At 41.6% G+C, this 57,055-nt stretch carries 62 protein-coding genes (2 of these 62 cut by a window edge); 52 read left to right on the top strand and 10 right to left on the bottom strand.

Annotated elements, in window-relative coordinates; genetic code table 11:
- From rpoB to BC751_RS00745, 3 genes are all read left to right on the top strand, one after another.
- A protein-coding gene (gene rpoB / locus BC751_RS00755) for a DNA-directed RNA polymerase subunit beta (RefSeq protein ID WP_130273875.1) crosses the window boundary here: on the top strand, positions 1-1,319 show its 3' portion. Its footprint begins 2,557 nt before the window's first position; 1,319 of the gene's 3,876 nt are visible here — the last part of the coding sequence; its start codon lies beyond the left edge, outside the window; it ends in the stop codon at positions 1,317-1,319.
- A 47-nt stretch (positions 1,320-1,366) separates the two neighbouring features.
- Positions 1,367-5,677, top strand: coding sequence for a DNA-directed RNA polymerase subunit beta' (gene rpoC / locus BC751_RS00750; protein WP_130273874.1), 4,311 nt, complete (start codon positions 1,367-1,369; stop codon positions 5,675-5,677).
- A gap of 65 nt (positions 5,678-5,742) precedes the next feature.
- On the top strand, positions 5,743-6,066 hold the full coding sequence (locus BC751_RS00745; RefSeq protein ID WP_130273873.1) for a DUF3467 domain-containing protein: 324 nt from the start codon (positions 5,743-5,745) through the stop codon (positions 6,064-6,066).
- Positions 6,067-6,079: 13 nt separating this feature from the next.
- Here BC751_RS00745 and BC751_RS00740 read toward each other — a convergent pair whose 3' ends face one another.
- Positions 6,080-7,069, bottom strand: a complete 990-nt coding sequence (locus BC751_RS00740; RefSeq protein WP_130273872.1) for a hypothetical protein — start codon at positions 7,067-7,069, stop codon at positions 6,080-6,082.
- A gap of 529 nt (positions 7,070-7,598) precedes the next feature.
- Between BC751_RS00740 and rpsL the strand changes: the two genes are divergently transcribed.
- From rpsL to BC751_RS00555, 37 genes are all read left to right on the top strand, one after another.
- On the top strand, positions 7,599-8,003 hold the full coding sequence (gene rpsL / locus BC751_RS00735) for a 30S ribosomal protein S12 (protein WP_106566647.1): 405 nt from the start codon (positions 7,599-7,601) through the stop codon (positions 8,001-8,003).
- 19 nt (positions 8,004-8,022) lie between these two features.
- Positions 8,023-8,490 (top strand): 30S ribosomal protein S7, encoded by a 468-nt coding sequence (gene rpsG / locus BC751_RS00730; protein WP_106566646.1) that lies wholly within the window; start codon positions 8,023-8,025, stop codon positions 8,488-8,490.
- Between the two features lie 6 nt (positions 8,491-8,496).
- A complete protein-coding gene (fusA, locus tag BC751_RS00725; protein ID WP_130273871.1) occupies positions 8,497-10,614 on the top strand; it encodes an elongation factor G in 2,118 nt (705 codons plus the stop codon).
- 13 nt (positions 10,615-10,627) lie between these two features.
- Positions 10,628-10,933 (top strand): 30S ribosomal protein S10, encoded by a 306-nt coding sequence (gene rpsJ, locus BC751_RS00720; RefSeq protein WP_106566644.1) that lies wholly within the window; start codon positions 10,628-10,630, stop codon positions 10,931-10,933.
- A 254-nt stretch (positions 10,934-11,187) separates the two neighbouring features.
- Positions 11,188-11,820, top strand: a complete 633-nt coding sequence (gene rplC, locus BC751_RS00715; protein ID WP_130273870.1) for a 50S ribosomal protein L3 — start codon at positions 11,188-11,190, stop codon at positions 11,818-11,820.
- Positions 11,821-11,824: 4 nt separating this feature from the next.
- The gene (rplD, locus tag BC751_RS00710; RefSeq protein WP_130273869.1) at positions 11,825-12,454 is read left to right on the top strand and encodes a 50S ribosomal protein L4; all 630 of its coding nucleotides are present in this window, start codon (positions 11,825-11,827) and stop codon (positions 12,452-12,454) included.
- Between the two features lie 4 nt (positions 12,455-12,458).
- Positions 12,459-12,746, top strand: coding sequence for a 50S ribosomal protein L23 (rplW, locus tag BC751_RS00705; RefSeq protein WP_130273868.1), 288 nt, complete (start codon positions 12,459-12,461; stop codon positions 12,744-12,746).
- Positions 12,747-12,759: 13 nt separating this feature from the next.
- Complete coding sequence (gene rplB, locus BC751_RS00700; RefSeq protein ID WP_130273867.1) at positions 12,760-13,584, top strand: 50S ribosomal protein L2; 825 nt, start codon at positions 12,760-12,762, stop codon at positions 13,582-13,584.
- A 2-nt stretch (positions 13,585-13,586) separates the two neighbouring features.
- Entirely contained in the window at positions 13,587-13,865 is a 279-nt protein-coding gene (gene rpsS / locus BC751_RS00695) for a 30S ribosomal protein S19 (protein ID WP_106566639.1), read from the top strand.
- A 2-nt stretch (positions 13,866-13,867) separates the two neighbouring features.
- Positions 13,868-14,257 carry a 50S ribosomal protein L22 gene (gene rplV / locus BC751_RS00690; protein WP_130273866.1) on the top strand — a complete coding sequence of 130 codons (390 nt, stop codon included), beginning with the start codon at positions 13,868-13,870 and terminating at the stop codon, positions 14,255-14,257.
- A gap of 9 nt (positions 14,258-14,266) precedes the next feature.
- A complete protein-coding gene (gene rpsC / locus BC751_RS00685; RefSeq protein WP_130273865.1) occupies positions 14,267-15,001 on the top strand; it encodes a 30S ribosomal protein S3 in 735 nt (244 codons plus the stop codon).
- Between the two features lie 23 nt (positions 15,002-15,024).
- Entirely contained in the window at positions 15,025-15,444 is a 420-nt protein-coding gene (gene rplP, locus BC751_RS00680) for a 50S ribosomal protein L16 (protein WP_106566636.1), read from the top strand.
- An 8-nt stretch (positions 15,445-15,452) separates the two neighbouring features.
- A complete protein-coding gene (gene rpmC, locus BC751_RS00675) occupies positions 15,453-15,647 on the top strand; it encodes a 50S ribosomal protein L29 (protein ID WP_130273864.1) in 195 nt (64 codons plus the stop codon).
- An 8-nt stretch (positions 15,648-15,655) separates the two neighbouring features.
- Positions 15,656-15,919 carry a 30S ribosomal protein S17 gene (gene rpsQ / locus BC751_RS00670; protein ID WP_130273863.1) on the top strand — a complete coding sequence of 88 codons (264 nt, stop codon included), beginning with the start codon at positions 15,656-15,658 and terminating at the stop codon, positions 15,917-15,919.
- 2 nt (positions 15,920-15,921) lie between these two features.
- Positions 15,922-16,290, top strand: a complete 369-nt coding sequence (gene rplN, locus BC751_RS00665; RefSeq protein WP_009183371.1) for a 50S ribosomal protein L14 — start codon at positions 15,922-15,924, stop codon at positions 16,288-16,290.
- A gap of 2 nt (positions 16,291-16,292) precedes the next feature.
- Positions 16,293-16,637: a 50S ribosomal protein L24 gene (gene rplX, locus BC751_RS00660; protein ID WP_130273862.1), complete on the top strand. Its 345-nt coding sequence runs from the start codon at positions 16,293-16,295 to the stop codon at positions 16,635-16,637.
- Positions 16,630-17,184: a 50S ribosomal protein L5 gene (rplE, locus tag BC751_RS00655; protein WP_130273861.1), complete on the top strand. Its 555-nt coding sequence runs from the start codon at positions 16,630-16,632 to the stop codon at positions 17,182-17,184. Before rplX ends, rplE begins: the two co-directional genes overlap by 8 nt.
- A gap of 8 nt (positions 17,185-17,192) precedes the next feature.
- The gene (gene rpsN, locus BC751_RS00650; protein WP_106566631.1) at positions 17,193-17,462 is read left to right on the top strand and encodes a 30S ribosomal protein S14; all 270 of its coding nucleotides are present in this window, start codon (positions 17,193-17,195) and stop codon (positions 17,460-17,462) included.
- Between the two features lie 85 nt (positions 17,463-17,547).
- On the top strand, positions 17,548-17,943 hold the full coding sequence (rpsH, locus tag BC751_RS00645) for a 30S ribosomal protein S8 (RefSeq protein ID WP_130273860.1): 396 nt from the start codon (positions 17,548-17,550) through the stop codon (positions 17,941-17,943).
- Between the two features lie 9 nt (positions 17,944-17,952).
- Entirely contained in the window at positions 17,953-18,510 is a 558-nt protein-coding gene (rplF, locus tag BC751_RS00640) for a 50S ribosomal protein L6 (protein WP_130273859.1), read from the top strand.
- A 5-nt stretch (positions 18,511-18,515) separates the two neighbouring features.
- Positions 18,516-18,866, top strand: a complete 351-nt coding sequence (gene rplR, locus BC751_RS00635; protein ID WP_130273858.1) for a 50S ribosomal protein L18 — start codon at positions 18,516-18,518, stop codon at positions 18,864-18,866.
- Positions 18,867-18,874: 8 nt separating this feature from the next.
- Positions 18,875-19,393 carry a 30S ribosomal protein S5 gene (gene rpsE, locus BC751_RS00630; protein WP_130273857.1) on the top strand — a complete coding sequence of 173 codons (519 nt, stop codon included), beginning with the start codon at positions 18,875-18,877 and terminating at the stop codon, positions 19,391-19,393.
- Positions 19,394-19,397: 4 nt separating this feature from the next.
- The gene (gene rpmD / locus BC751_RS00625) at positions 19,398-19,577 is read left to right on the top strand and encodes a 50S ribosomal protein L30 (protein WP_106566626.1); all 180 of its coding nucleotides are present in this window, start codon (positions 19,398-19,400) and stop codon (positions 19,575-19,577) included.
- 2 nt (positions 19,578-19,579) lie between these two features.
- Positions 19,580-20,026: a 50S ribosomal protein L15 gene (rplO, locus tag BC751_RS00620; RefSeq protein ID WP_130273856.1), complete on the top strand. Its 447-nt coding sequence runs from the start codon at positions 19,580-19,582 to the stop codon at positions 20,024-20,026.
- A 4-nt stretch (positions 20,027-20,030) separates the two neighbouring features.
- On the top strand, positions 20,031-21,353 hold the full coding sequence (gene secY, locus BC751_RS00615; RefSeq protein ID WP_130273855.1) for a preprotein translocase subunit SecY: 1,323 nt from the start codon (positions 20,031-20,033) through the stop codon (positions 21,351-21,353).
- Complete coding sequence (gene map / locus BC751_RS00610; protein WP_130273854.1) at positions 21,350-22,123, top strand: type I methionyl aminopeptidase; 774 nt, start codon at positions 21,350-21,352, stop codon at positions 22,121-22,123. Before secY ends, map begins: the two co-directional genes overlap by 4 nt.
- A gap of 2 nt (positions 22,124-22,125) precedes the next feature.
- A complete protein-coding gene (gene infA / locus BC751_RS00605; protein WP_009183359.1) occupies positions 22,126-22,344 on the top strand; it encodes a translation initiation factor IF-1 in 219 nt (72 codons plus the stop codon).
- Between the two features lie 6 nt (positions 22,345-22,350).
- The gene (gene ykgO / locus BC751_RS00600; RefSeq protein WP_009053196.1) at positions 22,351-22,467 is read left to right on the top strand and encodes a type B 50S ribosomal protein L36; all 117 of its coding nucleotides are present in this window, start codon (positions 22,351-22,353) and stop codon (positions 22,465-22,467) included.
- A 5-nt stretch (positions 22,468-22,472) separates the two neighbouring features.
- Positions 22,473-22,850 carry a 30S ribosomal protein S13 gene (gene rpsM / locus BC751_RS00595; RefSeq protein WP_130273853.1) on the top strand — a complete coding sequence of 126 codons (378 nt, stop codon included), beginning with the start codon at positions 22,473-22,475 and terminating at the stop codon, positions 22,848-22,850.
- A gap of 15 nt (positions 22,851-22,865) precedes the next feature.
- The gene (gene rpsK / locus BC751_RS00590) at positions 22,866-23,264 is read left to right on the top strand and encodes a 30S ribosomal protein S11 (protein WP_009034192.1); all 399 of its coding nucleotides are present in this window, start codon (positions 22,866-22,868) and stop codon (positions 23,262-23,264) included.
- A gap of 19 nt (positions 23,265-23,283) precedes the next feature.
- Positions 23,284-23,886 carry a 30S ribosomal protein S4 gene (gene rpsD, locus BC751_RS00585; RefSeq protein WP_130273852.1) on the top strand — a complete coding sequence of 201 codons (603 nt, stop codon included), beginning with the start codon at positions 23,284-23,286 and terminating at the stop codon, positions 23,884-23,886.
- Between the two features lie 31 nt (positions 23,887-23,917).
- The gene (locus tag BC751_RS00580) at positions 23,918-24,907 is read left to right on the top strand and encodes a DNA-directed RNA polymerase subunit alpha (protein WP_130273851.1); all 990 of its coding nucleotides are present in this window, start codon (positions 23,918-23,920) and stop codon (positions 24,905-24,907) included.
- A 5-nt stretch (positions 24,908-24,912) separates the two neighbouring features.
- The gene (rplQ, locus tag BC751_RS00575) at positions 24,913-25,407 is read left to right on the top strand and encodes a 50S ribosomal protein L17 (protein WP_130273850.1); all 495 of its coding nucleotides are present in this window, start codon (positions 24,913-24,915) and stop codon (positions 25,405-25,407) included.
- 127 nt (positions 25,408-25,534) lie between these two features.
- Positions 25,535-26,632, top strand: coding sequence for a glutamine-hydrolyzing carbamoyl-phosphate synthase small subunit (carA, locus tag BC751_RS00570; RefSeq protein ID WP_130273849.1), 1,098 nt, complete (start codon positions 25,535-25,537; stop codon positions 26,630-26,632).
- Positions 26,633-26,653: 21 nt separating this feature from the next.
- Positions 26,654-27,934, top strand: coding sequence for a phosphopyruvate hydratase (gene eno, locus BC751_RS00565; protein ID WP_130273848.1), 1,281 nt, complete (start codon positions 26,654-26,656; stop codon positions 27,932-27,934).
- A gap of 219 nt (positions 27,935-28,153) precedes the next feature.
- Positions 28,154-31,354 carry a S41 family peptidase gene (locus BC751_RS00560; RefSeq protein WP_130273847.1) on the top strand — a complete coding sequence of 1,067 codons (3,201 nt, stop codon included), beginning with the start codon at positions 28,154-28,156 and terminating at the stop codon, positions 31,352-31,354.
- A gap of 295 nt (positions 31,355-31,649) precedes the next feature.
- On the top strand, positions 31,650-32,888 hold the full coding sequence (locus tag BC751_RS00555) for a geranylgeranyl reductase family protein (protein WP_130273846.1): 1,239 nt from the start codon (positions 31,650-31,652) through the stop codon (positions 32,886-32,888).
- Between the two features lie 89 nt (positions 32,889-32,977).
- Here BC751_RS00555 and BC751_RS00550 read toward each other — a convergent pair whose 3' ends face one another.
- From BC751_RS00550 to BC751_RS00525, 6 genes are all read right to left on the bottom strand, one after another.
- Entirely contained in the window at positions 32,978-34,174 is a 1,197-nt protein-coding gene (locus BC751_RS00550; protein ID WP_207226818.1) for a hypothetical protein, read from the bottom strand.
- Between the two features lie 98 nt (positions 34,175-34,272).
- The gene (locus BC751_RS00545) at positions 34,273-34,605 is read right to left on the bottom strand and encodes a hypothetical protein (RefSeq protein ID WP_130273845.1); all 333 of its coding nucleotides are present in this window, start codon (positions 34,603-34,605) and stop codon (positions 34,273-34,275) included.
- A 122-nt stretch (positions 34,606-34,727) separates the two neighbouring features.
- Complete coding sequence (locus tag BC751_RS00540) at positions 34,728-35,651, bottom strand: DUF6340 family protein (protein WP_242617321.1); 924 nt, start codon at positions 35,649-35,651, stop codon at positions 34,728-34,730.
- 312 nt (positions 35,652-35,963) lie between these two features.
- Entirely contained in the window at positions 35,964-36,671 is a 708-nt protein-coding gene (locus BC751_RS00535; RefSeq protein ID WP_130273844.1) for a gluconate 2-dehydrogenase subunit 3 family protein, read from the bottom strand.
- Positions 36,672-36,681: 10 nt separating this feature from the next.
- Entirely contained in the window at positions 36,682-38,424 is a 1,743-nt protein-coding gene (locus BC751_RS00530) for a GMC family oxidoreductase (RefSeq protein WP_130273843.1), read from the bottom strand.
- A 165-nt stretch (positions 38,425-38,589) separates the two neighbouring features.
- The gene (locus BC751_RS00525; RefSeq protein WP_130273842.1) at positions 38,590-39,258 is read right to left on the bottom strand and encodes an arylesterase; all 669 of its coding nucleotides are present in this window, start codon (positions 39,256-39,258) and stop codon (positions 38,590-38,592) included.
- 193 nt (positions 39,259-39,451) lie between these two features.
- On the opposite strand from BC751_RS00525, the gene BC751_RS00520 reads away from it, so the two are divergent.
- The 9 genes from BC751_RS00520 (at position 39,452) to BC751_RS00480 (ending at position 48,684) form a co-directional block, all read left to right on the top strand.
- Positions 39,452-40,129, top strand: coding sequence for an ABC transporter ATP-binding protein (locus tag BC751_RS00520; RefSeq protein WP_130273841.1), 678 nt, complete (start codon positions 39,452-39,454; stop codon positions 40,127-40,129).
- Positions 40,122-42,641, top strand: coding sequence for an ABC transporter permease (locus BC751_RS00515; RefSeq protein ID WP_130273840.1), 2,520 nt, complete (start codon positions 40,122-40,124; stop codon positions 42,639-42,641). The genes BC751_RS00520 and BC751_RS00515 overlap by 8 nt, the downstream gene beginning before the upstream one ends.
- 199 nt (positions 42,642-42,840) lie before the next feature.
- Positions 42,841-43,296 carry a hypothetical protein gene (locus tag BC751_RS00510; RefSeq protein WP_130273839.1) on the top strand — a complete coding sequence of 152 codons (456 nt, stop codon included), beginning with the start codon at positions 42,841-42,843 and terminating at the stop codon, positions 43,294-43,296.
- Positions 43,297-43,407: 111 nt separating this feature from the next.
- A complete protein-coding gene (locus tag BC751_RS00505) occupies positions 43,408-45,003 on the top strand; it encodes an amidohydrolase family protein (RefSeq protein ID WP_130273838.1) in 1,596 nt (531 codons plus the stop codon).
- 61 nt (positions 45,004-45,064) lie between these two features.
- The gene (locus tag BC751_RS00500; RefSeq protein ID WP_130273837.1) at positions 45,065-45,868 is read left to right on the top strand and encodes an alpha/beta fold hydrolase; all 804 of its coding nucleotides are present in this window, start codon (positions 45,065-45,067) and stop codon (positions 45,866-45,868) included.
- A gap of 93 nt (positions 45,869-45,961) precedes the next feature.
- Positions 45,962-46,411 (top strand): MarR family winged helix-turn-helix transcriptional regulator, encoded by a 450-nt coding sequence (locus tag BC751_RS00495; RefSeq protein WP_130273836.1) that lies wholly within the window; start codon positions 45,962-45,964, stop codon positions 46,409-46,411.
- 82 nt (positions 46,412-46,493) lie between these two features.
- A complete protein-coding gene (locus BC751_RS00490) occupies positions 46,494-47,009 on the top strand; it encodes a YceI family protein (protein WP_130273835.1) in 516 nt (171 codons plus the stop codon).
- 120 nt (positions 47,010-47,129) lie between these two features.
- Positions 47,130-48,080, top strand: coding sequence for a ring-cleaving dioxygenase (locus tag BC751_RS00485; protein ID WP_130273834.1), 951 nt, complete (start codon positions 47,130-47,132; stop codon positions 48,078-48,080).
- On the top strand, positions 48,073-48,684 hold the full coding sequence (locus tag BC751_RS00480; protein ID WP_130273833.1) for an alpha/beta hydrolase: 612 nt from the start codon (positions 48,073-48,075) through the stop codon (positions 48,682-48,684). Before BC751_RS00485 ends, BC751_RS00480 begins: the two co-directional genes overlap by 8 nt.
- 59 nt (positions 48,685-48,743) lie before the next feature.
- On the opposite strand, the gene BC751_RS00475 is transcribed toward BC751_RS00480, so the two are convergent.
- On the bottom strand, positions 48,744-50,318 hold the full coding sequence (locus BC751_RS00475) for a calcineurin-like phosphoesterase C-terminal domain-containing protein (RefSeq protein WP_130273832.1): 1,575 nt from the start codon (positions 50,316-50,318) through the stop codon (positions 48,744-48,746).
- 303 nt (positions 50,319-50,621) lie between these two features.
- On the opposite strand from BC751_RS00475, the gene BC751_RS00470 reads away from it, so the two are divergent.
- Positions 50,622-51,815, top strand: a complete 1,194-nt coding sequence (locus BC751_RS00470; RefSeq protein WP_130273831.1) for an ATP-binding protein — start codon at positions 50,622-50,624, stop codon at positions 51,813-51,815.
- Positions 51,816-52,307: 492 nt separating this feature from the next.
- Here the strand turns inward: BC751_RS00470 and BC751_RS21815 are convergent, their stop codons facing one another.
- Positions 52,308-52,460, bottom strand: coding sequence for a hypothetical protein (locus BC751_RS21815; RefSeq protein ID WP_165389774.1), 153 nt, complete (start codon positions 52,458-52,460; stop codon positions 52,308-52,310).
- Positions 52,461-52,967: 507 nt separating this feature from the next.
- Here BC751_RS21815 and BC751_RS00465 point away from each other — a divergent pair.
- Positions 52,968-53,363 carry a transposase gene (locus BC751_RS00465; protein WP_130273830.1) on the top strand — a complete coding sequence of 132 codons (396 nt, stop codon included), beginning with the start codon at positions 52,968-52,970 and terminating at the stop codon, positions 53,361-53,363.
- On the top strand, positions 53,360-54,310 hold the full coding sequence (locus tag BC751_RS00460; RefSeq protein WP_242617320.1) for an IS3 family transposase: 951 nt from the start codon (positions 53,360-53,362) through the stop codon (positions 54,308-54,310). Before BC751_RS00465 ends, BC751_RS00460 begins: the two co-directional genes overlap by 4 nt.
- 100 nt (positions 54,311-54,410) lie before the next feature.
- On the opposite strand, the gene BC751_RS00455 is transcribed toward BC751_RS00460, so the two are convergent.
- Positions 54,411-57,055: the 3' portion of an SbcC/MukB-like Walker B domain-containing protein gene (locus BC751_RS00455; protein WP_130273829.1), read on the bottom strand. 388 nt of this gene lie beyond the right edge of the window; 2,645 of the gene's 3,033 nt are visible here — the last part of the coding sequence; the start codon falls outside the window, past its right edge; the stop codon is at positions 54,411-54,413.

Genomic DNA, 57,055 nt, shown 5'->3' with positions numbered 1-57,055 from the left:
AAATCACTCCTAAAGGAGAAACTGACCCTACTCCTGAAGAGAAGCTGTTGAGGGCAATCTTCGGTGACAAGGCGGGAGATGTAAAAGATGCTTCCCTTAAGGCTTCCCCTTCTTTGAACGGTGTGGTAATCGAAACCAAATTGTTCTCCAGGCCTAAAAAAGATAAAGACCTAAGGGCGAAGTCTAAAGCAGAGGTTGAGAAGTTGAAGTCTCAGTACTCTAAAGATCTACTGGGCATCCGTGCCAAAATGATCAACAAATTGGTGACTTTACTGGACGGTAAGACTTCTCAGGGAGTAAAACACAAATTTGGTGATGAAATCATCAGCAAAGGGGTGAAGTTCAACGCTAAAAATATTGAGCAGAACCTATTCCCATCCAAAAACCCATACAGGGATGAGTCCAACTACAATGTACCTGAAGAGGCTAACTTGATTTCGGACATCATTTTGGATGATTGGACAGAAGATGCACATACCAACAAGCTTATCCAGCAATTGGTTAAGAATTATGTGAATGCAAGAAATGAAATCTCCGGAAGATTCAAGAGAGACAAGTTCACACTTGAAGTTGGAGATGAATTACCTGCAGGTATTGTTCAGCTGGCCAAGGTTTATATCGCTAAAAAGCGTAAACTGAAAGTAGGGGATAAGATGGCAGGTCGTCACGGTAACAAAGGTATTGTGGCGAGAATCGTAAGGGATGAAGACATGCCATTCTTGGAAGACGGTACTCCAATGGATATCGTTTTGAACCCGCTGGGTGTACCTTCCAGGATGAACATCGGTCAGATCTATGAAACAGTGTTGGCTTGGGCCGGATTTAAACTGGGTAGGAAATACGCTACTCCGATTTTCGATGGTGCTACTATGGAAGAGGTATCAGCAGAATTGGAAGAAGCAGGTTTGCCAGCTTACGGAAGAACGTATCTTTATGATGGTTTGACCGGTAAGAAGTTTGACCAGCCGGTGACAGTAGGTATTGCTTACATGTTGAAACTGGGCCACTTGGTTGATGACAAGATGCACGCAAGGTCCATCGGTCCATACTCATTGATTACACAGCAGCCATTGGGAGGTAAAGCCCAATTCGGTGGTCAGCGTTTTGGAGAGATGGAGGTATGGGCACTGGAAGCATTTGGTGCATCCCATGTACTTCAGGAAATCCTGACTGTGAAATCTGACGATGTGGTAGGTAGGGCTAAAGCCTATGAGGCCATCGTGAAAGGAGAAAACCTTCCGAAACCAAATATTCCGGAATCCTTCAATGTATTGGTGCATGAGCTTAGAGGTCTTGCTCTAGAAATTACCCTTGACTAATTTTAAATGAATGGGCCGTAAGGCCCTTAACATACCCTTCAACAATTATGGCGTTCAGAAAAAATAAAAAACTAAACAACGACTTTTCCAGAGTCACTATTAGTTTGGCTTCTCCAGAATCAATTCTGGATAGCTCTCATGGTGAAGTAACGCAGCCGGAAACCATTAACTACAGAACCTATAAGCCTGAAATGGGCGGATTGTTCTGTGAGAGGATTTTCGGACCTGTCAAAGACTGGGAGTGTCATTGTGGTAAATACAAGCGCATAAGATATAAAGGCATCATTTGTGACCGATGTGGTGTTGAGGTGACTGAGAAGAAAGTAAGAAGAGAACGTATGGGACACATCGAGCTGGTTGTTCCTGTTGCGCATATCTGGTACTTTAAGTCCCTCCCAAACAAAATCGGTTACCTGCTTGGTCTTCCTACCAAGAAACTGGATCAAATCGTATACTATGAAAGATATGTGGTGGTTCAGGCTGGTATCAAAGCAGAAGATGGGGTTCAGTATCTAGACTTTTTGACTGAAGATGAGTATTTGGATATCATGGACAAGCTTCCAAAGGATAACCAGATGCTGGATGATGATGATCCAAACAAGTTCATTGCCAAAATGGGTGCGGAAGCAGTAGAAATGCTTTTGGCAAGATTGGATTTGGATGACCTTTCCTACAGCTTGAGACATCAGGCTGCTACCGATACTTCTCAGCAAAGAAAAGCTGAAGCTTTGAAGCGTCTGAAAGTGGTAGAAGCATTCAGGGATGCCAGAACCAGAATTGAAAACCGTCCTGAGTGGATGGTGGTCAGAATGGTTCCTGTGATTCCACCGGAATTGAGACCATTGGTTCCTTTGGATGGTGGTAGATTTGCTACTTCCGATCTAAATGACTTATACAGAAGAGTAATCATCAGAAACAACCGTCTGAAGAGATTGATCGATATCAAAGCGCCTGAGGTGATTTTGAGAAACGAAAAAAGGATGCTCCAAGAGGCAGTTGACTCTTTGTTTGATAACTCCAGAAAAGTAAATGCGGTAAGATCGGATGGTAACCGTGCCCTTAAATCCCTTTCTGATATGTTGAAAGGTAAGCAGGGTCGTTTCCGTCAAAACCTTTTGGGTAAAAGGGTGGACTACTCCGGTCGTTCGGTAATCGTAGTCGGTCCTGAACTGAAACTGCATGAGTGCGGTCTCCCTAAAAATATGGCTGCTGAGCTTTTCAAACCATTCATCATCAGGAAGCTGATCGAAAGAGGTATTGTAAAGACAGTTAAATCCGCCAAAAAAATCGTCGATAGAAAAGATCCTGTGGTGTGGGATATCCTGGAAAACGTATTGAAAGGACATCCTGTATTGCTTAACCGTGCCCCAACATTGCACAGATTGGGTATTCAGGCATTCCAACCTAAACTGATCGAAGGTAAAGCGATCCAATTGCATCCATTGGTGTGTACAGCGTTCAACGCTGACTTTGATGGTGACCAGATGGCGGTACACGTACCACTTGGACACGAGGCTATTTTGGAGGCGTCCACTTTGATGCTTTCCTCACACAATATCCTTAACCCTGCCAATGGCGCTCCTATTACTGTACCTTCCCAAGACATGGTTTTGGGTCTGTACTATGTGACAAAAGGTAAAAAATCCACTCCTGAGGAGCCGGTTGCCGGTGAAGGGATGACTTTCTACGGAGAAGAAGAAGTGATTATCGCACTGAACGAAGGACAAATCTCCAAGCATGCCCTGATCAAATGTAAAGTGAAGGTCAGAAATGAAGATGGTTCTTTGGAAGAAAAGATAATCGATACTGTAGCAGGTAGGTTGATTTTCAATCAGTTCGTCCCTGAAGAAGTAGGATTTGTAAACGAATTGTTAACCAAGAAAAAACTACAGCAGATCATTTCTGAAGTAGTAAAAATATGTGGTGTGGCCCGAACTGCCCAGTTCCTGGATGATATCAAGCATCTGGGTTTCCAGATGGCTTATCAAGGTGGACTTTCCATGGGTCTGAATGACGTTATCATTCCGGAGGAAAAAGATCAATTGATCACTAAAGCCAAGGAAGAAGTAGATCAGGTATGGAACAACTACTTGATGGGTCTGATCACGGACAATGAAAGATATAACCAGGTAATTGATATTTGGACCAGGACGAATTCCAACCTGACCAATATCCTAATGAAGAAGATGGAGGAAGACAAGCAAGGCTTCAATGCCATCTTCATGATGATGCACTCCGGAGCGAGAGGTTCCAGAGAGCAGATCCGTCAGTTGGGCGGTATGAGGGGGCTGATGGCCAAGCCTCAGAAAAACCTTCAAGGTTCGGTGGGTGAGATCATCGAAAACCCAATCCTTTCCAACTTCAAAGAAGGTCTTGACGTATTGGAGTACTTCATCTCTACACACGGTGCTCGTAAAGGTCTTGCGGATACAGCGTTGAAAACGGCAGATGCCGGTTATTTGACCCGTCGTTTGGTAGATGTAGCCCAAGATATGATCATTTCTGAGGAAGATTGCGGTACTTTGAGAGGTTTGGTGGTGTCTGCTTTGAAAGATAATGATGAAGTAGTGGAACCTTTATCCGAAAGAATTTTAGGTAGAGTTTCGGTACACGACGTTTATGATCCTGTAACAGAAGAGTTGCTCATCCCAGCAGGTATAGAAATCACAGAAGATATTGCAAAGCGTGTGGACGAGTCTTCTGTAGAAGAGGTGGAAATCCGTTCAGTTCTTACCTGTGAAACTAGAAGAGGAGTCTGTGCGAAATGTTATGGACGTAACCTTGCAACAGGTAGAATGGTTCAATCCGGCGAAGCCGTTGGTGTAATCGCAGCCCAGTCAATCGGGGAACCAGGTACTCAGCTTACATTGAGAACATTCCACGTGGGGGGTACAGCTTCTAATATTTCCGTTGAAGCGAGCATCAACGCCAAGTTTGAAGGTGTGGTTGAATTTGAAGAGGAATTGAGATGGATAGAGACTACCAACAAAGAAGGTCAGGCTGTTTCTATCGTTATGGGCAGGTCCGGTGAAATCAGAATCAACGATCCAAAATCAGGCAAGACCTTGGTGGCAAACCACGTACCTTATGGTGCAGTCCTGAATGTAAAAGATGGACAAAAAGTATCCAAAGGAGATTCCTTGTGTACTTGGGATCCATACAATGCGGTGATTCTTTCTGAGTATGATGGAACTGTGGAGTTTGAAGCAATCATTGAAGGCATTACTTATAAAGAAGTGGCCGATGATCAGACAGGCTTCAGAGAGAAAGTGATCATCGATACCAAGGATAAAACCAAAAACCCTGCTGTAGTAGTAAATTATGGAGATGAGTCCAAAGCTTATAATATTCCTGTAGGTGCTCACTTGGCTGTAGAGGCAGGTGAAAAAGTGAAAGCTGGTCAAATCCTTGTGAAAATTCCTAGATCAGTAGGTAAGACTAGAGATATCACCGGTGGTCTTCCAAGGGTTACCGAATTGTTTGAGGCCAGAAACCCATCCAACCCGGCTGTAGTTTCCGAAATCGACGGTGTGGTGACTTATGGAGGTATCAAGCGTGGTAACAGGGAGATCTTCATCGAATCCAGAGATGGTGTAAAGAAAAGATACATGGTTTCTCTTTCCAAACATATCCTTGTTCAGGAGAATGACTTCATCAGAGCGGGTGAGCCGCTTTCAGATGGTGCCATTACTCCAAGCGATATCTTGGCTATCAAAGGACCTACTGCTGTTCAGGAATATTTGGTGAATGAAATACAGGAAGTTTACCGACTTCAGGGTGTAAAAATCAACGATAAGCATATCGAGGTGATCGTAAGCCAGATGATGCAGAAGGTTGAAATCCTTGAGCCAGGAGATACCAACTTCCTTCAGGGACAAATTGTAGATAAGTGGGCGTTCAGAGAAGAAAACGACAATATCCTTGATAAGAAAGTTGTCATGGACGCAGGCGATTCTACTACTTTGAAGCCAGGTATGATCATTACCGCAAGAAGGCTTAGAGACGAGAACTCCAGTCTGAAGCGTAAAGATTTGAAACTTGTTCAGGTAAGAGATGCCGAGACAGCCGTTTCCCAGCCAACACTACAAGGTATTACTGCCGCTTCTTTGGGAACTGAAAGCTTTATTTCTGCAGCTTCCTTCCAGGAGACTACCAAGGTCTTGAGTGAAGCTGCCATCAGAGGTAAGCGTGACGAGTTGTTGGGTCTGAAGGAAAACGTGATCGTAGGTCACTTGATCCCTGCAGGTACCGGACAAAGGAAGTTCCAAAAAATAATTGTAGGCTCTAAGGAGGAATATGATAAAATGTCTTTAGAAAAAGACAGGTCGATCAGAAAGTCCAAAGAGGCTGTTAAATAATCAAAGATCATTTGTAAACCTAAAAGGCCTGTAATCAAATACAGGCCTTTTTTAATCAAAATTTTATGGAAGACGGAAACAATAATCTTCAAAATCAGCAGATTAATGTGGAATTATCCGAGGAGGTATCTGAAGGTATATATTCCAATTTGGCTATGATTGCCCATTCCAATTCGGAATTTGTCATTGATTTTATCCGCTTGATGCCGGGAGTGCCTAAGGCGAAAGTAAAGTCCAGAATTATCATGACCCCTGATCATGCCAAGAGGCTTTTGGCGGCCTTAAAAGACAATATTGCAAAATATGAGCAGTCTTTTGGTAAGATTCAGGGTGGTATGGAAGGTCCAAATTTCCCAATGAATTTTGGTGGGGGCTTTGGTGAGGCATAATCTATGCCTCACTTTATTTCAGTTCAAAAATATGAATGTCGCTAGTCTGCAATTCAAATGCTGCAATTTTGTCGGGTGGAATTATGCATATTTTTGAATAGTAGCTGTTTATCTCACCGATAGTATAAATTGTTTCTAATCTTATCTTTTCATTTTGATGAATATTGAAAACAATAATTTGCCTTGGATTAGGTCTCTCCTCTGGTTTTCTGTTGTAAATTAATATGAATAATTTGTCATCATAGAATTTACAATCTGAAACAATATCGATGGTGCTGTTTGTTGTCGTTTTGTAAAAATTGTAAATATTTTCCTTGACAGATTTCAAATTTATTTCCTCTAAAATGTTTGTACTATAGGATAAGTTTAAATCTGAATCATAAATTGTTATTTCACCTGTTGTAGGTAAAACCGTAATGAACCCCTTTTTTAAAGGGAAAATATAACCTTTGCTGTTATAAATTTCTTGAAATTTGTTGAATGAAACGTTGGTTAATTCTCCAAACCTTTTTATTTCATGTGAGTATTGATCATGGATAATAAATTGACCTTGAAGATCATCTAGTAAAATTGAGTAGACTAATTTATTGTCTAGCTGAGTAAAATTCAAAAGCTCAGAATTCACCTTTAAAGATAAATTTTCAATAAATTTCCCTTCATTGGTGTAAAAATCTATTCTTTGTTTGCCTGAATTGTAGACAGCTATTTTGTTGTCAATAGGGATTGAAAATGTAGGATAGCTTACCCCAGAATCCTCGTTCGAATCATCAATTATTAGGTATTTCGAAAAGTCTCTATTTAAAATTAATAATCTGCTATAGTCATATTCAGTTATATAGAAGGTATCATTGACAAACTCAATCGAACTGAGTGAGGAGAGGAAGTAATCAAGATCATAGTCTGAAAATTTTTCTGTGGGTAATAATTGAATTTTTTCAGTTTGAACTTTTGAACATCCTAAAATAAATAATAATATAGTCAGATGACTAATAAATTTGATCATAAACAATTGATTTTTTGTAATCTGCCTTGAAAATTTCAAGGCAGATTATTTAATGATAATTATGGAGTTGGTTGACCATAACAATAACTTGTAACCCCATCACATTTTACCCAAGGATTTGATACCTCAGGCCTAGATCCAGTACAAGATGTACCATTGCATGAAAGTGAACCGGCACTGCCGCAATACCTAGTTGCAGTACAACCTGCTTGTGAAATTAATGGGATTGAGACCCATAGAGAAAATGTTAGCAGGCCAAATAAGATTAAATTTTTCATAAAATGTTGTTTTTTTAGTAACAATCTTTTTCCGGTAGATTTTTCACCGTTACCTTTCAACTCATCGATGCTTAGAATGATAGTTAAAACTATTTTTTTCTTTGATTTTCAAAATATTTCTAACTTTTTTTTTCGACAACAATATATTCAATAAAATACAACAGCTTAATTTTGTTTGTTTTATCGATTTCCCTACCTTTGCAGTCCAAAATTCACAAGTTTAAAGGAAGTATTTATAAATCTATCAGTTAATGCCTACTATACAACAGTTAGTAAGAAAAGGTAGAACCACATTGGAGACCAAATCCAAGTCAAGAGCTTTGGATGCATGTCCTCAAAGACGTGGTGTATGTACCAGGGTGTACACTACCACCCCTAAGAAGCCTAACTCAGCGATGAGAAAAGTGGCCAGGGTAAGATTGACGAATGGTAAAGAGGTGAACGCTTACATTCCAGGTGAGGGTCACAATCTACAGGAGCACTCTATCGTATTGATCAGAGGTGGTCGTGTGAAGGACCTTCCAGGTGTACGTTACCACATTATCAGAGGTGCACTTGATACTGCAGGAGTAAAAGACCGTAAGCAAGGTCGCTCTAAGTACGGTGCTAAGAGACCAAAACCAGGAGCAGCTGCTGCACCAGGTAAAAAGAAATAATTAAAAACATTACAAAGAAATGAGAAAAGCGAAACCAAAGAAGAGATATATTCTTCCTGACCCTAAGTTCAACGATACTTTGGTAACCAAGTTCGTTAACTGTCTGATGGTAGATGGTAAGAAGAGTATTGCTTACAAAATCTTCTACGATGCAATCGAGAAGGTAGAACAAAAAGTAGGTGAGAACGGTCTTGAGGTTTGGAAAAAAGCGCTTAACAATATTACTCCATCCGTAGAGGTGAAGAGTCGTAGGGTTGGTGGTGCAACGTTCCAGGTCCCAATGGAAGTTAGACCTGAAAGAAAAATGTCCCTAGGTATCAAGTGGATGATTACTTATGCCAGAAAAAGGGGTGAGAAGACCATGATGGATAGACTTGCAGGTGAAATCATCTCCGCATCCAAAGGAGAAGGCGCAGCTGTTAAAAAGAAAGATGATACCCACAGAATGGCTGAAGCAAACAAAGCATTCTCACACTTTAGATTTTAATCAGTAATGGCAAGAGATTTAAGATTCACTAGGAACATTGGTATTGCTGCACACATTGATGCAGGTAAAACAACTACCACAGAACGTATTCTTTATTATGCCGGTAAATCTCACAAAATCGGTGAGGTTCACGAAGGTGGCGCTACCATGGACTGGATGGAGCAGGAGCAGGAAAGAGGTATTACAATTACTTCCGCTGCTACTACAGTTTTTTGGAATTACAGAAACAACAAATACCAGATCAATATCATCGATACTCCTGGACACGTGGACTTTACCGTAGAGGTTAACCGTTCTTTGAGGGTATTGGACGGATTGGTATTCCTTTTCAGTGCTGTGGACGGTGTAGAGCCACAGTCTGAAACTAACTGGAGATTGGCTGATAACTATAGAGTAGCCCGTATCGGATTCGTTAACAAAATGGACCGTGCTGGTGCTAACTTCCTTGATGTTTGTAAGCAAGTGAAAGAAATGTTGGGAAGCTATGCTGTTCCTTTGCAGCTTCCTATCGGTGCCGAAGACAAATTCAAAGGTGTTGTTGATCTGATCAACAACAGGGCTATCGTATGGAATGAGCATGACCTTGGAATGACCTATGAAGTAGTTCCAATTCCTGAGGACATGGAGGAAGAAGTGGCACAGTGGAGAGAGCACCTTTTGGAAGCTGTAGCCGAGTATGATGAGTCTTTGATGGAGAAATTCTTCGAAGATCCAGATTCCATCACAGAAGCTGAAATCCTCAAGGCATTACGTGCTGCTACTATTGACATGAAAATTGTTCCAATGGTTTGCGGTTCTTCTTTCAAAAACAAAGGTGTACAGACCATGTTGGACTTGGTGATGGAACTGTTGCCATCTCCATTGGACAAAGCAGATCTGTATGCTACCAAACTTGACACAGAAGAAGAGATATTGATCGAGCCTAATTTCAATGATCCTTTCGTAGGATTGGCTTTCAAAATCGCTACTGACCCATTTGTTGGTCGTCTTTGTTTTGTAAGGGCCTACTCTGGCGTATTGGAATCCGGCTCGTATGTGTTCAATAGCCGTTCTGGCAACAAAGAGCGTATCTCTAGGGTGTTCCAGATGCACGCTAACAAGCAAAACCAAATCGAAAGATTGGAAGCTGGCGATATCGGCGCCGTGGTCGGTTTCAAAGATATCAAAACCGGTGACACGCTTTGCGATGAAAAACGTAAAGTCGTCATGGAATCCATGGTATTCCCTGAGCCAGTAATCGGTTATGCGATTGAGCCTAAGACTCAGGCAGACGTTGATAAGCTTAGTATGGCAATTTCTAAGCTTGTTGAAGAAGATCCAACCCTTCAGGTAAATACTGATCACGAGACTGGTCAGACCATCTTGAGAGGTATGGGTGAACTTCACCTTGAAATCATCATTGACCGTTTGAAGCGTGAATTTAAGGTTGAAATCAACCAAGGTGCGCCTCAGGTGGCTTACAAAGAAGCGCTTTTTGCTACAGTTGAGCACAAAGAAGTTTACAAAAAGCAGACGGGTGGTAAAGGTAAATTCGCTGATATCGTATTCGAACTAGGACCAAGAGATCCAGATCCTGAAACAGGTGAAATCAAGCCAGGTCTTGAGTTTGTTAACGCCATCGTAGGTGGTGTGATCCCTAAGGAATTTATTCCGCCTGTGCAGAAAGGTTTCCAAGAGGCTATGAAAAATGGTCCTTTGGCAGGGTACCCAATTGAATCCATGAAGGTGAAATTGTTCCATGGTTCTTACCATGATGTGGACTCCGATGCACTGTCATTTGAAATGGCTGCAAGACTTGGTTTCAAAGAAGCAGCCAAGAAGTGTAAACCACAGCTTTTGGAGCCAATCATGGCAGTAGACGTGGTAACCCCTGACGAATATACAGGTCCTATCACAGGTGATTTGAACAGAAGAAGAGGTTTGATGAAAGGTATGGATACCAAAGGTACTTCTACTGTAATCAAAGCGGCTGTTCCTTTGTCAGAATTGTTCGGTTATGTTACTGACCTTAGAACAATTTCTTCCGGTAGAGCTACTGCTTCTTTGACGTTCTCTCACTATGAGCCGGTACCTGCCAACATCGCAGAGACCGTTATCGCGAAAGTAAAAGGTGAAAAAGCCTAAATCCTGAAAGAAAATGAATCAGAAAATCAGAATAAAATTGAAATCCTACGATCACACCCTGGTGGATAAGTCATCAGAAAAGATCGTAAAAGCGGTAAAAGCTACCGGAGCTATCGTAGTTGGGCCAATTCCTTTGCCAACCAAAAAGGAAAAGTTCACAGTATTGAAATCTCCTCACGTAAACAAAAAAGCAAGAGATCAGTATCAGCTTTGTACTTACAAAAGGCTGGTCGATATCTACAGCAACAGCTCTAAAACTGTGGATGCTCTGATGAAAATCGAGCTTCCAAGCGGGGTCGATGTAGAGATCAAGGTCTGACAGATTGCCATTTAATATGAAGAAAAAACCTGTCCGCCGAAGCGGATGGGTTTTTCTTTTGTCCATTCCTGAGCTAGCGAATAAATAATGCCAATTCCTATTAAAAATGGGATTGCGCCAAATTTATTTTTGTAAATAATTGAAAATATTAAAGTTGGAGTTTGTAAGGTGAAATTTAATTTCTAACTTTGCAGTCCTTAAAAAGCGCCCATGTGTGTAAGCGCTTGGGTTTCAAGTTTATTATATAACAGAAGATGTCTGGAATAATAGGTAAAAAAGTAGGAATGACTAGCATTTTCAGTGCCGATGGACGTAATGTCGCATGCACGCTAATAGAAGCTGGTCCTTGCGTAGTGACGCAAGTAAAAAATGTTGAAACAGACGGGTACAACGCTGTTCAGTTGGCATTTGGTGAGCGTAAGGAGAAAAACACTCCTAAGCCATTGATCGGTCATTTTAAAAAGGCCGGCACCACGCCAAAGCAGAAAGTTGTTGAATTCAGAGACTTTAGGGTCGAATTCGAAGGTCAGGTTAATCTTGGCAACACCATTAAAGCTGAAGAAGTATTCGTTGAAGGTGACTTCGTAGATGCTATCGGTACTTCAAAAGGTAAAGGTTTCCAAGGTGTTGTAAAAAGACATGGTTTCGGTGGTGTTGGTGGTCAGACCCACGGTCAGCACAACAGACAGAGACACCCTGGTTCAATCGGTGCTTGTTCTTGGCCATCACGCGTATTCAAAGGCATGAGAATGGCTGGTAGAACAGGTGGTGACAGGGTAAAGGTGGTAAACCTGAAAGTCCTTAAAATTTATCCTGAGAAGAACCTTCTACTTGTGAGCGGTTCTGTTCCTGGTCCAAAAAATTCTTTCGTTATTCTAGAGAAGTAAGAAAATGGAATTAGCAGTATTAAAACATAATGGCGAAGAAACCGGTAGAAAAGTTTCTCTTTCTGATGAGATCTTTGCGATCGAGCCTAACGATCACGCTATCTACCTGGATGTAAAACAATATTTGGCTAACCAGAGACAAGGAACTCACAAGTCTAAAGAGAGAAACGAAGTAGCTGGTTCTACCAAAAAAATCAAAAAGCAAAAAGGTACCGGTGGTGCCAGAGCTGGTTCTTTGAAATCCCCATTGTTCAGAGGTGGAGGTAGGGTATTTGGTCCTAAGCCAAGAGACTATTCCTTCAAACTGAACAAGAAATTAAAGCAATTGGCAAGAAAGTCAGCCCTTACCTACAAAGTGAAGGAAAACAGTTTGATGGTGTTGGAAGATGTATCTTTCGATACGCCAAAAACCAAGAACTATTTGGCTTTGTTGAACGGATTGTCTTTGGGAGATAAGAAGACCCTTTTGGTACTTCCTGAAACAAATAAAAACGTGTTGCTTTCCAGCAGAAACCTTCCTAAAGCAAAGGTGGTCACTGTAGACAGCGTTAATACTTATGAAGTGTTACATGCTGACAATTTGGTATTGTGTGAAGGTTCAGTAAGCAAATTAGAAACCCTATTATTGAAGTAAGACGATGCAAATACTAAAGAAACCTTTGATCACGGAAAAGATTTCTGCAATGAACGAAAAAGGCGTTTATGGATTTGTAGTTGAAAAAACTGCTTCCAAGCCGGAAATCAAAAAAGCCGTAGAAAAAATGTATGGTGTGAAGGTAGAAGACGTGCGTACCATGAGGTATGCAGGAAAGCCTAAGACAAGATACACCAAGACAAGAATCGTATCCGGTTATACCAATGCTTACAAGAAAGCCATTGTGAAGGTAGCCGAGGGTGAAATTATTGATTTTTACGGAGAAATTTAATTGAATCAGAATCATGGCAGTTAAAAAATTAAAACCTGTAACCCCAGGAACCAGATTCAGAGTAGCTCCGGCATTTGATGAGATTACTGCATCAAAGCCTGAAAAATCTCTTGTGGCTCCTAAAAAGAAAACAGGTGGTAGAAATAATGTAGGTAAAATGACCGCTCGATACATCGGGGGTGGTCACAAGCAAAGACTTAGAATCGTTGATTTTAAGAGAGATAAGTTTGGTGTTCCGGCTGTAGTTAAATCTATTGAATACGATCCAAACAGAACTGCACGTATTGCTTTGTTGTACTATGTAGATGGTGCAAAAGCCTACATTATCGCTCCGGAAGGTCTGCAAGTCGGTCAGACGGTGATTTCCGGAGAGAGCGTTGCTCCAGAAGTAGGTAATGCGATGATGTTGGTAAATATCCCATTGGGTACCATCGTTCATAACATTGAGCTTAAGCCTGGAAAAGGTGGAGCATTGGCCAGAAGTGCGGGTGGATACGCTCAAGTAGTAGCAAGAGAAGGAAAATACGTTACTGTAAAACTTCCTTCAGGTGAGATGAGAATGATTTTAGGTTCTTGCATGGCTACTGTAGGTACTGTATCCAATGCTGATCACATGAATGTGGTTTTAGGAAAAGCTGGTAGGAACCGTTGGTTGGGTAGAAGACCAAGAACCAGAGGTGTAGCCATGAACCCAGTAGATCACCCAATGGGTGGTGGTGAGGGCCGTTCCTCCGGTGGTCATCCAAGATCAAGAAAAGGTTTGCTTGCTAAAGGTAAGAAAACCAGATCTCCTAAAAAGTATTCTAACAAATTCATTATCAGTAAAAGAACCAAATAATCATGGCACGTTCATTAAAAAAAGGTCCTTATATAGAACATCACTTGGCCAAAAAAGTGGATGCAATGAACGAATCCGGAAAGAAGTCTGTGATCAAAACTTGGTCCAGAAGATCTATGATCTCCCCGGATTTCGTAGGCCATACCTTCGCTGTGCATAACGGAAATAAATTTATCCCTGTGTTTGTAACAGACAATATGGTTGGTCATAAGCTAGGAGAATTTGCACCTACCAGAAACTTTAGAGGTCATATTGCCAAAAAAGATAAAGGAAAGAGATAATCATGGAAGCAATAGCAAGATTAAGAAATGTTCCTACTTCTCCCCGCAAAATGCGGTTGGTAGCTGACCTCGTGAGAGGTAAAAGAGTAGGCCAGGCATTGAGCATTTTGAAGTTTACCCCTAACCACGGATCCATTAAATTGGAAAAACTTCTGCTTTCTGCTGTAGCCAATTGGCAGGCAAAAAATCCTGATGCGAAACTTGAAGATGCAGATTTATACGTAAAAACAATCTTTGTGGACGCTGGTCGTACCTTGAAAAGATTGAGACCTGCACCTCAAGGTAGAGCGCATAGAATTCGTAAAAGATCAAATCATGTAACCCTTGTTGTAGATGCCTACAATGGAGGAGTTACCGCTGATGAAGTAGAAACAACTGAAAAATCTAATTAAAATCAGACTATGGGACAAAAGATTAACCCAATTGGTTTTAGGCTTGGAGTGATCAAGGGATGGGAATCCAACTGGTACGGAGGCAAAGATTTTGCTGATAAACTGTATGAAGATCAGCAGATCAGAAAATACGTCAACGCCAGGATCCCTAAAGGAGGAATCTCCAAAGTTATCATCGAAAGAACTTTGAAGAGAATTACCCTTACTATCCATACTGCACGTCCAGGAGTAGTCATTGGTAAAGGCGGTGCTGAAGTAGACAAATTGAAAGAGGAGTTGAAAAAACTTACCAACAAAGATGTTCAAATCAACATTTTTGAAATTAAGCGTCCAGAACTGGATGCCAAATTGGTTGGTGAGTCTATCGCTCAACAGCTTCAAGCCCGTATTTCTTTCAGAAGAGCCATGAAGCAAGCTATTGCTGCTGCTATCAGAGTCGGTGCAGAAGGTATCAAAGTGAAACTTTCCGGTCGATTGGGTGGTGCTGAAATGGCAAGATCAGAGATGTACAAGGAAGGTAGAATTCCTTTGCATACTTTGAGAGCGGACATCGATTATGCTGTATCCGAAGCCAATACTGTATATGGTATCATTGGTATCAAAGTTTGGATCTTCAAAGGTGAAGTGTACGGAAAGAGAGATCTTTCTCCAAATGTAGGTGCAGTCCTTAACGAACCTAAAGCTCCTGCAGCCAGAGGTAAGAGAAAAGAAGGTGGTCCAAAAAGAAGAAAGAGAAATAACTAATTTTCACCTTTAAGTGAGAAATCATGTTACAGCCGAAAAGAACTAAATATAGAAAAATGCATAAGGGAAGAGTCAAAGGACTTGCCCAAAGAGGACACACGCTCTCTTTTGGTAACTTTGGTATCAAATCCCTTGAAGCTGGATGGATAACCTCCCGTCAAATTGAAGCAGCCCGTATTGCGATGACGAGAGCAATGAAAAGAGAAGGTCAGGTATGGATCAGAATCTTCCCTGACAAACCTATCACCAAGAAACCTGCTGAGGTTCGTATGGGTAAAGGTAAAGGTGCCCCAGAGTATTGGGTAGCAGTAATTAAGCCAGGAACAATTCTTTTTGAAGCTACCGGCGTAAGCCTTGAAGTAGCAACTGAAGCTTTGAGATTGGCTCAGCAAAAACTTCCAGTTAGCACAAAATTCGTAGTACGTAGAGATTACGTTGGATAATTAAGACTATGAAAAACGCAGATATCAGATCACTTTCCGAAAGTGAAATCGCAGAGCGTATAGCCGCTGAGCAACAAAACTTGACTAAGTTGAAATTTGCTCATGCTATCTCTCCAATTGAGAATCCTAATAAAATCAAGGAATCAAGACGTTTCATCGCTAGATTGAAGACGATCTTGAGAGCAAAACAATTAGCTAAATAACAAAGACAATGGCTACTACTGAGAGAAATCTTCGTAAAGAAAGAATAGGAAAAGTAGTCAGCAACAAAATGGATAAGTCCATTACAGTTGCCGTGGAAAGAATGGAGAAACACCCTATCTACGGTAAGTTTGTTGCCAAGACTACCAAATTTATGGTTCATGACGAGAAAAATGATGCACATGAGGGCGATATCGTCCGTATTAGCGAAACTCGTCCGCTGAGTAAGAACAAGCGTTGGAGATTAGTAGAAATTATAGAAAGGGCTAAGTAATCATGATACAACAAGAATCAAGATTAGGCGTAGCGGACAATTCAGGTGCTAAAGAAGTACTTGTGATCCGCGTTTTGGGTGGAACCAAAAAAAGATATGCTTCCATCGGAGATAAAGTCGTAGTGACTGTAAAGTCAGCTCTTTCTTCCAGCAATATGAAAAAAGGTACCGTTTCCAAAGCGGTGATCGTGAGAACGAAGAAAGAAATTAGAAGAAAAGACGGTTCTTACATCCGTTTTGAAGATAATGCTGCCGTTCTTCTTAATAACAATGATGAGCCAAGAGGTACCCGTATCTTCGGACCTGTTGCCAGAGAATTGAGGGAGAAGCAGTTTATGAAAATTGTGTCTTTGGCCCCAGAAGTATTGTAATCATGGAAAGAAAATTCAATAAGCAACCAAAATTGCATATCAAAACCGGTGATACTGTGAAGGTATTGTCAGGTGATGACAAAGGCAAAACAGGCAAAGTCCTTTCTGTAAATCTTGAGAAAAGAAGAGCTGTGGTGGAAGGTCTTAACATGGTTACAAAGCATGTGAAACCTACTGCAGCCAATCCTCAAGGTGGTATTGAGAAGAAAGAAGCCGCTATCCATGTCAGTAACCTGATGTTGGTTGATCCTAAAACAGGAGAAGCTACAAGAACAGGTAGAAAACTTGGTGAAAACGGAAAATTAGTTAGGTATTCTAAGAAAACAGGGGAGGTGATCAATGGCTAAACCTAGAGTTAAAGAAAGATATAATGCAGAAATTGTTCCTGCTTTAAAGGAGAAATTTCAGTATAAGTCTGTCATGCAAGTTCCTAAATTGACCAAAATTGTGATCAATAAAGGTATTGGAGCCGCTGTTGCAGACAAGAAGTTGGTGGATCATGGTGTTGAAGAACTTACTTTGATCGCAGGCCAGAAGGCTGTTGCTACCATCGCTAAAAACTCTGTATCCAACTTCAAGTTGAGAGAGGGAATGCCAATCGGTGCTAAAGTAACCTTAAGGGGAGACAAAATGTACGAATTCCTTGACAGGTTGATGACAGTTGCCCTTCCTCGTGTAAGGGATTTCAAAGGAATCAGTGATAAAGGTTTTGACGGCAGAGGTAATTATACACTTGGCGTGACTGAGCAAATCATTTTCCCTGAAATCAGTATTGAAAAAGTGAACAAGATCTCAGGTATGGACATCACTTTTGTCACTACTGCTAAGACCGATGAAGAGAGCTATGCTTTGTTGAAAGCTTTCGGGATGCCTTTTGTTAACAAAAATAATTAAGAAAGAATATGGCAAAAGAGTCAATTAAAGCTCGTGAGAGAAAAAGAGAGAGACTTGTAGCAAAATATGCTAAGAAAAGAGCTGAGCTTAAAGCTGCAGGTGACTTCGAGGCTTTGGACAAACTACCTAAGAACTCTTCTCCGGTAAGACTTCACAACAGATGCAAACTCACCGGCCGTCCAAAAGGATACATGAGGAAGTTTGGTATCAACAGGGTTACTTTCAGAGAAATGGCTTCTGCAGGTAAAATCCCAGGTATCACCAAGTCTAGCTGGTAAAATTTAAGCAAGAGTTTTTATTCTAGAAATCATTGTGTAACTTTGCACGCCCGAATCGGGAGAGTGCAGTTAGACTTATATAATTATGACTGATCCAATAGCTGATTATCTAACCAGATTGAGAAACGCCATCAAGGCTTCTCATCGAATCGTTGAGATACCTGCTTCCAACATCAAGAAGGAAATTACGAAGGTGCTTCATGATAAAGGATATATTCAGAACTATAAATTTGAAGAAAACGGTCCTCAGGGAACGATCAAAATAGCTTTGAAATATAATCCTTCCACCAAGCAAAATGCCATCGTAAGCCTGTCAAGAATAAGTAAGCCAGGTTTGAGAAAGTATGTAAAACATGAAGATCTTCCAAGAGTAATCAATGGCTTGGGGATTGCTATCCTTTCTACCTCAAAAGGTGTAATGACCGACAAGGAGGCTAGAGTAGAAGGAATTGGTGGAGAAGTACTTTGCTACGTATATTAATAAACCGTCATGTCAAGAATAGGTAAAAAACCAATAAATATACCGGCGGGTGTTACTGTAGACGTGTCAGCACACAATGTTGTCACTGTTAAAGGTCCCAAAGGTACGTTAAGTAGGGATGTGAGTCCTGACATTGCTGTAAAGGTTGAGGGCAATCAGATTGTCCTGGAGAGACCTACGGACTCAAAAAGACATAAGTCTTTACACGGACTTTATCGTTCTTTGGTCAACAACATGGTTGTTGGTGTATCTGAAGGATATAAAAAAGAACTTGAATTGGTCGGTGTAGGTTATAAGGCGTCTAACCAAGGACAAGTTTTGGAGCTATCCTTGGGTTATTCACACAACATCTTCTTTGCATTGCCTGATTCAATCGCTTTAAAAACCGAGACCCCGAAGGGTAAAAACCCATTGGTTACTTTGGAAGGTATTGATAAAGAATTGATTGGCCAAGTTGCTGCAAAAATCAAATCGTTGCGTAAAGTTGAACCTTATAAAGGTAAAGGTGTACGTTTCGTTGGTGAAATAGTAAGACGTAAGGCTGGTAAAACCGCTGGTAAAAAATAAGAGAAATGGCTTTTAATAAGAATCTAAGAAGACTAAGAATCAAGAAAAGTATCCGTAGAAAAATCTCCGGTACTGATTCTAGACCTCGTTTGTCAGTATTTAAAAGCAATACTGGTATATATGCACAGTTGATCGATGACCTGAAGGGTCACACCCTGGCTCATGCCTCTTCCAAAGAGCTTGGTTCTGTTAAAAACAAGAACGTAGTTGTTTCCAAAGAAGTTGGTAAAAAACTTGCCGAAAGAGCAGTAGCTAAAGGTGTCACCGAAGTTGTTTTCGACAGAAGTGGATACATTTATCATGGTAATGTAAAAGCTCTTGCCGATGGTGCAAGGGAAGGTGGCCTTAAATTTTAATAGATATTATGTCTCAGTTAAGAAGAAAACCCATCAGGGCAACAGATACAGAATTAAAGGAGAAAGTTGTCGCTATCAACCGAGTAGCTAAAGTAGTTAAAGGTGGTAGAAGATTTTCCTTCTCTGCTATTGTGGTTGTAGGAGACGGTAACGGTGTAGTAGGTTATGGATTGGGAAAAGCCAATGAAGTTACCGATGCTATCACTAAAGGTATCGAAGATGCCAAGAAAAATCTTGTGAGAGTTCCTGTTTTGAAAGGAACTATTCCTCATGACCAACTTGGTAAATTCGGTGGCGGCTTTGTTCTCATCAAACCAGCTGCGGCGGGAACCGGTGTTATCGCCGGTGGTGCGATGCGTGCTGTTTTGGAAAGTGCCGGTATCACTGACGTTTTGGCTAAATCCAAAGGGTCTTCCAATCCTCACAATGTGGTTAAAGCTACCATCGATGCACTTGTGCAATTGAGAGATGCGATATCTGTTAGCCAGCAAAGAGGTGTGAAAATGTCTAAGGTTTTTAACGGATAAGAAGATGGCTAAAATCAAAATAACTCAGGTTAAAAGCACTATCAAGAGACCTAAGGATCAAAAAGCTACGATCATCGCTTTAGGACTTGGTAAAATCAACAGAACTGTAGAATTGGAAAACAATCCTGCAATTGCTGGTATGGTAAGAAAAGTAAGTCACCTTGTAAAAGTGGAGGAAGCTTAATTATGAAATTACATACACTAAAACCTGCTGAAGGTTCGGTAAAATCCAGAAAAAGAGTTGGTCGCGGTCCAGGTTCCGGTAAAGGTGGAACATCAACAAGAGGTCACAAAGGTGCCAAATCAAGATCTGGTTACAAATCTAAGCTTGGATTTGAAGGTGGTCAGATGCCACTTCAGAGAAGAGTTCCTAAGTTCGGCTTCAAAAGCTTGAACAAAGTAGTTAACAAACCTATCAATTTAAGCGTGCTTCAGGAATTGGCCGCTCAGCATAATTTGGATACTATTTCCGTAGAAACTTTAGTGGCTTACGGTCTAGTTTCTAAAAATGATGTTGTAAAAGTGTTAGGTAGTGGCGAACTTACAGCCAAATTAAACGTAAGTGCTCACTCTTTCTCTGCTTCTGCTGTTGAAGCTATCGAAAAAGTAGGCGGAACAGTAAACAAGCTTTAATTAAATGAAAAAGTTTATCTCAACAGTTAAGAATATCTTTTCTATTGAAGATCTGAGAATCCGAATTTTGAATACAATCGGTTTTCTGATTGTATTCAGATTGGGTTCTTTCATCGTTTTACCAGGTGTGGATCCATCTAAATTAGGTGATGCACCAGAAGGTATCTTTGGCCTGATCGATACATTCCTCGGTGGTGCATTCAGCAATGCATCAATCTTTGGTTTGGGTATCATGCCTTACATTTCTGCTTCCATTGTGTTGCAGTTATTAACTGTTGGTGTGCCATACTTTCAGAAATTACAAAAGGAAGGTGAATCCGGTAGGAAGAGAATCAATCAGATTACTAGGGTTTTGACTATTGCTATCACGGTAGCTCAAGGAATCGGTTACATCACTGCGACCATCCTTCCAACAGGTGCTGTAATGGTGAGTACCTCCTTATTTATGTTTAGCTCTTTGGTGTTGCTTTCAGCCGGTACAATGTTCTGTATGTGGTTGGGTGAAAAAATTACAGAAAAGGGTATCGGCAATGGTATTTCCATGTTGATCATGATCGGTATCATTTCAAGATTCCCTGGTGCTATTATAGCTGAAGTACTTTCCAAAGGAACTTCAGGCATGCTATTGCTGTTGATCGAAGCAGCTGTATTGTTCTTTGTTGTATTGGGCGTTGTTGCGCTTACTGAAGCTACAAGGAGAATACCTGTACAATATGCCAAACAAGTAGTAGGAGGTAAGGTTTATGGCGGACAAAGGCAGTATATTCCTATTAAGGTGAATGCTTCAGGTGTGATGCCGATTATCTTTGCCCAATCTTTGATGTTCCTTCCGGCGCTTATAGCACAGATATGGTCTGCTGAAAATGATATTGCCAACTATATTGGAAGTACTTTCAGTGATTTTACATCATGGCAGTATAACCTGGTATTTGCTATAATGATTATTCTTTTCACTTTCTTCTACACTGCAATTACCGTGAATCCGGAGCAGATTGCGGAAGACCTGAAGAGAAACGGAGGTTTTGTTCCTGGAATCAAGCCAGGTGCACCTACCGCCGACTTTATTGACAATATTATTTCAAGGATTACATTACCTGGATCTATCTTATTGTCTATAGTAGCGATACTTCCTGCCTTTGCAATCATTGCTGGAATCGGTGGAGAATTTGCCCAATTCTATGGTGGTACTTCATTATTGATCATGGTCGGTGTTATCATGGATACCTTAAGGCAAATTGAAAGTTACTTATTAATGAGACATTACGAAGGAATGATGAAAAGTGGAAACATGAAAAACAATCCTTCTAATTATGCTGCCGCAATATGATTCACTATAAGACTTCTGAGGAAGTCCAAAAAATCAAAGAAAGCGCTCAGATATTAGGTAAAGCTCACGGAGAAGTAGCAAAATACATTAAAGAGGGAGTGAAGACTTCCTTTCTGGATAAAATAGCAGAAGAGTACATCAGGGATAATCATGGTGTACCTTCTTTTAAGGGTTACAATGGTTTTCCTGCCTCACTTTGTATCTCAGTGAATGAAGTGGTGGTTCATGGCTTTCCAAGTGACTATGTTTTGAAAGATGGCGATATAATCTCAGTAGATTGTGGAGTCTTTCACCAAGGTTTTCATAGCGATTGCGCTTATACTTACCCTGTCGGTGAAGTTTCTCCCCAAGTTTTGTCATTACTCAAGGCAACTAAAGAATCTCTTTATTTAGGTATAGAGAAAGCTGTTTTCGGTAACCGGATTGGTGATATCGGTCATGCCATACAAAGGTTTGTAGAAGCAAAAGGATATACGGTTGTCAGGGAATTGGTCGGTCACGGTTTAGGTAGAAACCTCCATGAATCTCCTGAAGTGCCAAATTACGGCAAAAAAGGAAGTGGCCCCCTGATAAAAGACGGTTTAGTGATAGCCATAGAGCCTATGGTTAATCTAGGTACCCGAAACATTGTCCAGGAAAGGGACGGTTGGACAATCCGGACTGCGGATCGTAAGCCCTCTGCTCATTTTGAGCATACTGTAGCCATCTTTGAGGACAGAACCGAAATCTTGACTACACACCAGTATATAGAAGAAAATTTTAAATTCTAAATATGGCTAAACAGACATCTATAGAACAGGATGGTACGATCATAGAAGCATTGTCCAACGCAATGTTTAAAGTGGAACTGGAGAATGGACATCAATTGATAGCTCATATATCCGGTAAAATGAGAATGAATTACATCAAGATCCTTCCGGGAGATAAAGTGAAATTAGAACTCTCTCCCTACGATCTGACAAAAGGTAGAATCGTTTACAGATATAAATAAAATGTCATGAAAGTAAAGGCATCAATCAAGAAGAGAAGTGCTGATTGTAAAGTGATCAGAAGAAAAGGAAAACTTTACGTCATCAATAAGAAGAATCCTAAGTTTAAACAAAGACAAGGTTAATCATTATGGCAAGAATTGCAGGTGTTGACATACCAGACAACAAACGTGGTGAAATAGGCCTTACCTATATTTTCGGTATCGGTAGGAGCTCTGCAAGAGCTATCCTAAGCAAGGCTAATATTTCCTTTGACAAAAAGGTGGGCGAGTGGAATGACGATGAGTCCACTGCAATCCGTAACATCATCGCTGCAGAATTCAGAACTGAAGGTGCATTGAAGTCTGAAATTCAGTTGAACATCAAAAGATTGATGGATATCGGTTGTTACAGAGGTTTGAGACATAGAAAAGGTCTTCCTGTTAGGGGTCAAAAAACCAAAAACAACGCTAGAACTAGAAAAGGTAAGAGAAAAACTGTTGCTAACAAGAAGAAGGCAACTAAATAAATCTTGAATTAGATTATGGCTCAGAAAAGAAACGATAAAGCTAAAGGTAAAAAAAGAGTTGTGAAAGTAGAAGCTGTGGGCCAAGCGCACATCAAAGCTTCTTTTAACAATATCATTATCTCTATTACCAATAATTCTGGTCAAGTGATATCTTGGGCTTCTGCCGGTAAAATGGGTTTCAGAGGTTCTAAGAAAAACACTCCATACGCTGCACAAATGGCTGCTCAAAACTGTGGGCAGGTGGCTTATGACCTAGGGTTGAGAAAAATTGAGGTTTTTGTAAAAGGTCCCGGTGCTGGTCGTGAATCAGCTATCAGAACTTTGCAGAATGTTGGTTTGGATGTTACTACGATCATCGATGTGACGCCACTTCCTCACAACGGATGCCGTCCTCCAAAACGTAGAAGGGTTTAATTACTAAAGAATATACAGCATGGCAAGATATACAGGTCCAAAGGCTAAAATCGCCAGAAGATTCGGTGAGCCTATCGAAGGATATAGCAAGGCGCTCCAAAAGAAAAACTACCCTCCAGGTCAACATGGAAGAGGTAGAAGAAAAAAGCAGTCTGAATATGCTATTCAGTTAGCTGAAAAGCAAAAAGCAAAATACATCTATGGTGTATTGGAAAGACAGTTTGCCAAGATGTTTGACATTGCTTCCAGAAAGCAGGGTATTACAGGTGAAAACTTGCTTCAATTGTTGGAGTCCAGATTAGACAACACTGTTTACAGATTGGGTATTTCTCCTACAAGAAGAGGTGCAAGACAGCTTGTTTCTCACAAGCACATTCTAGTGAATGGTGAAGTGGTGAACATCCCTTCTTATTCCCTAAAGCCAGGAGATGTGATCAGCGTAAGAGAGCGTTCCAAGTCTTTGGAAGCCATTACCAGCAGCTTGGCAGGAAAATCCAACCGTTATCCTTGGTTAGAGTGGGATAACGCCTCTTTAGCAGGCAAGTTTGTATCAGTTCCTACAAGAGAAGATATTCCTGAGAATATCAAGGAGCAACTGATTGTCGAACTTTACTCTAAATAATAAACTTTCTGACTTAAATAGAACTATTGATATGTCCATATTAGCATTTCAAATGCCCGAGAAAGTGGTGATGGAAAAAGCCGATGACTTCCACGGTTTGTTCACCTTCAAGCCACTTGAAAAGGGCTATGGGGTTACTATCGGTAATGCCTTGAGGAGAATTTTGTTATCTTCTCTAGAAGGTTATGCCATCACTTCCGTGAAGCTTCCAGGAGTGGTTCATGAATTTTCCACCATCGAGGGTGTTGTTGAAGATGTGACTGATATCATTTTGAACCTGAAGCAAGTTAGGTTCAAAAAAGTGCATGATTCCATCGACGGAAAAATCACTGTTGAAGTTAAAAATCAGTCCGTTTTCACTGCTGGAGATATCGCCAAGTTCACCTCTTCTTTTGAGGTATTGAATCCTGAGTTGGTTATTTGCCACTTAGATGATACAAAGAGTTTTGAAATCGAATTGACAGTTGAAAAGGGTAGAGGCTACCTTCCTGCAGAGGAATCCAAACCTAAAGAGCAGGTATTTGGAGTCATTCCAATCGATGCTATCTTTACTCCTATCAAAAATGTTAAGTACAGCGTAGAGAACACCAGGGTTGAACAAAAAACCGACTTTGAAAAACTCATTATTGAGGTGACCACTGACGGTTCCATCCACCCTGAGAAAGCTCTTCAGGAATCCGCAAAAATCCTGATCCAGCATTTCATGTTGTTTTCTGACCAGACTATGGTATTGGATACTGGAGGACCTTCCGAGCCAGAACCAATTGATGAGGAGTACCTGCACATGAGAAAGCTTTTGAAAACTCCTCTTGGAGATCTTGATCTTTCCGTTCGTGCGTTCAACTGTTTGAAAGCTGCAGATGTAAGGACTTTGGGTGATCTTGCTAAACTTGAAATTTCCGATATGATGAAATTCAGGAATTTCGGTAAGAAATCCTTAGCTGAGCTTGAGCAGCTTATCCAGGAAAAAGGTTTGACCTTCGGAATGGATTTGTCTAAGTATAAACTTGATGAAGAATAATAAAAATGAGACACGGTAAGAAATTTAACCACCTTGGCAGGACAGCCAGTCACAGGAAGGCTATGCTTTCCAATATGGCTAACTCCCTGATTCTTCACAAGCGTATTTCTACAACGCTTGCCAAGGCTAAGGAGCTTAAAAAATATGTAGAGCCTCTGATTACCAGAGCCAAAGAAGATACTACTCACAACAGGAGGGTAGCTTTCTCTTACCTGAAAAACAAAGAAGGTATCAAAGCTTTGTTTGGTGAGGTGATTGAAAAAGTTGGTAATAGAGCCGGTGGATATACAAGAATTATCAAAACAGGATTCCGTCTTGGTGATAATGCTGAAATGTGTATCATTGAATTGGTTGATTTCAATGAGTTGATGCTTAAAGAAGCCAAACCAGCCAAGAAAACAACCAGAAGAAGTAGAAGAGGCGCAGGTAAAGCTGCAGAATCTCCTGCTGCAGAGGCTTCAAAAGCTGAAGAAAACAATCAAGAAAAATCTGCTGAATAATTCATGCAAGAAGTTTCAAAAAATAAAGGGATTGGACTTTAGTTCAATCCCTTTTTTTATATCCTTTCTATTTTACCACAAGTAAAACTGCAAAATTCCTTAACTTTGGCGAGTCCATTTAATCAACATGAATAAACAAAAAGCAACCCTACTTCTTGCTGACGGTACAATCTTTAGAGGAACGCTCATTGGCAGTCCTGGTACCAACGGCGGAGAGATATGTTTCAATACCGGCATGACCGGCTATCAGGAAATCTATACTGATCCATCCTATACCGGACAAATTGTAGTGACCACAACCTCCCATATCGGGAATTATGGGGTAATTGATTCTGAAGTTGAATCTGACCATCCTACCATTGCCGGAATAGTTGTCAATAGTTTTTCAGAAGTGTATAGCAGGCTTGATGCCAGTGGCTCCCTTCAGGATTATCTGGTCAAATATGGCATCACCGGTATTGCTGATATTGATACACGTAAACTGGTGAGACATATCCGTTCTAAAGGGGCCATGAATGCCATCATCAGCTCTGAATTTGAAGAGGATCTTGCCGGACTCAAGGCGCAGTTGAATCTTGTGCCGGACATGAACGGGCTGGAACTTTCTTCCCAGGTATGTACCAAAGAACCATTCTTTTTTGGGGAAGAAAATGCTCCCTTAAAAGTGGCCTGTTTGGACTTTGGTATCAAATTGAATATCCTGAGGAACCTGGCCGAAAGAGGGGTGTATTGTAAGGTTTTTCCTGCTAAGACAAGTTTGGCCGAAATGGAAGCATGGAATCCCGACGGCTATTTCCTTTCCAATGGTCCCGGAGATCCTGCGGTAATGGATTATGCGGTGAAGACTACCAAAGAGATTTTGGAATTGAATAAGCCTGTTTTTGGGATTTGTCTGGGGCATCAGATATTGGCCGAATCCTGCGGTATATCCACTTACAAGATGCACCATGGACACAGAGGGCTTAACCATCCTATCAAGAACCTGCTTACAGGAAAAAGTGAAATTACTTCTCAAAACCATGGCTTTGTGGTAAAAAGGGAAGATGTGGAGAAAAGCGACCTGGTGGAAATAACCCATGTACATCTCAACGACAATACGATTGCAGGTATCCGCTTGAAACAAAAACCAGCATTTTCTGTACAATACCATCCGGAATCATCTCCTGGACCTCATGATTCGAGGTATTTATTCGATGATTTTATATCTTTAATGCGAAAAAATTAAAACTCTTAAACCTTTAACATTATGACTTTGATTCAATCCATTCATGCCAGACAGATCTTAGATTCCCGTGGTAATCCTACCATTGAGGTAGATGTGTTTACAGAAACAGGTGCTTTTGGTAGGGCTGCTGTTCCCAGTGGTGCTTCTACAGGTATCAATGAGGCCGTAGAGCTTCGTGATGGTGATAAATCCAAATACCTGGGAAAAGGTGTATTGAAAGCTGTCTCCAACGTGAATGATGTGATTGCCCCTGAATTGGTTGGCTTGAGCATTTTTGAGCAAAATCTCATCGATCAGATCATGATCGACCTGGATGGAACACCTAACAAAAGTAAATTAGGTGCTAATGCTATCCTTGGTGTTTCTTTGGCAGTGGCTAAAGCAGCAGCTATGGAGGCTGGGCAGCCATTGTACAGATATATAGGAGGTGTCAATGCCAATACCCTTCCTGTACCTATGATGAATATCATCAATGGAGGCTCGCATTCCGATGCCCCTATTGCGTTTCAGGAATTTATGGTTCGACCGGTAGGTGCGGAAAATTTTACAGAGGCCATAAGAATGGGCTGCGAAATTTTCCACCATTTGAAAAAAATCCTTCATGATAAAGGATTGAGTACTGCTGTAGGTGATGAGGGAGGTTTTGCTCCTAATTTTTCCGGAGGTACTGAAGAGGCTTTAGCCTGTATTTTGGATGCTATCGCCAAAGCTGGCTACAAAGCCGGTGATGATGTGACCATCGCTTTAGACTGTGCTGCTTCTGAATTCTTCAAAGATGGCAAATATGATTATTCCAAATTTGAAGGGCCTAACGGTAAAGTAAGAAGCAGAGAAGAGCAGGTAGCTTATTTGGCTGAATTAACCGAAAAATATCCAATAGACTCTATCGAAGATGGCTGTGCTGAGGAAGATTGGGAAGGTTGGTCCATGTTGACTGCCAAAATTGGAAACAAAATCCAGTTGGTAGGAGATGACCTTTTGGTGACCAATGTGAAGTTCTTGGAAAGAGGTATCAAGGAGAAGGCTGCCAATGCTATCCTGATCAAAGTTAATCAAATCGGCACTTTGACAGAAACCTTGAATGCTATAGCCATGGCCCATAAGGCGGGATGGAATTGTGTGATGTCCCATAGATCAGGTGAAACTGAAGACTCAACCATTGCGGATCTTGCAGTAGCTACAAATTGCGGACAGATCAAAACCGGTTCTGCTTCCAGATCTGACAGGATGGCCAAATACAACCAATTGTTGAGAATCGAAGAGCAGCTGGGTGACTCTGCTGTTTTTCCTCAGAAAAAATAATTGGCTTGTAAAAACCTAAACTTGAGTAACAGACCGTCGGGACAGCAAAATCCCGACGGTTTTTTTATGCTTCACTTTACATAAGTAAGTTTTTGTCTTTTTCAAGGGGGACGGACACTTATATTGGATATAACTTTTGTCGGTTTTACCACTGATGGGAATTCTATGGGAATATAGTTCTGCATTTTTTATTTTACAGTCGAAACTAAATCAATATTTATGAGAAATATTTTCATGTTTTTGATACTCACGCTTGTGGGGATCAAACTGCATGCGCAGGTAGAGCCATTATGGTTACGTTATCCGGCCATTTCCCCTGATGGGAAGGAGATCGTGTTCAGTTACAAAGGAGACCTTTTTAAAGTTGATGCCAAGGGGGGCACAGCAACTCCCCTGACACTTCACGAAGCCCATGACTTTATGCCTGTGTGGAGTCCTGACGGCAAACAAATTGCTTTTGCCAGTGATCGTTTCGGGAATTTCGATGTATATGTTATGCCTTCAGTGGGCGGGGAAGCCAGGAGATTGACTTTTCACTCCGGGAATGATTTTCCCTGGGATTTTACCCCTGATGGGAAGGAAGTGATTTTCAGTTCACCAAGAAATGATCTTCAGACCTCTGTGAGATTTCCAAACAAAGGTTTGTTTGGGAAGCTTTACAAAGTTCCTGTAGAGGGAGGAAGATCTGTGCTGATGTCTACTGCCGGCTTTCAAAATGCCAGTTTTGATTCAAGTGGTGAGCGGATCATTTTTCAGGACAGAAAAGGTTATGAGGATGAATGGAGGAAAAGGCATACTTCCTCTGTTACCAGGGATATTTGGATTTATGATTTAAAACAGCAAAAATATACCCAGGTCAGTGACTTTGAGGGAGAGGATAGAGAACCTCTTTTTTCAGCTGATGGCAATTCCGCTTTCTATTTAAGCGAAAAGAATGGATCTCAAAATGTTTTCAAAAGGGATCTCCTTAATGGGGCTGAGACCCAATTGACGCATTTCAATGATCATCCGGTAAGACATTTGAGCAGAAGCCGACAAGATGTACTGTCTTTTACTTGGAATGGTGAAATTTATACCTTGGAGCCGGGAGGTCAACCTGTCAAGGTGCCGGTGAAAATTTTTGCGGATTTTAGGGGGAAAGATCAAAAAATAGTTCCGGTCAACGGTGGGGCTACTGAAATGGCCCTTTCACCTAACGGGAAGGAGATTGCTTTTGTGTTCAGAGGGGAGGTATTCGTCACTTCTGTGGACAATAATCTTACCAAAAGAATTACCAATACCTCAGCTCAGGAGAGGATGCTAAGTTGGGGAGCAGATGGCCGTACGCTCTTCTATTCAACAGAAAGGGGCGAAAGCTGGGATATTTATAAGGCAAGTATTGTCAGAAATGACGAGCCTTATTTCTATGTGGCAACTTTGATCAAGGAAGAAGCGGTGATTGCTACCGAAAAGGATGATTTTCAGCCAGTTGTTTCTCCTGATGGTAAGGAGATTGCTTATCTGGAAGAACGAAATATTCTTAAGGTATTTAACATTGCCAATAAAACCTCCAGAACCATTATTCCGGCTGGAGAGAACTTCTCTTACAGTGACGGTGACCAGGATTTTACCTGGAGTCCTGACAGCAAATGGATAGTGGCCAAAAATTCTCTGGGATTGTATGGGGCCAGCCATATGGTTTTATATGATGCTGTTGGTGGCAAAGAAGGTGTTAATTTGACCAATTCAGGCTTTTCAGACGGCAGAGGACAGTTTGCTTTGAAAGGGAAAGCGCTCATTTGGGCCAATGACCGTGATGGAAAGAAACCTTTGGCACTTCAAGGTGCCAGGGAACTGGATATTTATGCTTTGTTCTTTGATCAGTCGGCCTTTGACCGATTTAAGCTGAGCAAAGCGGAATATGACCTTCTGAAAGAACAGGAAGAAAAAGACAAAGATAAAAAGAAAGAAGAAGGTCCGCTTGTCCTTGACCTCAGTGGTATTGAGAATAGGAAATTAAGACTGACCACTGGTTCTATCAACCTGTCTTCCTTTGACATGTCACCAGATGGGGATAAGCTGTATTTTATGGCGAGTTTTGAAGACCGCTATGATGTGTGGGTATTGGATACCCGTACCAAAGAATTGAAGTCTTTGGCAAAAACCAACTCGGGTCCAGGTACCATAAAATTGGATAAAGACGGCAAAAATTTATTTGTCCTTGCAAATGGAAGGCTTTCAAAGATTGAAACAGGAAATGGCAAAGTAAGTAACATTGGAATCAGTGAAGAAATGGTATTGGATGCCAGTTTGGAACGTGATTATATTTTTCATCATGCTTGGAGACAGGTAAAGAAGAAGTTTTATGATCCTTCACTTCACGGAATTGATTGGGACATGTATAGGGAAAACTACGCCCGCTTCCTTCCCCATATCAACAACAATTATGATTTCCAGGAATTATTGAGTGAGATATTGGGTGAATTGAACGCTTCCCATACCGGAGGCCGGTATTCTCATAAGGCAGACAATGGTGATGAAACAGCCTCTTTGGGGATGTTTTTTGACGAGATGTCCAATGGGCCTGGACTGAAAATCTTGGAAATCATACCTGGTGGTCCATTGGATAAAGCAAATAGCCGAGTCAAAGCGGGGCATATAATTGAGAAAATTGATGGAGTCACTTTGGGTTCTGATTTCGATTGGAACATGACTTTAAACCGTAAAGTTGATAAGTTTGTGTTGCTCTCCCTTTTTGATCCAAAAACTAACAGCAGGTGGGAAGAAACCGTGAAGCCTATTTCTCAAGGCGCAGAAAATGCCCTGCTATACAAGAGATGGGTAGAAACAATGCGTGCCATGGTGGACAAGTTAAGCAATGGAAGGATTGGTTATGTCCATGTGCAAGGGATGAATGACAATAGCTTCAGAACAGTATATGATGAGGTTTTGGGCAAAAATGCTGATAAAGAAGCCTTGATTGTAGACACCAGGTTCAATGGGGGAGGATGGCTGCATGAAGACCTTTCCAACTTCCTTGATGGCAAACCTTACGCCACCTTTAGACCTTATGGTTTTATTGCCAGGGGAGGGGAGCCAAGAGACAAATGGGCCAAACCAAGTGTGGTATTAATGAGTGAGAGCAATTATTCTGATGCCCATGCCTTTCCATATGCATATCGGGCTAAGGGAATCGGTAAACTCATCGGCATGCCGGTGCCAGGTACAAGTACAGCTGTATGGTGGGAAACCCAGATTGATCCGACAATTGTATTCGGGATACCTATGATTGCCTTCTATGGGGTCGCTGAAGATAGGCCGTTAGAGAATCTACAACTTGAACCGGATATTAAAGTAGCCACCCCATTCGAGGAAATTCTTTTTGGTAAGGATGCACAGATTGAAGCAGCGGTGAAGGAGTTGTTGAATCAAATTAATTGATGTTCATGACAATTGGAAATACCTGAAAGAAAATCAATTGTATACAAAACATGGCCTCCTAAAAGAGGCCTTTTTTTGCTTTGTTTAAGAAGAAAATACGAGGACATTCAATAGGTTTTATTTTACTTTTCTGCCAAGGCCTCGGGAATTACACCGGATTTTTTTCATAAGGCATTTTGTTTTTTTTGAGCCTTTGAAATTTTTGGCCAATTGAGGATTTGTGGGTTATTTGATGTCAGTTTAGTTTTCTAAATTACCATGCCTAAACAGGGAGGGCTATCACCTTAATTTTGCTTTGGAAGTATTCGACATTGTAATTATCGGAGCTGGACCGGCGGGGTCAACGGCAGCTTGGCATTTGTCAGGCCAAGGGCTGAAGATTGCCCTCTTGGACAAAAAAAGCTTTCCAAGAGACAAAGTTTGTGGGGATGCTTTGAGTGGAAATACCATTTTTGAGCTTAAAAAACTGGAAGATAAAGGTTTGGATCTTTCTTTTTTTGAGGTAACTGAAAATGCCTATCCTGTTGATGGGTGGAGTTTCTTTAGTCCGAAAGGCCATCGCCTGGACCTTTTTCTACCTAATGAGCAAAAAATCACCGAGGGGAAATTGAAATATCCGGGCTTTGTCAGTAAAAGATTTGATTTTGATCATTTTCTGCTCACGCCCTTGAGAAAGACGGCAAATATTGTTGTTTTTGAAAATTGTGAAGTAAAACAGATTGATTTTCATAATGATAAAGTGAAAATCATTTGTGCTGACAGGGATCTCGAAGCCAAGTTGGTCCTTGGAGCGGATGGTGCCAATTCCATTTTAGCCAGAAAGCTATGGCGGGAAAAAATTGACAGGGCACATTATTCTGCGGGCCTTAGGCAATATTTCAGAAATGTAAAGTTTGAAAGGGAAAAACAATTGATTGAGCTTCATTTTTTACCCGAGATCCTTCCGGGTTATTTTTGGATTTTTCCAATGGCCGACAACGTGGCCAATGTTGGCATCGGGATGCTTTCCTCTGAAATTGAAAAGCGTTCGATCAATCTGAAAGCGGTCATGAAAGATATTATACAGCACCATCCCAAGGTTTCCTCAAGATTTCATAAAGCAGAAGCGCTAGAATCCCCCAAGGGATTTGGTTTGCCTTTAGGCTCAAGGAAAAGCCAGGTAAGTGGGGATAGGTTTTTGTTGGTAGGGGATGCGGCTTCCCTGATTGATCCTTTTACAGGAGAAGGTATTGGCTTTGCCATGAAAAGCGGAAGATTGGCTGCCCATTTTATCCTTTCCAAATGGGGGTATCACGATTTTCATAACAATCAGGAATACGATGAAATGTTATGGAAGAAGATCGGAGGAGATATCCTTACAGCCTATAGGATTCAGAAATTGCTCCGCTTTCCCTGGTTATTTGATTGGGTGGTGAAGAAAGCCAATTCCAGCCCATCAATTTGGAACTTGCTCAACCGCATGGTATGGTATCCATCTGAAAGACAAAACCTTTCCAATCCTTTATTTTATTTTAAAGTTTTCAGGAAAAGCTAATGAAGGGTAATTTTTGTGACCTTGGTAGTAAAATCAAAAGCATTTAAAAGGGATATTGTAAAAAGTACCAAGTACCATGAACCAAGTGGTTACCTCAACCTCGCTTTAAACAATACCTCGTAATCCCTTTCCATTGCATATCTATCGGGGGAGATCCAAAGGTTGCCTTCCTGATCCACAAATTCTATCCTGCCAAGATTCTCGGGGATTTCTACAGGGATAAGGTTTCCATTTTCAGTTATCAGTGCCCATTGAGATTGATTTTTCTCATTGATCAAACGGAAGATTTCCTGAAAATCTGTGATACCATTGGTCGCATTATCATATTCTTCATCTGAAAGCCCTGTACTGTAACTTACCAATAATTGACCATCCAGCCAATTAAGTTGGTTGATAGCCCCATAGGCAAACTCCCTTGTGTCAAAACTGATCATGTTCAGATCCACTGATTTGGGATCTTTTCCTTTCATCAATTGGAAGTTGGTTATCTGCAACTGGATTTCCTTTGAAGGGTTGTTCAGGTCTTCCCATTTGTAGAAAAATATCTTAGGCTCATTTTTGAAGGCGATGTACACGCCTTCTTTGGTGGTTCTAAGTACTGGAACAGTATTGGTGACGGGGAAAATTTCGGTGGTTTTGAACCTTGAATTTTCCGGAAAAGGAATGACTCCCAAATATGAGCCCTTTGACAGGTCAATGGCTTCAAATTTGGTGCCTTCAGTAGATTCATAAAAACCAGAACCTTCAGTGTTTCTTCCTGCCATTAGCCCAAGGGCAAAGTTTGCATCCCTAAACTGAAAAACATCTGCATTTAAAATGATGAAATTCATCATGGGATCGAAATCGGGCTTAAATTGTTTTTTTAAATTGCCATTAAAATCGAAAAGGAATAAGCCTTTGGTGCCCAATAGGGCAATCTCTGTATCATTTCTGAATTGTGGCCTCCCCATCAAGTTTGGTCCTATACTTTCTGGTTGATCCCCGGATTTATTGAGGGTTTCTAGGATTTTGCCTTCATTGTCAATAAGTATTATGTCTGATTTCTGAAGATCCATGGCCAGAAATTTCTTGCCATCCGGACTGATATGGGACCAGGAAAGCATTCCAAGGTAATCCACTACCAAAGAATCCACTATTTCAATTTGATGACTTTCAACCGGATGACCGGATAAATCTTTATTTCCATTGCCGGAACAGGCCATGGTCATAAGGAATATAAGGGCTCCTAAAAGATTGAGTCCGTATTTTTTTTGGGTGTCCAAAATAGATTTTTTAGAAGTTGTCATAGAATCAAAAGTTAGTATTGAAATGAGATTAATCAAGCGGATGATTTGGTATGGAATTATCCGGGTATTTTGTTCATCTGGTAGTTTGAATTACCTTTTTACAAAGTCAAACCAGCATCATCCGGTATCTTGTCTGTAATCAGTACATGGGATGCCCCTCTGACAGAAGCTTCTTCTAAAAGTTTTTTCTTTGCCCTATTGTTCAGGTCATTCATGGCTGAAAAAACAGTCACTCCACGGGCCTTGGAATAGGCATCTCCTATCTCAATCAAGCCTTCTGTTTCGGAATAATCATACAAAAGACGAATGTCAGATGCTTTGGTAAAGCCATTGATTTCTATTCGCCCAATAAACTGACCAAAAGTATCATGGATTGGGCCCATGTTCAATAAGATAAAAAAAATGGGGAGGATTCTAAAGGTTGTTTTCATTACAAAATTAGTTTTTACTAAAACTAATCTGTTCTTCCATGAAAACCAAAAAATCCGACCCAAAATAAAAAAAATAATTGGATCGGATTCTCAATTTATACTTATCAAAAAAACTTCGATTTCTAATTTCGGTCAAGCTGATTTCTTACGATGGCATCCTGGTTGATCCTCCTTTGGAGATTTCCAGCATAATTTCTGCCCTCTCTGAACCCATACTCTGTAAATGACTTGCCCGCCCAATACCTGGCTTCTTCCAGTTCTCCTAAGACTTCATACGCAAGGGCCACATTGTAAGCCATTCGACCTCCTTCTTTGGTACTGTGCGGTAGATTTAAGCCCTGCTGCCAGGTTTCAAGTGCATCTTCCCATCTCCCGACCTGTGCTAACCTGGAACCCTTGGCAAGGGAAAAGTTGGATTTTGGTTTGAAATACATGGAGCGGGTTATAGTAATAGGCATAGGGGCTATTCTTCTTGCATAGCTCGCTCCTGCCATCCTTCCGACAAACTGTGTTGCCCTTGCTTTATCTATTAGCATTGCTGCCGCCTGAAGTCTCGTCTCCGCTTCTGCGGACCAAAGATTGGTTTTGTCATAATTGACCTGATCAAAAATATTTCTGGTTTGTGGATCATAAAATCTGAAACCCGCACTTACCGAAGCAACACCTTCCATATAGACTCCCATCACTTCTACCTGTCTGGCTTCTCTTCCTGTACCAACTGTTTTTTTGATCATCTGCCTTTTGTCAGTCACGATGAAATCGGAAGAAAACTTTTCCAGGATCAAGACCGCGTCTACTTGATATTGATCGCAGAGACCTTCCACCTGTGGCCAGGTCAATGGTGTGGGGAAAGTTTGGGCAAATAACCCTCCCACCAATCTTTCTCTTGCACGTATCACTTCAAATCTTGGGGATTGGTTAAGCTCCTGCTGTATGGTAGTCAGGGTGGCTTCTGCAGCATTCTTAACTTCAAATGGGGCTTCACCCGTTAGGATACATTGGATAACGGATACCGTTTCATTTTGAGGTGCTGTTCTGTCTACCAATAAGATCCGCTATACATGGGAAGGCACGGTAATTTCTGCAGGTGCCATTCTGTTCATGGTCACCGTACTTGTGCAGGAAAAATGTAGCGATACTACTAATAAAATGAAAAAGGAAAAGGTTTTATGTTTCATATTCAGCCTAAATCAATCTACTTAATGATGCCTTTAAAACTGTAAAGGTTGCAAGAAATCAGGGGATTATAAAATTATTTACTTTGCGGTCAGGATTGACTGCTTCCCATGCCAAAAAATGCTTTATAAACCAAAAAGACTTGGCTCCCAGAAGTCCAAGTCTTTTTGATAGGTTATGTTCTATGCGATCAAATTTCCTTCATTGTCCCATTCTGCTACTTTGCCCCTTTCCTCTGGTTTGAGGTAAAGTGCCATGTATTTTTCAGGATATTCAAAGCCATGTTTTTTCAGTACTTCATCGGGTACACCGTCCCATACATTGGGTGTGTTGCCTTTATAACCTAAGTATTTGAAGCCCATTTCTGTAGTGAAGTAGCCTGTGGCCGTTAGGTTCCTTAAGGTATTGAAAAAACGCACCTGCCCTATCAGCTCAGGAGCAGCTTTATCAGGCCAAGCAATCAGGTCAATGACTTCCAGTCTTTCTTTTTCCGATAAGTCCAGAAAGTTTTTTCCATAGTTGTCTATGCTATAATTGTCCAGCCACATCAGACCGCCTCGGACAGGTGTTTGAAAACTTGGGTTTTCCTTCATCATAAATTCAATGAAATCCGGTACGCCAGCCTCGGTGGCGCTTCCCGATTCATTGTCTGCAGGGATGATGATGTCTACCAAAACATCCAGTTTTTCCCTTTCCTCATCCGTAAAGAAAGTCTCCGATAGTAGCTTTTGGTCTCTTGCTATTTCTTCCAGTGTCCTTCCCCCAGGCGTTCCTCCTGCAATTTTTGGAGAAAAGTCGGGCTCTTTGTCCTTTGGGTTACAATGTGTCAATAATAATCCGGATGCCAGTGATCCGGTGAATAGGAGTTTAAGATTTTCTCTTCTGTTCATGGCTCCGGTATTAAATGTTTTTCTTTTTCAATTCATCAACAATGTATTCCGAGGTTCTCCATGCCAAGGCCAAAATGGTCCAAGTTGGATTTTTATCTGCTTGGGAAACAAAAGGTCCCGCGTCCACCACAAAAAGGTTTTTGCAGTCATGGGCCTGACAGTTGCTGTTCAGTACAGAAGTGGCCGGGTTATTCCCCATTCGGGTGGTTCCTACTTCATGGATGATTCTGCCGGGTGCTGCCAGTCCATACATGGTTTCTGGCCCTGGTTTTTTGCCAAGTAAAATTGCGCCGGCTTCAGTGAGGATTTCTTCAAAAGTGTCCTGCATGTGTTTCGCCTGTTTGATTTCCTGATCCGTCCATTTGTAATGAAACTTCAGGACAGGAATGCCATATTTGTCCACTACATTATTGTCTATCTCACAGTAGTTGCTGTATTGGGGAATGCTTTCCCCTCTACCTGACATCCCCAAGGTAGAACCATATAATTTCCGGATATCTTTTTTCAATCCTTCCCCATATCCTCCATTGGGAGAAGGGTTGCCAAACTCATCTTTGATGTATTTTCTCATGGTATCCATTGAGGAGCCAAAGCCGTAAGAAGGTATGCCCATTCCTCCCCAATATTCTATATGATAGCCTCTTGCAAAGTCCAGTTTCTTGTTCTCCAACCACCAAGGTGTATACACATGCATGCCGCCTACACCGTCTTCATTGTACCTTGGTCGGTCGATCATTTCCGGTAAAATTCCCATCCTGTCGGCTCCGGTGGAATCGTGTAAGTACCGACCCACCATTCCACTGCTGTTTCCTACTCCGTTTGGATGGGATTTGGATTTGGAATTCAACATGATTCGGGCAGATTCACAGGCTGAGGCACCCAGCACGACCACTCTTCCTCTGACCTTGTATTCCTTCATGTCTACCTTGCTGATATAGGAAACCCCTGTGGCTTTTCCCGTCTCATCGGTAGTGACTGTTCTGACCATGGCATGGGTGTAGAGATCGACTTTACCTTTGGCCATCGCTGGTTTGATCAGTACTGTTCCTGATGAAAAATCCGCATATGCCTGACAAGCCCTGTTACATTGGCTACAGAAAAAGCATACGCCTCGCTCATTATTGACAGGCCTGGTGAGAATGGAAAGTCTGGAAGGTATGACAGGAATATTAGCTTTTTTTGCACCTTTCATAAAATAGAGCTCGTGCAGCCTAGGCTTGGGAGGAGGGAGAAAGAAGCCGTCCGGCTCATTGTAAATGCCTTCTTTGGAGCCAAATACCCCGATAAGCTTGTCCACCTTGTCATAGTATGGCTTAATATCGTCATAACCAATCGGCCAGTCGTCGCCTAATCCATCAATGGATTTTCTTTTGAAATCATTGGGGCCAAATCTTAAGGAGATCCTTCCCCAGTGGTTGGTCCTTCCTCCCAGCATCCTTGACCTGAACCAATCAAAAGAGGTTCCTTCAGCCCTTGTATAGGGTTCTCCCTCAATGTCCCAACCGCCAATGGCCTGATCAAAATCTCCAAAGGGCCTGATGCGGGTTCCAGCTCCTCTTCTTGGAGATTCCCAAGGTGGCCTCAATTGTGTCCTGTCTTCTTCTTTGGCGGGGTCAAAGTCCCCCCCAGCTTCCAACAAGGCGACGGAAAGGCCTGCCTCAGAAAGGATTTTGGAGGCCATGCCGCCCCCGGCACCGGAACCTACTATGATCACGTCATAAGCCTCTCCGGAAGATATGATTTCAAAACTCATGTTTTATAAAATTTTCGACTTTCTGACTACAATTTTGTTAAAAAATAATACAATTCAAATTACTTGTTGAGAATAGATTTACCATAGTCAATTCCTGCAGCAAGAATGTAAGAAATAGTCAAGTGAAAATTCTACCTACCAAGGCCTGAGAGTTTGTGATGAGTGTCAGATCAGGTCCTTCAAATGTTCCCAAACTGTTTCAAATACAATCCGGTGTCCTTCTTCTGTGGGATGGATGCCGTCAGGTAAATTAAGGTCAGCATTTCCTGCCACACCTTCCAATAAAAACGGAATAAGGTGTACATTTTCTTCCTGGGCGATTGCAGGATACATTTCCTGAAATTCTTTGATGTATTCTGGACCCATATTGGGCGGAATCTGCATTCCAGCAAGAAGGATGACGGTATCAGGGAATTTTTGTCTGACCTTTTGGATAATTGCTTTGAGGTTACTTTTGGTTTCGCTGAGGGTAATGCCTCTGAGTCCATCATTTGCTCCAAGTTCCAATACAAAAATGGCAGGCTCTTCTTCCAGGAACCAATCCAGCCTGGTAAGTCCACTGGCAGAAGTGTCCCCGCTTAGCCCGGCATTGATAACCTTGTAATTCATGCCCAGGCTGTCGATGGCATGCTGCACCAAACCGGGGAAAGCATCTTCTGCCTCGATGCCATAACCTGCTGTCAGGCTGTTTCCGTAAAAAAGAATCAATTTTTTGGGTCCTTCTTCTTTAACCTCTTGAGCGGTAGTTGCCTCAGTGGATTTTTCTTCCTTTGGGGATGAACATGAAAAAATGGAAATGGTCAGTGTAAGCAGGATTGAAATTTTTCTTATCATGATATGAGCTATTGTGAAAGGAGGTTACTTTGTTGGTGGGAAGTTATTTTTTGATGGTTCCTCTCCAAATTTACAATTTTCAAAGCAAAAGAGACAAAGCTCATCCTTTCCTGTTATCTTTATTTCCAACGGAATAAACCTTTTATCCGTTTCAAATTGTTAAGTTTCAAAAATCAGCATATTCCATCATTTCATGAGCGTATTAAGTGTAAAAAAAGTTTCCAAAACCTACCAAAGTGGAAGCAGAAAACTTACTGTTTTGGACAGTGTGAACTTCGAAATTGAGCCAGGGGAAAGCATAGCTATAGTTGGTCCTTCAGGAAGCGGGAAAACTACCTTGCTGGGGCTGTGCGCAGGTTTGGATTCTGCTACAGAAGGCTCTGTAGTTTTGAATGGAAATGCTTTTGAAAAATTATCTGAGGACCAAAGAGCAGCCATCAGGAATCAGTATGTGGGCTTTATTTTCCAAAATTTTCAGCTTTTGCCTACCCTGACTGCCTTGGAAAATGTCATGGTGCCGCTTGAACTTAAAAAAAGAAAAGATGCCAGGGAAAAGGCCGCCGCACTTTTGGAGAAAGTCGGATTAGGGGACAGGTTGACCCACTATCCTACACAGCTTTCCGGGGGAGAACAACAGCGGGTTTCCATTGCCAGGGCATTTGCCAATGAACCCAAAATACTTTTTGCAGATGAACCTACGGGAAATTTGGACACGGAAACAGGAGATATGATTGAAGACCTGATTTTTGAGCTGAATAAGGAACAGGGTACAACTTTGGTATTGGTCACCCATGACCCCGAACTCGCAAAAAGGACCAATAGAATCATTCAGATAAAAGGAGGAAGAATTCAGGAGGATACCCATGTTTGATTTTTCTTGGATAATCAAAATGGCCTTCAGGGATTTCAGGAAGAATTTCTCAAGGCTACTGCTCTTTACGTCATCCATGGTGGTAGGCATTGCCGCACTCGTGGGTATTAGTTCTTTTGGAGAAAATCTTAAAAAGGACATTGATAAACAATCCAAAGAACTCGTGGGGGCAGACTTGGTGCTGAGCAAAAGCAGTCCTATGGGGCCTCAAGGTCCAGATAGCCTGGCTCTGCAGGTGGCCAATGAGGTAAACTTTGCCAGCATGGTGGTCTTCCCATCAACAGGCGAAAGCCGATTGACCCAGGTTAGGGCATTGGAAGGGGATTTCCCTTTTTACGGAAAGCTTGAGACAACACCTTTGGAGGCAGAGACCACTTTCCGTGAGGGAGGAAGAAAAGCACTGGTAGAAAAAATCCTTCTGGCCCAGTTCAATGCTTCCGTTGGGGATAGTATCAAAGTGGGAGAGTTGACTTTTGTGATTGAGGGAGAACTCCAGAAAGCACCGGGTCAGACGGGCATCACCGCGACAGTTGCTCCAGCAGTTTACATTCCCATGGAATATGTGGAAGCAACAGGGCTGATCCAATATGGAAGCCGTTTGAGGTATGAGAGGTATTATGAATTTCCTGATGAGGTCAATGCGGATGAATTGATCAAAAGCTATGAAACAGAATGGGAAGAAGCGAGAATTGATGCAGATTCGGTAGATGAAAGAAGGAGAAGAACTGGCCGTTCTTTTGAGAATCTTGCCAGTTTTCTGAGCTTGGTGGCTTTCATTGCCCTGCTTTTAGGTTGTGTAGGAGTAGCCAGTGCTGTCAATGTTTTTGTCAAAGAAAAGCTGCCCTCTGTTGCGGTATTGAGGTGTCTTGGCGTATCTGCAGGTACTGCAATTACCATATACCTATTTCAGATTCTCATTATGGGTTTGATAGGGGCGGTGCTTGGGGCATTTTTGGGCTCCATTCTTCAGTTTATTTTGCCGGTGGTTTTTGCTGATTTTCTACCCGTGGATGTAACCGTTCAGGTTTCCTGGAAGAGTGTGGCCTTTGGTATTGTTACGGGAATTTTGGTTGCCATGCTTTTCGCGCTTTTACCCCTTTTGAAAATCAGGAAGGTATCACCTATGGCAACTTTGAGACCGGAAGAAGGTGACACCAGTATCAAAAAGGATGCCTGGAGATGGGGGGTGATTGCCGGGATCATTTTGTTTGTGTTCGGCTTCAGCTTTTACCTGCTCAATGGCTGGAAGGAAGCCTTAGGTTTTACAGGATTTGTTATTCTCGCATTTCTCGCTTTGTGGTCGGTTGCATTGGGAATAATGTGGCTCATCAGAAGGTCTCTTCCCATCAGTTTGCGGTACACGGTCAGACAATCTCTTGCCAATCTGTACCGACCAAACAATCAGACGGTGTCTTTGATTGCCACCATAGGGCTGGGCACAGCGATGATCAGTACCTTATTTTTTGTGCAGAATCAGTTGTTGGATGAAGCCAAGTTTGCTGATAAAGAAGATCAGCCCAATATGCTGCTTTTTGATATTCAGAGTCATCAGATTGATGCAGTCGCTGAAAAGATCAGGTCCAAAGGCCTTCCGATATTGCAGCAGGTGCCAATTGTGACCATGGGCCTAGAGTCTATCAATGGCCTTACCAAAAAAGCCAACGATACTTTGCCGGAAAATGAGCGGAGATCAAGAGGACTTTATAATCGGGAATTCCGGGTGACTTACAGGGATACCTTGATCAGCTCGGAGCGCTTGGTCAGAGGGGAGTTGAGACAAGTCAAGCAGGCGGGTGACTCGGTATTTATTTCAGTGGACCAAGGATATGCCATGCGCACTGGCATCAAATTGGGAGATGAGATTGTTTTTAATGTTCAGGGCAGACCCATCAAAACTTATGTGGGCAGTTTCAGGGATGTTAAATTCAATCAGGTTTCGACCAATTTTTTGGTGCTTTTTCCTGAAAATGTGCTGAACAATGCACCTAAATTCCATGTCCTGATCACCAAGACGAAAAATGACAGGCAGGCAGCAGATGTGCAGGCGGAAGTGGTCCGGGAATTTCCCAATATTTCTGTCATCAATTTAGGAGCAATAGTTGAAACCCTGGAAGAGATCTTGGGCAAAATCAGTTTTGTGATTCAATTTATGGCCTTTTTCAGTATTGTGACGGGAATACTTGTGCTGATTTCCTCCTTGATTATCAGCAAATACCAAAGGATGCGGGAAAGTATTTTGTTGAGGACTATTGGGGCAAGCAGTGGAACCGTCAGCAAGATCAATACCCTTGAATATTTCTTTTTGGGTTCCCTTGCTTCCTTAAGCGGGATTTTATTGTCCTTTTTGGCCACCTTTTTGTTAAGCCGTTTTGTCTTTGAATTGCCTTTTAGGGGAGCATATGAGGAGGCTTTGGTAATTTATTTGGCCATTACACTCTTGACAGTGGTATTGGGCTGGCTTAATGGGAGAAAAATCATCAAGATGGCTCCGATGGAGATTTTAAGGGCTTGATAGGGTGCCGGCTTGAAGGAAGTCAGCGCTTGGATCAAAACCAAGGGATTTCATGTTAGTTTAGCGTGAGGATGCCGCCTGGTAGGATTTCTTATGCAGGATGAAGAAAGATTGCGTCAAACCATGTACCATTGAAAACAATAGTTTTGCCGAAACAAAAAAACTATTACCTTAGCTGAATGTCTAAATTTTAAATGGTATGAATTTTCTTAAATCCTTTTTCTTTCTGGTTGCATTTTCAACTTTCATTTGTATTCAAGCTGAGGCACAAAGCAAGCTTAGGCCTACCCATGTGGGGATTTATCATTCAGGATTGGTTGGTCAAGTAGCGATTGGTACTGATTTGAACCAAAAGTATTTTGGGGATTTCCGGTTTCAGGCTACTGATCTATTGGAGACAAATTTTGGTGTGGAAGGTGCCATTCATAGGAATTTATTTCAAGATGATTGGTTCAATTTTCATGTCGGTTTTATGGCAGGCTATTATTTCGATGGAGGTATCCGGTTAGGTTTACCTGTTGGCTTCAGTATCATGCCATTTGAAAACCACAGAAGGCTGGCTATTTTATTGGAAGCTTCTCCCAATGTTTTCCTGGAAAGTGAGTTTATTAACTTAAGAGCAAACGTAGGGATTCGCTATACTTTTAGGAATTAGTGCTTTTAGGTAAAAACGATAGATCTTCAGACCGCTTTTCTGCAAAAGGATAAGCGGTTTTTTTATTACCTGTGAAATCAGTATTTTAACCCTATTAAGCACATATTTACTATGAAGAAATCTTTGATCCTGTTGTTTTTGGGCCTGATGGCCTTTCCCTTTGGGATATTTTCCCAAATTATGCCAGCTCCCGAAAGAAAAGAAGGAGAGGGGCCTTACAATAAATTGATTGTCCGCGGTGTGACTTTGATTGATGGAACCGGAGCACCTCCTATCGGGCCGGTCGATATCGTGGTGGAGAAAAATAAAATCATGGATGTAAGGGTGGTGGGGTATCCCGGTTTGCCTATTAAAGAGGACCGAAGGCCTCAGGCAGGGGCAAATGATAAAGTTATGGATCTCGAAGGGCATTACCTGTTGCCAGGTTTTATAGATATGCATGGGCATGTTGGAGGGACAGGTCAGGGAACTCCGGCTGAATATGTTTTTAAGCTTTGGATGGCCCATGGGATCACCACAGTCAGGGATCCTGCCGCCAGCAATGGTTTGGATTGGGTGTTGGACCATAAAAGAAAATCCTCCACCAATACGATCACTGCGCCAAGGTTATTGGCTTACACGGTTTTTGGACAAGGTGCTACCAAACCTATCACTACTGCTGAAGAAGCAAAGGCTTGGGTCAACGAAAACAAGAGAAGGGGAGGAGATGGCATTAAATTTTTTGGTGCAAAGCCTGAAGTGATGCAGGCAGCCTTGGAAGAAAACAAAAGGATAGGTCTCCGTTCTGCTATGCACCATGCTCAAATGGACGTGGCGAGGTGGAATGTGCTGCATTCAGCCAGGGCGGGTCTGACTACGATGGAGCATTGGTATGGACTTCCGGAGGCATTGTTTACAGATAGGACCATTCAGGATTACCGCCTGGATTATAATTATCAGAATGAGCAGCACCGGTTTGCCGAAGCAGGAAAGTTATGGAAGCAAGCAGCGGCTCCCTATTCTGATCATTGGAATAAGGTGATGCAGGAATTGTTGGACCTGGATTTTACCATTGTACCCACTTTCAATATTTATGAGGCAAACAGGGATCTGATGAGAACAAGGAGGGCGGAATGGCATGACGAATATACTTTGCCTTCTTTATGGAGGTTTTACAGCCCCAACAGGGAGTCCCATGGTTCCTATTGGTTTGACTGGACCACAGAGGAGGAAATCCAGTGGAAGGAGAATTACCAACTTTGGATGACTTTTATCAATGAATACAAAAACAGAGGGGGAAGGGTGGTCACGGGTTCAGATTCCGGATTCATTTATCAGCTGTATGGATTTGCTTATATACGTGAAATGGAGATGCTAAGGGAGGCAGGATTCCATCCTCTTGAGGTGATCCGGGCATCCACACTCAAGGCTGCTGAAGCCATCGGTATGGAAAAGGAAATCGGTTCTGTGGAGGTTGGAAAGCTAGCTGACTTTGTGATTTTGGAAGAAAATCCTCTTCAGAACCTGAAAGTTTTGTATGGAACAGGTGCGATAAGGATCAATGACAGCAATGAGCCTATCAGGGTAGGGGGAGTAAAGTATACCGTTAAGGATGGAATTGTCTATGATGCTAAACAACTCCTTGAAGATGTGCGTACAATTGTGAACCAACATAAGGCAAGAGAAGCTTCCCGAAAATTGAAGCAGCCTGGCCTTGATTGGGAATGATCAGTTTTGAAAGCTGGATTGGATTAACCTTGCTTAGCCGTTGCAAAAAAAATAGAATATTATGCCTCTGATTCAAGTCAACAACACGAAACTCTACTATGTCAAAGAAGGCAATGGGGCTGAAACTATTGTTTTTTCCCATGGGCTTTTGTGGAGCCATAAAATGTTTGAGTCACAGATTGATTTTTTTAAGAAAAAGTACACCGTAATGGCCTATGACCACAGGGGGCAAGGACAGTCTGAGGTAACTGAAGGACCTTATGACATGGACATGCTGACACAAGATGCCCTGGAGCTCATTGATCAAATAGCGGGAAAACCGGTACATTTTGTTGGCCTTTCTATGGGAGGTTTTGTAGGCATGCGCCTTGCGGCAAGGTATCCGGACAAAATCAAAAGCCTGATACTCCTTGAAACCTCAGCCAATCCTGAACCTGTAGAAAACCTTCCGAAATACAAGTTTCTAAATGGTATTGTGAAATGGTTTGGTGTGATTCCCAAAGTCGCCAAGGAAGTAATGAAAATCATGTTTGCCCAAAGTTGGTTAGAGAACCCAAAAAATAAAGAAGCCTACAAAAAGTGGATCAAAGAGCTGCAATCTAACAAAAGATCTATCACAAGATCCGTGGAAGCGGTAATCTACCGAAAAGGGGTGGAAGAAGAAATCCGAAACATCCAATGCCCGACCATGGTGGTGGTAGGAGATGAGGATGTAGCCACAAAGCCTGAAAAAGCCAAATTCATACAAATGTCCATTCCCAACGCAGTACTCCATATGGTTCCGGGGGCAGGCCATAGCAGTTGTATAGAAAAACCTGATGAGATCAATAAGCTTATCAGCGAATGGTTAGAGCAATTTTCCTGATCTTTTGAAGAAATTTTGAAAAAAAGAAACAGGCTACTGAACTTTTTTATACATTTGTATGTATATACATTAAATACATAAACAGTTTATCCCATGAAAATTGAGGAGGCAATCAAGCAAAAGGAATTCAAAGACTCATACAATAAGGCCGTAGTAAATTTGTTATTTACCCACAGTCATATTGTTTCCAAGCAGAGCAACCTTTTCAAGCCATTTGGGCTATCTCCAGAGCAGTACAATGTGCTCAGGATACTTCGGGGACAAAATGGAAACCCGATCACGGTATCCTCCATTCAGGACAGGATGTTGAACAAGATGTCCAATGCCTCCCGATTGGTGGAAAAGCTCAAGCAGAAAAATCTGGTGGTCAGGGAAGAATGTCCGACAGATAGGAGGCAGGTTGATATTCTTATTACCCCAAAAGGGCTTGAAGTTCTAGAGAAATTGGAAAGCGCCATTTACAAGCTCAACCGTGAGCTGGTTCAGTTAACTGAGGAAGAGGTGGAACAATTGAATTTTCTTTTGGATAAGCTTAGGGGATAAAAAATTTAAACAATTCAGTGTATAGACAATTAATGTATATAAGGATTTAAGATTCACTTAAAACAAATAAACAAACAAAGCTATGAGTACAACTGCAAAATGGGTGATCGACCCAACACATTCCGAAGTTTCATTTAAAGTAAAACACCTGGTGATCTCAACGGTAACCGGTTATTTTAGAAAGTTTGAAGGTGCTGCTGAAACCACTTCTGATGATTTCAATGGTGCTAAAGTCTCATTTTCTGCTGACATAGACAGTATTGATACCAATCAGTCTGACAGAGATGGACATTTGAAGTCTGATGATTTCTTCAATGCCGAGAAATTTCCAAAAATGACTTTCTCCGGTGTATTGGAAGGAAGTACCCTTAAAGGAGATTTGACCATCAGGGATATCACCAAAACAGTAACAATGGATGTGGACTTTGGAGGTGTGGCCACTGACCCTTATGGCAATACCAAAGCAGGTTTCGAGATCGAAGGTAAAATTTCCAGAAAAGAATTCGGTTTGATGTGGAACGCTGTGACTGAAGCAGGAAGCGTAGTTGTTTCTGATCAGGTTAGAATCCTTTTGAGCGTTCAGCTCGTTAAGCAATAATTAGGTGTTTGGTTGAGTTGATTAAACAAGGTTGTCGGTGGGGCATACTGTTGCTGATGTCCCCCGGTAACCATAATCAATCATTCATTTAGTCAAAAATAATCAAATAAATTCACTATCATGTCTACACTAATCACTGGTATCCATCATATCACCGCTATTGCAGGCAATCCCCAAAAAAACATTGATTTTTATACCGGGATTTTAGGCCTGAGGATGGTTAAGAAGACCATTAACTTTGATGCGCCTGATGTTTATCATTTCTATTTTGGAGATGAGTTGGGTGCGCCGGGAACGGTCTTTACTACATTCCCCTTTGATGGTGCCAGAAAAGGGACCAAAGGGACAGGTGAACTGACTTACACAGCATTTTCTATTTCAAGCCAATCTCTTTCTTTTTGGATGGACCGTTTGGCCCAATTCAATATTCCAACTTCTACTCCACTCACTAGATTTGGAGAAAAGGTCCTCAGGTTTGAAGACCATGATGGGATGGGAATTGAGCTTATCGCCAATGATCGGGATTCAAGAAAAGGTTGGACTTATGGAACAATACCTTTGGAGTATTCGATAAGGGGTTTTTATGGGGCGACCTTGAATCTTAAAGCAAAAGAACTTACTGAAAAATTGCTCACCCAATTTATGGATTACAAGTTCATTGCTGAAGAACAGGGTAGATATAGGTATGGTACAGAAGGAAAGCCGGGAGATATTGTTGACATAGTAGTGGATAAAGACGGGCGTCAAGGAATTCAAAGTGCAGGTACTGTACACCATATTGCCTTTAGGACAGATAATGAGGCTACCCAATTGAAAATCCAGAAAAAACTTCTTGATAATGGCTATCATGTTACTGAAGTAAAGGATAGAAACTACTTCAAATCCATTTATTTCCGTGAGCCGGGAGGAGTTTTGTTTGAAATTGCAACAGATGAGCCAGGGTTTGCCATAGATGAGGATGAAAAGCTTCTTGGAGAGGCATTGAAGCTGCCTTTATGGGCAGAGCCTCACAGAGAAAGGATTGAAAAAAGCCTGGCCAAAGTAACGATTAACCTTGAAAAATATGCCTGATATAGTGTATAAAGGGAAGCCATTGGAAGAGGCTGAAAAGGTTGCCATAATGGTACATGGCAGGGGAGGTAATACTGCCAGTATTTTAGGACTGGCTGATCACCTTCATTTGGATGAATTTGCTTTGGTCGCTCCACAGGCTCCAGGGAATACCTGGTATCCTTATAGCTTCATGGCTCCTGATCAAAACAATGAGCCCGCTTTTTCCAATTCATTGAAAACTTTGGATGGGATCGTGGAGGATTTGAAATCTAAAGGGTTTTCATCAGAGCAGATTTATTTTATAGGCTTTTCACAGGGAGCTTGCCTTTCTTTGGAATATAGTGCCCAATATGCCCAAAAATGGGGTGGGGTGATTGCCTTTACAGGTGGTTTGATTGGTGAGAAGTTTAACCCTACTAAATATAAGGGTGATTTTGACGGTTGTCCGGTATTCTTCGGCTCAAGCCAACAGGACATGCATGTTCCCTTATCCAGAATTGAAGAATCTGCGGCTCAATTTGAAAAAATGGGTGCGCAGGTCAAAACCTTGATTTTTCAGGATACCCTGCATACCATCAGGGAGGCAGAGGTTAACTGGGTAAATGAGAATATCTTGAAATAAATTCAATACTAAACGAACTATAAAATGTCCGGGCAGAATTTTCTGTTCGGACATTCTTTTTATGGCTGTTTGATGACTTGGAAGGAATGCTTAGCCGTATGCTTCTTTCCGAACATGTCAGTTGCCTCGACTTCAATGATGTACTCCCCCGCAGATAAATCCCCCGGCATGCTAGCTCTCCAGAGATGATCTGTTAAAGCAGGGTTGGAAGGCCTTCTACCTGGAATATATTCTTCAGTAGTGTCCCATTCCAAAATTTCCAGCCAAAAACTTGGGTCTGTTCCTTCATAGTTATACATGGTTTTCCATTCTCCTTGGTTGATTCTAAATTTAACCTCGTTCTGTGCGGTACCGGTGAAAAAATTAGCAACGATTTGCGCTGTAGTTCTCACTCCCTCGATCAAGATTTTTGGAGCGTGAATATTCAATTGGTGTTCTGAAGACTTCCCTGCTGCTTTGTATTTGGTTTGGTAGGTGTTACCATCTATCTCCAAAAACACATACCCTTTAGGAGATCCATCACGCATGGTGGAAGCGGGAGTTCCATCTGCTAATATTTTTCCACTGTACCAATCTCCGGATGGAGTACCAATATTGAAGTGGTGATGGGGTTTTACTTGATTATATCCATCTTCTTTTCCAAAAAAAGTCTGCTTCATATAATGCGTATGCGCTGAAAGAGATAGGGTATTTGAAAAGGGCGAGATAAGCTCCAAAATTTTTTCCCGATCTGCATCACGGAAACTATCTCCATTTTCTTCAAAAAGTGGGATATGCATCAATAAGACCACTAACTTGTCTTTTGGGACGAATTTTAAATTGTTTTCTACAAAAGCAAGCTGGTCCTTTCTAAGACCTCCCCAATAGCCCTGTCCATCCCTTGGATCTGGGTAAAGAATATTTTCTAAGACGATAAAATGAGCGTCTCCATGATTGAAAGCATAAGTGGCAGGACCAAAGGCAGCGGTAAAAGATTCATCACTGAATTCATCTGAACTAGCATCAAAATTCATGTCGTGATTTCCCATAACCTGATACCAAGGAACACCAACCTTACCTATGATGTCTTTATAGGCTGGGAAAAAGTCAGGTCTATCTCCTACAATGTCACCCAAAGAAGCACCAAAACTAATGCCTTTTAAACCTTCTACCTCTTTCACTATTCCTTCATAGAACCAGGCTAATTCCCTTTCATTATAAGGTTGCGGATCTCCAAAGATCAAGGCAGTAAAGGAGGACTGTTTTTCAGAAGGATATAAACCAAAATCCACCGATTTTGGTAATGGCCCAGAAGGTGGGACGCCAGGATAGTTCAGGCCAGAAGGTGATCCATTTGGCTTGTGGATATAATAAAACTGTGGGATATTGTTTTCATCATAAGGGAGATTATGGTCAGATGGTTTGATGACAAAAAGGGTTTGGTGTTCAGCAATCGGGATTTCGTACTTCCCCTTTTCATCAGTAAGCACCACCTGGATTCCATTGGAAACAGCTACACCCGGAATTCCTTTTTCCCTTCTTTCTTTTTTCCCATTTCTATTAAGGTCTTCATAAACTATGCCACTGGCTTTTTCTTGGGCAAGTGCTAAGGAGTTGAAAAACAGGACGATTAGAAGGATTTGGAGCTTTTTCATTGGGCTTTTGAATTTTTTTGTAAAATTAGAGGATTTGCTGAAATCCAGTGTTTTTAAATGGTTACGATTAAGTTAGGGATGTTGAGTGGTTTCAAGCGTATGGTAATTGGGTTAAGATTGAATACCTTGAACTATTTGAATGATAATAATAAGTATAATTTTTTCTACTTTTTGGGTCTAAAAATTATTTTATAAATGCATGTTTATCAATATTTTATGTCATAAAATGAAAAATTACTCAATAAAATGAGTAGAATTACGTAATTGAATGATTAAATTGGCAATTCATTAATTTTCAATAGTATGTCTTATCAAAGGGTAGATAAAAAAATACTTCTCAAGAGACTCAAAGATGAACCTAGGAGGTTTATACAGGTGGTATATGGTCCTAGACAGGTGGGGAAAACAACCTTGGTCCGACAGGTGATGAGGGAGCTTAAATACCCTGCGCAATTGGTAGCTGCGGATGCTGTCCCGGCAAGGGATAAGTTGTGGATTGCCCAACAATGGGAAGCAGCCAGGTTCCAACAGGCCAAGCAGGCTGACCAACCATTTTTGTTGGTGATCGATGAGGTTCAGAAAATTGATAATTGGAGTGAGCAGGTCAAGGCAGAGTGGGATAAAGACAGTGCCGATGAGCGGGATATCCGCTTGGTACTATTGGGGTCTTCGCGTCTGATGCTGCAGCAGGGGCTGACAGAGTCCTTGGCTGGAAGATTTGAGGCTACTTACTTGGGACATTGGTCTTATAGGGAAATGAAGGATGCTTTTGGTTTGACAGCTGAGGAATTTGTATGGTTTGGGGGCTATCCGGGAGCCATCACGCTAAAAGATGATGAAGACCGATGGAAAAGCTATGTCCGTGACGCATTGTTGGAAACCAGCATTTCCAAAGACATCCTGATGTTGACCCGCGTGGATAAACCTGCCCTGATGAAGCGGCTCTTTGAGTTGGGCTCTTCCTATTCGGGTCAGGTGTTGAGTTTTACCAAGATTATGGGACAATTGACTGAAGCGGGCAACACCACCACTTTGGCAAATTACCTTGGACTCCTGAATGATGCAGGACTTCTTGGTGGACTTGAGAAATACAGTCCCAATATGGTAAGGAAGCGTGCTTCAAGCCCCAAATTTCAGGTCCATAATACCGCCATCATGTCCGGGATATCCGATGAAAGTTTGGATACGCTACTGGAATCCCCCAAAATTTGGGGAAGGTGGGTAGAGTCGGCTGTGGGTGCACATTTGGTCAATCAGGTATTTAAAGACAAAAAGCTTTCACTCTATTACTGGAAGGAGGGGAATGACGAGGTGGATTTTGTTTTGGAATACAAGAAAAAAGTCATCGGGCTGGAAGTAAAATCCGGGCATACAGGGCGATTGACAGGTTTGATTGCTTTCAAAGAAAAATTCAACCCTGACAAAGCATTAGTGATAGGTTCAGGTGGGATTCCTTGGCAGGAGTTTTTACAAATGGATGTATCGGATTTATTTTAAAAAAGACAGCTCTATTGGCTGTCTTTTTTGGTTAATATTTCTTAAAAATATTAGTTTAACTTATTGATAATCAAATTATAAATTGTGCTTTTATAAATTTACTTACCATATTGAGTAAATTAACTCAATATGGTAAGTATTTTTTATTGCTCCAACCGAAGTTTATATAAAGTACAAAAATCCTCCTCGGTTTCATTGTTTGCTGCTTTGTTGAAAAACAGAAAGCCATCCCTTGCAATAAATCCCAAATAACTTTGCAAATAAACTAAATTTTGAAGTATTGTTTGTAGATCTCAGTTAATTTCAGGATTTTGAAGCATGAATTATTTAACCTCGAGAAATTTTTTTTTCCGTTTTTATTGTATTTCGTTTTGATATGGATAAAAGGCTTTACCTCTTGCTTTTTCTGATCAGCCAGATCTCGGGACTTATTTATATTAATTTTTAATTTTTGGAAATTTCCGTTTCAAATTATCCCTTTTGATCGGTCCTTCAGACCCCTGGGTTATCTGGTAATGTCAATTTGCCCAGGGCTGAGCCCTGGGCTATTACGGGACGGCCCATCAGTCCTTTGCTGAAATCTGCCTTTCTAGATTCGTCTTCTTGTCGGGCGTACCTACGGCACTTCCCCTTTTCCCATGTCATATTCCAACCCTGCAATAATTTACCGGGCCAAGATTTAGGTCATGCCTTCCGACATACCATTTTCTAATTCAACTCCTTCTGGAGTTGGGATTACCGGAAAGATCTTTTTCATGCTTCCCCGGGCTGCTGCCCCGGGCAAATAACATAAAAAGGTATTGGACGCTTTCAGCGTAAAATGTTCAACCTGTTTGGTGACGATGCCACAACCTTTTCACATCCCATTTCCTTAATGAACCCCTTAAATCCCTTAAATTCTTCATGTCTGTCTCCACTTCCAAAATCGCGCTTTCGCCTTCATATAGACCTCTCCTACGTCGAGGTGACAATGAAAAGTCTTTGAAAATAGATGGCCTGCTAAGTTTTTAAAGGTTTTTCCTAAAAGAACTCCTTAAACCTTAATGTTTCCAATCTCCGAAATCCGCCTTTCGAAATCCCACTTTACTCCGATTTCTCCCTACTTGATGTCCTTCCCTGAAATAGGTTGACCGTTTTTAACCGAGAAAAAAGATGTTAAAAACAGGAAAAAGGATTAATTCTCAGCGTAGATTTTCAGAGGAATTTAAACGTAAGTTGGTTGATGATTTTGAGAAAGGAATCATGACAGTTCAGCAAATGGAGCGACATTATGGAATTGTGAACTCAGTTATTTATCATTGGATTTATAAGTATTCGACCTATAATGAAAAAAATATCAGGATAATTGAGATGAAAGACAGTCAAACCAATAGGCTCAAAGAACTCGAAGAAAAGGTCAAAGATCTCGAGCGTACCGTTGGCCAAAAACAGATCATGATTGATTATTTGGAAAAAATGATTGATTTGGCCAAAGAAACTTACTCAATCGATATTAAAAAAAACTCCAAAACCCCACACTCTGGTGGTTCCAATCCAACAAAAGTATGATAAACCATTCGCTCAATGAACTTTATCGGACTGTTGGAGTAACCAAGCAGGCCGTTCAACAAGCCAAAAAAAGGCAGCAAGCATTCGATCTTGAAATTGCCCAACTGGTAATCCTGGCCGATGAGCTCAGGGAAGACCATCCAGGATGTGGGGTCGAAAAAATGTATTATACATTGAAACCCGAATTCATGGGAAGGGATCAATTCTGTGAAATTTTCATGGAAATGGGATATGGTATCAAAAAAATAAAAAACTACCAGAAAACCACTTACGCAGGCCTTTATTCTTATCCAAACCTTATCGAAGGTATGGCCATAAACAGACCTTTTCAGGTCATCCAAACCGATATCACTTACTTTTACCTCAATGGTGAATTCTATTATTTGGTCTTCATTATTGATGTTTATACCAGGATCATCGTGGGATATTCGGTCAACGACAACTTGCGCACAGAAGGTAATATCAAAGCTATGAAAATGGCCCTCAGTACTTTGAGATACCAGCCTTGGGGCCTGATCCACCACTCAGATAAAGGTTCCCAGTACAGTAGTAAAGAATACACCTCCTTGCTCAACAAAAACAATATCCATATCAGTATGGGAAATATCGCATGGGAAAACCCCTACGCAGAACGAATCAATGGAATCATAAAAAATGAATACCTCAAAAGGTGGATAATCAAAGATTTCAGCGACCTGAAAAGAAAAGTGGCGAAAGCTGTAGCCAACTACAACAGCATAAGACTACACAGGGGATTTAAAATGAAATACACCCCCATGGGATTTTATAAAAATATACTAAATTTAAAAGCCCAAGAAAGACCGACGGTGATTGTTTATACCGAAGGAAGAAAAAACTTCTTAGGGGCATCGAGCCCCTTCGAAGTTTGCCCAAGAGAAGAACCTCTGGCTCATGATTGCCCGATGGAAATATTTAATGAATGTTGAACCAAACGGTCAACGCTATTCAGGGAAGAACATGATTCTTGCCTCTTGTTTCTTTTCTCTCGCTTCTCGCCTCTAAACTCTCGCTTCTCACGTCTTGCCCCTAAAAAGAATACCCTACCAAACTTCCCCTCTCAGCATCCAGTTCCACCTTGGCATAGACGCCGATTTCCTGCTGCAATTCTTCCACATGGGAAATGATGCCAACTATTCGGTTCTCATGCCGCAGGGCTTTGAGGGTTTCGAAAACTATTCTCAATGAGGTTTTGTCCAGGGCACCGAAGCCTTCATCTAAAAAGAAGAAGGATTGGTCGGCCTGATTGAGCGACTTGACTTTTTCTGCCAAAGCCAATGCCAGACATAAAGAGGCCTGGAAAGTCTGTCCTCCGGAAAGGGTTTTGAGCAGACGCCTCTTGCCCCCGTTAAGGTAGTCAATCACCCAGAAGGTATTGTTGTCGTCAATGTCCAGACTCAGGCTGTTTTTGGTCAGCTTCATAAAGCGCACATTGGCGGTATGGCAGAGCTCCTTCAGGTAAATGCTGCTGACGTACTTTACAAAACCACTGCCCTTGAAGAGTTTTTCCAGTTCCTTGAGGTTGGACTCCCTGTTTTCCACCTTTGCAAATAACCCCTGTAAGTCCTTTTTTTCCTTCAATCTGGATTGGATGGTTTTGACTTCCTGTTCCAAAAGGGCCTGTGATTTTTGGATTTGGGCAAAACGTGCCTGGCTTTCCTTTAAAGCTTCCCTGCTCCTGACAAAATCCCCCTCACTGAATGTGGTCAGACCTTCTGTACTTCCCAGTTCCTGAAGTTTGTTTTTTACCAAAAGCCTCCTGTCTTCAAACTGACGGATCTCAGCATCTACTTTGTCCGCATCTAAAGAATGGTCGAATAGGGCGATCAATGCTTCTTGATCCTTAAAAACATGCTCCTTTTTTAGGTTTTCGAAGTGGGTCTCCAGCTCCTTGATTTTATGAAGGTTAGCTTCCAGGTTTTTTTCATAGCTTTTTAAGTTGGCCAGGTTGGTAGTTTCTTTGTCACGGGTTTCCTGGAGCACTTTTAGTTTTCCTTCAAGTTTAAAGGCAGTTTCCCGGATGTCCCATTCCACTTTTTCTATGGCTTGTTGAATGGCTTCCCTTGTTTTTGGATAAAAGGCTTTGCAGAATTCAGGGTCCTTGATTTCCTCTTTTTTGGACAGGATTTTGCTTCGCACCCCGACCAATTCATTTTCTGCGGCTCGGAGCCTGCTTTCTTCTTCTTCTAAAAGGCCTCTTTCTTTTTCCCATTGGGTTCTTAAACCTTTAAGTTTTTCCAGACTTTCCTCCTTTTTTCGGATAATGGTTTCGGACTCCGTAATTTTAAGCGCCAGCTCCTCTTGAGAAGGAATGCCTTGCAGGGTCAATTGTTGCCTCAACAGCTGCAGTTGGTTTTCCAATTGTTCCAACGCTTCGCTCAGTTTGTCTTTTTGGTCCCTGAAGTTGCTGAGGTGGATACTGTATTCTCTGTGCTGTTGGGATTGGGTTTGGAGGTTTTCCAAAAGTTCCTTGAGATTTTGGATGTCCTCCTGGAGCAGGGACAGGGTCTGACTTTCTTTTTCTGCCTCCAGTGGATCGGGGTGGGAGAGAGAGCCGCACAAAGGACAGGCTTTGCCTTCTTCTAAGAGATGCACATGGGCAGCAAGCCCTGCTTTTTTACCCAAGTTGTCTTTTTCCTCTTCCAATTCCTGCAATTGGTTTTTGGAAGTGGAGATTGCAGTTTCAAAGCTTTTATGTCCTTGAGGCAGAGATTGAAGGAGGGTCTGGCTTTTTTCTTCCCAACTGCTTATTTTCTTCATCAATGCAGTCAGCTCCTCTCGATTTTTGTGGATAGTACTTTCCAACTGCTGCCATTCTTTTGCTGCACTTTTCCAATCGGCAAGCAAGGTGCTATCTGCCGGGCCCTGTTTTTCCAGTGTTTTTTCCAGGTTTTGTATCTCCGAACTGATCTGCTGTAGGGCCAATCTTCTGGAACTTAAGGCGGGTTGGAGCTTATCCATGGCCTGTTCCCATTGGGAAAGGCTTATTTCCAGGTCCTTGATCTCAATGACCTTTTGAAGGTCCCGGATTTTGGCTTCCCGTGCTGATTTTTGCTCTGCTTTTTCCTTCAGTTCCTGAAGTTCTTTTTCATGATCCTGAATTTCTTTGGCATACCTGTCCCTGAATCGGCTACAGTCGATGATGCTAATCCTGTTTTTTTCAGCATCGGCCTCTTGGTCTTTCAATTGCTCCCAAACTGGTTTTAGGTAAGTTTTGGCTTTGAGGAAGTCTTTCCACTGGTTTTTCTTGGATTCGATTTCCGGTTTTTTGGCCTCCAAACTTTCCCATTCGCTTTGGAAGTTTTTCCATTCCCGGTGTTTTTCCTTCAGGATCTCCTGTTTTTTGAAAAGTTGTTCTGCTAATTCAAGGGCGTTTTTTTGCTGGAATATTTCCTCCTGGTTGGCTTTCAACAGGGTTTCCTTTTCTTTCAATAACTCCTCATGGATTTCTTCCAAGCCCTGCAACTGGGTTTCCAGGCGGATTTTTTCTTCTCTGGTGATCTTCAATAGTGTTCCTGTCTTGGCCGCTAAGTCGAAGCGTTCCAAACCAAACAGTTCCTTCATCATCTCGGCCCTTGGGCCGGGGGTAAGGTCAATGAATTCCCGGAACTTGCCCTGTGGTATGATTACCGTCTGTTTGAAATGTTCCTTTTTCATGCCTAAAATCTGCTCTG

Source organism: Cecembia calidifontis, assembly GCF_004216715.1.
GTDB classification, from domain to species: Bacteria; Bacteroidota; Bacteroidia; order Cytophagales; family Cyclobacteriaceae; genus Cecembia_A; species Cecembia_A calidifontis.
Note: the sequence above shows the minus strand (reverse complement) of the source record. Positions and strands in the feature narration are given on the sequence as shown.

Excerpts from the sequence above, each read along its gene's own strand:
- rpoC (WP_130273874.1), top strand. The coding sequence starts at position 1,367 with ATGGCGTTCAGAAAAAATAAAAAACTAAACAACGACTTTTCCAGAGTC.
- BC751_RS00745 (WP_130273873.1), top strand. The coding sequence starts at position 5,743 with ATGGAAGACGGAAACAATAATCTTCAAAATCAGCAGATTAATGTGGAA.
- BC751_RS00740 (WP_130273872.1), bottom strand. The coding sequence starts at position 7,069 with ATGATCAAATTTATTAGTCATCTGACTATATTATTATTTATTTTAGGA.
- rpsL (WP_106566647.1), top strand. The coding sequence starts at position 7,599 with ATGCCTACTATACAACAGTTAGTAAGAAAAGGTAGAACCACATTGGAG.
- rpsG (WP_106566646.1), top strand. The coding sequence starts at position 8,023 with ATGAGAAAAGCGAAACCAAAGAAGAGATATATTCTTCCTGACCCTAAG.
- fusA (WP_130273871.1), top strand. The coding sequence starts at position 8,497 with ATGGCAAGAGATTTAAGATTCACTAGGAACATTGGTATTGCTGCACAC.
- rpsJ (WP_106566644.1), top strand. The coding sequence starts at position 10,628 with ATGAATCAGAAAATCAGAATAAAATTGAAATCCTACGATCACACCCTG.
- rplC (WP_130273870.1), top strand. The coding sequence starts at position 11,188 with ATGTCTGGAATAATAGGTAAAAAAGTAGGAATGACTAGCATTTTCAGT.
- rplD (WP_130273869.1), top strand. The coding sequence starts at position 11,825 with ATGGAATTAGCAGTATTAAAACATAATGGCGAAGAAACCGGTAGAAAA.
- rplW (WP_130273868.1), top strand. The coding sequence starts at position 12,459 with ATGCAAATACTAAAGAAACCTTTGATCACGGAAAAGATTTCTGCAATG.
- rplB (WP_130273867.1), top strand. The coding sequence starts at position 12,760 with ATGGCAGTTAAAAAATTAAAACCTGTAACCCCAGGAACCAGATTCAGA.
- rpsS (WP_106566639.1), top strand. The coding sequence starts at position 13,587 with ATGGCACGTTCATTAAAAAAAGGTCCTTATATAGAACATCACTTGGCC.
- rplV (WP_130273866.1), top strand. The coding sequence starts at position 13,868 with ATGGAAGCAATAGCAAGATTAAGAAATGTTCCTACTTCTCCCCGCAAA.
- rpsC (WP_130273865.1), top strand. The coding sequence starts at position 14,267 with ATGGGACAAAAGATTAACCCAATTGGTTTTAGGCTTGGAGTGATCAAG.
- rplP (WP_106566636.1), top strand. The coding sequence starts at position 15,025 with ATGTTACAGCCGAAAAGAACTAAATATAGAAAAATGCATAAGGGAAGA.
- rpmC (WP_130273864.1), top strand. The coding sequence starts at position 15,453 with ATGAAAAACGCAGATATCAGATCACTTTCCGAAAGTGAAATCGCAGAG.
- rpsQ (WP_130273863.1), top strand. The coding sequence starts at position 15,656 with ATGGCTACTACTGAGAGAAATCTTCGTAAAGAAAGAATAGGAAAAGTA.
- rplN (WP_009183371.1), top strand. The coding sequence starts at position 15,922 with ATGATACAACAAGAATCAAGATTAGGCGTAGCGGACAATTCAGGTGCT.
- rplX (WP_130273862.1), top strand. The coding sequence starts at position 16,293 with ATGGAAAGAAAATTCAATAAGCAACCAAAATTGCATATCAAAACCGGT.
- rplE (WP_130273861.1), top strand. The coding sequence starts at position 16,630 with ATGGCTAAACCTAGAGTTAAAGAAAGATATAATGCAGAAATTGTTCCT.
- rpsN (WP_106566631.1), top strand. The coding sequence starts at position 17,193 with ATGGCAAAAGAGTCAATTAAAGCTCGTGAGAGAAAAAGAGAGAGACTT.
- rpsH (WP_130273860.1), top strand. The coding sequence starts at position 17,548 with ATGACTGATCCAATAGCTGATTATCTAACCAGATTGAGAAACGCCATC.
- rplF (WP_130273859.1), top strand. The coding sequence starts at position 17,953 with ATGTCAAGAATAGGTAAAAAACCAATAAATATACCGGCGGGTGTTACT.
- rplR (WP_130273858.1), top strand. The coding sequence starts at position 18,516 with ATGGCTTTTAATAAGAATCTAAGAAGACTAAGAATCAAGAAAAGTATC.
- rpsE (WP_130273857.1), top strand. The coding sequence starts at position 18,875 with ATGTCTCAGTTAAGAAGAAAACCCATCAGGGCAACAGATACAGAATTA.
- rpmD (WP_106566626.1), top strand. The coding sequence starts at position 19,398 with ATGGCTAAAATCAAAATAACTCAGGTTAAAAGCACTATCAAGAGACCT.
- rplO (WP_130273856.1), top strand. The coding sequence starts at position 19,580 with ATGAAATTACATACACTAAAACCTGCTGAAGGTTCGGTAAAATCCAGA.
- secY (WP_130273855.1), top strand. The coding sequence starts at position 20,031 with ATGAAAAAGTTTATCTCAACAGTTAAGAATATCTTTTCTATTGAAGAT.
- map (WP_130273854.1), top strand. The coding sequence starts at position 21,350 with ATGATTCACTATAAGACTTCTGAGGAAGTCCAAAAAATCAAAGAAAGC.
- infA (WP_009183359.1), top strand. The coding sequence starts at position 22,126 with ATGGCTAAACAGACATCTATAGAACAGGATGGTACGATCATAGAAGCA.
- ykgO (WP_009053196.1), top strand. The coding sequence starts at position 22,351 with ATGAAAGTAAAGGCATCAATCAAGAAGAGAAGTGCTGATTGTAAAGTG.
- rpsM (WP_130273853.1), top strand. The coding sequence starts at position 22,473 with ATGGCAAGAATTGCAGGTGTTGACATACCAGACAACAAACGTGGTGAA.
- rpsK (WP_009034192.1), top strand. The coding sequence starts at position 22,866 with ATGGCTCAGAAAAGAAACGATAAAGCTAAAGGTAAAAAAAGAGTTGTG.
- rpsD (WP_130273852.1), top strand. The coding sequence starts at position 23,284 with ATGGCAAGATATACAGGTCCAAAGGCTAAAATCGCCAGAAGATTCGGT.
- BC751_RS00580 (WP_130273851.1), top strand. The coding sequence starts at position 23,918 with ATGTCCATATTAGCATTTCAAATGCCCGAGAAAGTGGTGATGGAAAAA.
- rplQ (WP_130273850.1), top strand. The coding sequence starts at position 24,913 with ATGAGACACGGTAAGAAATTTAACCACCTTGGCAGGACAGCCAGTCAC.
- carA (WP_130273849.1), top strand. The coding sequence starts at position 25,535 with ATGAATAAACAAAAAGCAACCCTACTTCTTGCTGACGGTACAATCTTT.
- eno (WP_130273848.1), top strand. The coding sequence starts at position 26,654 with ATGACTTTGATTCAATCCATTCATGCCAGACAGATCTTAGATTCCCGT.
- BC751_RS00560 (WP_130273847.1), top strand. The coding sequence starts at position 28,154 with ATGAGAAATATTTTCATGTTTTTGATACTCACGCTTGTGGGGATCAAA.
- BC751_RS00550 (WP_207226818.1), bottom strand. The coding sequence starts at position 34,174 with ATGACAACTTCTAAAAAATCTATTTTGGACACCCAAAAAAAATACGGA.
- BC751_RS00545 (WP_130273845.1), bottom strand. The coding sequence starts at position 34,605 with ATGAAAACAACCTTTAGAATCCTCCCCATTTTTTTTATCTTATTGAAC.
- BC751_RS00535 (WP_130273844.1), bottom strand. The coding sequence starts at position 36,671 with ATGAACAGAAGAGAAAATCTTAAACTCCTATTCACCGGATCACTGGCA.
- BC751_RS00530 (WP_130273843.1), bottom strand. The coding sequence starts at position 38,424 with ATGAGTTTTGAAATCATATCTTCCGGAGAGGCTTATGACGTGATCATA.
- BC751_RS00525 (WP_130273842.1), bottom strand. The coding sequence starts at position 39,258 with ATGATAAGAAAAATTTCAATCCTGCTTACACTGACCATTTCCATTTTT.
- BC751_RS00520 (WP_130273841.1), top strand. The coding sequence starts at position 39,452 with ATGAGCGTATTAAGTGTAAAAAAAGTTTCCAAAACCTACCAAAGTGGA.
- BC751_RS00515 (WP_130273840.1), top strand. The coding sequence starts at position 40,122 with ATGTTTGATTTTTCTTGGATAATCAAAATGGCCTTCAGGGATTTCAGG.
- BC751_RS00510 (WP_130273839.1), top strand. The coding sequence starts at position 42,841 with ATGAATTTTCTTAAATCCTTTTTCTTTCTGGTTGCATTTTCAACTTTC.
- BC751_RS00505 (WP_130273838.1), top strand. The coding sequence starts at position 43,408 with ATGAAGAAATCTTTGATCCTGTTGTTTTTGGGCCTGATGGCCTTTCCC.
- BC751_RS00500 (WP_130273837.1), top strand. The coding sequence starts at position 45,065 with ATGCCTCTGATTCAAGTCAACAACACGAAACTCTACTATGTCAAAGAA.
- BC751_RS00495 (WP_130273836.1), top strand. The coding sequence starts at position 45,962 with ATGAAAATTGAGGAGGCAATCAAGCAAAAGGAATTCAAAGACTCATAC.
- BC751_RS00490 (WP_130273835.1), top strand. The coding sequence starts at position 46,494 with ATGAGTACAACTGCAAAATGGGTGATCGACCCAACACATTCCGAAGTT.
- BC751_RS00485 (WP_130273834.1), top strand. The coding sequence starts at position 47,130 with ATGTCTACACTAATCACTGGTATCCATCATATCACCGCTATTGCAGGC.
- BC751_RS00480 (WP_130273833.1), top strand. The coding sequence starts at position 48,073 with ATGCCTGATATAGTGTATAAAGGGAAGCCATTGGAAGAGGCTGAAAAG.
- BC751_RS00475 (WP_130273832.1), bottom strand. The coding sequence starts at position 50,318 with ATGAAAAAGCTCCAAATCCTTCTAATCGTCCTGTTTTTCAACTCCTTA.
- BC751_RS00470 (WP_130273831.1), top strand. The coding sequence starts at position 50,622 with ATGTCTTATCAAAGGGTAGATAAAAAAATACTTCTCAAGAGACTCAAA.
- BC751_RS21815 (WP_165389774.1), bottom strand. The coding sequence starts at position 52,460 with ATGACATGGGAAAAGGGGAAGTGCCGTAGGTACGCCCGACAAGAAGAC.
- BC751_RS00465 (WP_130273830.1), top strand. The coding sequence starts at position 52,968 with ATGTTAAAAACAGGAAAAAGGATTAATTCTCAGCGTAGATTTTCAGAG.
- BC751_RS00460 (WP_242617320.1), top strand. The coding sequence starts at position 53,360 with ATGATAAACCATTCGCTCAATGAACTTTATCGGACTGTTGGAGTAACC.